Consider the following 43,810-nt stretch of genomic DNA (forward strand, 5'->3'; position numbering starts at 1 on the left):
CGTTCTGCGATGACGGCAGCATCCCCGTTGCTTGTTCTCTTCGTCTGTCTGAGCGCCGCCGTGCTGCTGGTGCCGCTGGCCGGGCGGCTCGGTCTGGGGTCGGTGCTCGGCTACCTGATCGGCGGCATCCTCATCGGTCCGTGGGGGTTGGCGCTGGTCACCGACGGGCAGGCGATGCTGGAGATCTCCGAGTTCGGCGTGGTGCTGCTGCTCTTTCTCGTCGGGCTGGAGCTCAGCCCCGGCCGGCTGTGGGCGTTGCGCCGGCCGATTTTCGGGGCGGGGACGATGCAGCTTCTGCTCTCTGCGCTACCCCTCTTCGGACTGTTGTGGACGGTGGTCGCGCTCCCCTGGCGGGGGGCGCTGGTCGGCGCCTTCGCGCTTGCCCTCTCCTCGACGGCGATGGCGCTGCAGATCATGCAGGAGCGTACGCTCACCGCCACACCGGCGGGGCGCAGCGGCTTTGCCATCCTCCTCTTCCAGGATCTGGCGGTGATCCCGTTGATGGCCCTGCTGCCGTTGCTCGCTCCGGGCGGCGGGGAGGGCACCCCCCACGGGGAGGGGGTGCGGGCGGCGGAGGCGGTCGCCGCCGTGCTGGCCCTTGTCGGGACGGGCCATTTCGCGCTGCGGCCGGTGTTGCGCTTCATCGCCGCCACCGGGATCCACGAGATCTTCGTCGCCTTCGCCCTCTTCCTGGTGATCGGCATCGCCCTGTTGATGGAGGCGGTCGGCCTCTCGATGGCCCTGGGAAGTTTCATCGCCGGCGTGCTTCTGGCCGACTCCGAATACCGCCATGCGCTGGAGACGGTGATCGAGCCGTTCAAGGGGCTGTTGATGGGGATCTTCTTCATCGCCGTGGGGATGGGGATCGATTTCGGGCTGTTGCGCAGCCACGCCGGTATGGTGGTCTCGATCGTGGCGGCGCTGGTCACGATCAAGGCGGCGGTGCTCTGGTGGGTCGGCCGGGTCGGAGGGGTGCCCGCCCCCCAGCGCCCCTTCTTCTCCATCGTGCTGTCGCAGGGCGGGGAGTTCGCCTTCGTGCTGCTCTCGTTCGCCTCCGCCGACGCGATCGTGACGCCGGAGGCGGTCCGTCTGCTGGTGTTGGTGGTGGCGCTCTCCATGATGACCACGCCGCTGCTGTTGCTGCTGCACGATCGACTGCTCGCGCCCAGGCTCGCCACCGCCGTTCCCGGGCCGGATCGGTGCGACATCGATCATGAGGAGCGCCCGGTGGTGATCGCCGGCTTCGGCCGTTTCGGCGAGGTGGTCGGCCGGCTGCTGATGGCCCACAACATCGGGGTGACCCTGCTCGATCACGACCCGGACCGGATCGAGCGTAGCCGCGAGTACGGCTTCAAGGTCTTCTTCGGCAGTGCCGCCCGGCTCGATCTGCTGCGCGCCGCCGGGCTGGAGCGGGCCAGGGTGCTGGTGATCGCCATCGACGATCCCGCGCGGTCGGTGAAGGTGGCTCGGCTGGTGCGCCAGTACTTTCCACACGTGCGCATCGTCGCTCGGGCGCGGGAGATGCGGCACCTCTTCTCCTTCAGGGAGCTCGGCGTGCGCTACGCCTACCGCGAGTGCTTCGACGGCGCCATCCGCGCCGCCCGAGGCGCCATGGAGGCGCTCGGCATGGAGCGGGAGGAGATCGAAGGGGCGATCCGCCGCTTTCTCGACTACGACCGTCAAGTTCTTGACACCATGTATGCGGTGCGCAACGAGGGTGAGGCGGCGCTGGCCAGGGCGAGCATGGAGTTGCGGGAGCGGTTCCATGCCATGGAGAAGGAGGCGAAGCGCGCCTCCGGTCGTGCGCGGATGCGTTGACAACGCCGTGGCAGGCGCCATCGTTGATGGCATCGCAGAACGCCGGCATCGATGCCGGTCCGATCGGGCATTGGAGAGGTGGAGCGTGGCCAGGATGCATCTGCTCCTCGTGGGACGTGACGGGGAATCAACCCATGCGATGGTGGGGGAGCTGCAGCAGGCGGGCCACTACGTGACCCGGGCGGGAGGGGTGTTGCAGGCGCGGGAGCTGTTTGGTCAGGGGCGCTTCGACGCGGCGCTGATCCACACCGACCTGCCCGACGGCGAGGGGCTCGCGCTGCTCGGGTGGATCGGCAGGGAGCATCCCGACACCGCCTGCATCCTCTGCAGCGACGACCGCGATCCGACGCTGCCGGTGGAGGCCTTCCGCGCCGGGGCGGCCGATTTCCTCCACATCCCGCCGCTTCCCGGCCAGGTGGCCGCCCGGCTCGCCGCCCTCCCCGCCGCGGGCGCAGCCCACCGGGCGGTGCCGGAGTCGGGCGGGCGTCGTGCGGGAGGAGAGGGGGCGGCCCCTCCAGGCGGGGCGGTGGAGCTGATCGGGGAGTCGCCGGCCATCGTCAAGCTGCGGGGGATGATCGAACGGTTGCACGATGCCGACAGCACGGTGCTGATCACCGGGGAGTCGGGCACCGGCAAGGAGGTGGTGGCGCGTGCCCTGCACCGCCACGGGCGGCGGGCGATGCGCCCCTTCGTCTCGATCAACTGCGGCGCCATCCCCGAGGAGCTGCTCGAATCGGAACTCTTCGGCCACGTCAAGGGGGCCTTCACCGGTGCGGTCCGGTCGCGTCAGGGGCGCTTCGCCGTGGCCAACGGCGGCACCATCTTCCTCGACGAGATCGGCGACATGAGCCCGAAGCTGCAGGTCAAGCTGCTGCGGGTGTTGCAGGAGCGCTGTTTCGAGCCGGTGGGCAGCCACGAGTCGATCCACGTCGACGTGCGGGTGATCGCCGCCACCCATCGTGACCTCGAACAGGCGATCGATGCAGGTACCTTCCGCCAGGATCTCTTCTACCGGCTCAACGTGATTCCGCTCGAGTTGCCGCCGCTGCGCGCGCGGGGGGATGACCTCTTCCTGCTCGCCGACCACTTCATCCGCCTCTTCAACCGGCGGCTGTCGGCCAACATCACCGGCATCGACGAGCAGGCGCGGGCGGCGATGCGCGCCCACCGCTGGCCGGGCAACGTCCGCGAGCTGCAGAACCTGATCGAGCGGGTGGCCACCCTCAAACAGGAGGGGGTGATCACGTTGGAGGATCTCCCCTCGCGCATGCTCAACCGCGAGCAGCGGCTGTTGCAGGAGTTCCTGCCGCGTGCGCTGCCGGAGGAGGAGGCGATCGACTACCGGCGGCTGGTCGACGACTTCGAGCGCCACCTGCTGCTGATGGCGCTCGACCGCTTCGGCTGGAACAAGAACCGGGCGGCCGCCTTCCTGTCGATGAACCGGACCACGCTGTTCGAGAAGATCAAGAAGAAGGGGCTGACGCCGCCGCGCGAGGAGTGATTGGCTCCCCCCTTGCTTGTGCGGCGGGCATGAGCCGCCGCCTGTGCATGCTGTTCGTCGCGCTTCTCATCGCCGCCGTCTTGGGAACGGCGCCGGAGGCGGCGGCCGCGGCGGCGGGCAACATCAAGGCGATCCAGACCTTGATCCAGACGGGCCATCCGGAGCGGGCGGCCAAGGAGGCGCGGCGCATGCTGGCCGGCGGCGGCCTGAGTGACGACGCCCGCTTCCGTCTGCTCAGTCTGATCGCCGATGCGGAGTATATCCGGGCCAGCGCCGGTTTCTTCGAGGAGATCGCCTCCGCGGTCGAGGCCAACAAGACGTTGCTGCGCGAGTTCCCGCAGCGCAGCGACGGTGCACGCATCCGCTGGCGGCTGGTCAAGCTCTACTGGAAGCACGGCGAGTTCGACGCCGCGCTGGCCGCCAGCCAGCAGTTGCGGCGCATCCACGGCGGCAGCATCGAGGCCCACCGCTCCTGGCTGGTCGACGCGCAGATCCTCTTCCATCTGGGGAGATACGCCAAGGCGCGCAGCGCGCTGTTGCAGTTCTCGCTCAAGAGCGAGGGCAAGGCCGACGAGGCGCGGTTGAAGGCGTGGACGGCGATGGTCGATCTGCGGGAGGGGCGTTTCCGGCAGGCGTTGCGGGGGCTCGACGCCGCCTTCCGCGTCGACGCCCGCATCGTGCGCGAGGAGCCCGAGCTGTTCGCCTCCTACATCAAGCTGCTGGCCCGGTTCCATCGCGACGAGGAGGCGATGCGTTACAGCGAGGAGTTCCTCGGCCGCTACACCGACAACCTGCTCCGCCGCGACGTGCGCATGGTGCGCGCCGATCTGATCGCCCGCAATCCGGAGCACAGCCGTGACGAGGCGATCCTCGAATACATGTTCATCTCCGAACACTATCCGGACAGTACGGTCGGCCGGCAGGCGTTCATGCGCAAGCTGATGCTGCAGTTGCGCGACAAGCACGACTTCCTCTCCCTCAAGCCGGCGTTGGTCGCCTTCAAGAAGCTGGCCCGGCGCTACCAGATGTCGGTGATCGAGGACGAGGCTACGCTGGACCAGGCGATCCTGTGGGCGCGGTTGGCCCGCTATGAGGCGAAGGATGCGCCGAAGGGGTCGATCGACGCCGCGCTGGAGAACTTCGCCCGCGCGGCCGAGGGGGTGACGCCGGAGATCCGCAAGGAGGCGAAGCGGCGGGGTCGGCGGGTGCTCGAGGGCTATCTCGATCGGCTGCTCGACCGGCACGAGTGGCTCAAGGCGGTGGCGTTGTGGCAGCGCTATCCCGGTCTGCGCGCCGGCATCGACGACGACATCCAGCTCGGGGTGGCCCGGGCGCTGCGCATGCTGGCCCAGTACGATCAGGCCCAGGCGCTGTTGACCCGGCTCTACCGGCGGCATGCCGGCACCTTGCGCGGGGAGCGCATCATGTTGGAGCAGGCGCGGCTCTGGGTCGACCGCGCCGACCCCAAGGGGATCGACCGCATCAACCGCTGGCTGAACGAGCACGAGTTCACCATCTACCGGCCGGAGATGCTGCTGATGGTGGCGCAGTTGCAGTTTGCGACCGGCCGGTTCGACGCCGCGGCGCAGACCATCCACCAGGTCTCGCCCGACGACCTGGTGGAGGGGTTGCGCGCCGACTACTGGCGGCTGCGCGCCGATATTGCCGAAGCGCGCAAGCGGTGGCATGTTGCGGCCCATGCGTGGGAGGCCTATGGCAAGACGGGGGGCAAGGCGCGTCTGGTGGCGCTGCGCAGACGTGCGCTGGCCCTGTTCAAGGCCGGCGAGTACGCCCTCTCGGAGCGGCTGTGGCTGCGTCTGCCGGAGGATGCCCAGGATGCGGCCTGGAGCTACTACCTGGCGATGAGCCGCTACCGGCTCGGCAAATGGAAGCAGGCGTTGCCGACGTTGCGGTCGCTGGCGCAGGACAAGAAGGCGGGGATCTATGCCGCGCTGGCCTCGCTGGCATTGGCCGAGCACGAGGCCAACGCCCTGCTCGAGGCGAGGCCGTGACCACAGCGCTCCATCTGGTCGGCTTTCCCGACGCGGTGGAGTCGGATCTACGGGTGCAGCTTGGGCGGATCCTGCCCGACTGCCGGATCGAGGCGACGCCGCAGGAGTTGGCGCGGGACTTCGTTCCACCGGAGGGGGCGATCGTCTTCGTCTGGGACGGACGGACGGCCCCGGCGATGGTCCGGCGCATGTTCCAACACGATCCCCAGGCCAACATCGTGGTGCTGGCCCGCTCCGGCGATCCCGACCGGGCGGGCGAGCTGATGCGCATGGGGGTGATGGACTACCGCATGCTCCCCTGCCCCGACGAGGCGATGGAGATCTATCTGCGCAAGGCCGGTCACCAGACCGAGCTGGCCCGCCAGGCCAAGGCGCAACGGCAGGGCAGCGATCTCTTCATCACCGAGGATGTGGAGACCCGCCGGCTGCTCGACCATGTGGCGCTGATCGCGCCGAGCAACGCCTCGGTGCTGGTGGTCGGGGAGTCGGGCACCGGCAAGGAGCGGCTCTCCCGCTACATCCACCAGTGCTCCCCCCGGGTGCGTCACGCCTTCGTCGCCATCAACTGCGCGGCGATCCCCGAAGGGGTATTGGAGTCGGAGCTCTTCGGCCACGAGAAGGGGGCCTTCACCGGCGCCACCCAGGCGCGGCCGGGCAAGTTCGAGCTGGCCCACGAGGGGACGCTGCTGCTCGACGAGATCACCGAGATGCCGCTGCATCTGCAGGCCAAGCTGCTGCGGGTGCTGCAGGAAGGGGAGGTCGACCGGCTGGGCGGGCGCAAGTCGATCAAGGTCGATGTGCGCATCATCGCCACCAGCAACCGTAACATCGAGGAGAGCGTGGCCAAGGGGGAGTTTCGCCAGGATCTCTACTTTCGGCTCAATGTGGTCACCGTCCGCCTGCCGGCGCTGCGGGACCGCCCCGGAGACATCATGCCGCTGGCCCGACACTTCCTGCAGCAGTTCAGCCGGATGTACGGCACGCCGGCTCCGCGGGTCGGGGCCGAGGCGGAGCGTACGATGATGCGCTACCCCTGGCCGGGCAACGTGCGGGAGCTGGAGAACTGCATGCACCGCGCCTTCCTGATGAGTGCCGGCGGTACGATCCAGCCGACCCATCTGGGGCTCGATCCCTCCGGGGCGATCGCCGCGGCGACCACCCCGGGGAAGGGGGAACCGCTCCAGGGGGTCCGCGCCGGGATGACGATCCGCGACATGGAGCGGGTGTTGATCGAGCAGACGCTCGAGCATGTGCGCGGCAACCGCACCGAAGCGGCCAGGCTGCTGGGGATCAGCATCCGCACCCTGCGCAACAAGCTCAACGAATACAAGAGTGGCACGGCTGTTGCTTGACTGATCCCTGACCGCATCGCCGTCTCCGCGCCATGCGCGTGGACGGTGGGCCAAGGGAGGTTTTCGATGGGCATGACACTCTTCGGCGGCACCTTCGCGCAGCTCGAGGCGGTGGCCGTCGCGCGCGAGAAGGCGCAGGCCGTCTTCAGCAGCAACATCGCCAACACCGATACCCCCAACTACAAGGCGGACCGGCGCACCTTCGCCGATTTTCTCGACTCCGCCGTCCGCACCCGCCACCCGGTGGCGCTCTACCGCTCCGATCCGCGGCACATGGACTTCTCCACCGACGACCGCCGGCTCGACCTGGGCGGTGTTTTCCACCACGAGGGGGGGGTCAACACCCGTATGGACGGAAACAGCGTCGATCTGCAACAGCAGATGGTCGAGATGGCCAAGAACCAGATGCTGCACGATCTTTCGGTCCGGCTGCTCAAGCAGAAGCTCTCCGGGCTGCGCAACGCCATTCGCGAAGGGAGGTGATGCACGATGGCTTCCGATTTCTTCTCTTCGATGTCGATCAGCGCACGCGGCATGAGCGCGCAGCGCGAGCGCATGGATGTGGTGGCGCAGAACATCGCCAACGCCGATGCCACCCGCACCGCCCGCGGCGGCCCCTACCGTCGGCGGCAGGTGGTCTTCGAGGCGGTCAAGGCGGGCCAGTCGTTCGACTCGGTCTTCCGCGACACCATGCAGCATGATGCTCCGCGTGCCGTGCGGGTCCACTCCGTGGTCGAGGATCCGACCCCCTTCCGTGAGATCTACAACCCGGGCCATCCCGACGCCGACGCCCGCGGCATCGTCAAGATGCCCAACGTCAATCCGGTGCAGGAGATGGTCGACATGACCGCGGCCGCCCGCAGCTTCGAGGCCAACGTGACGGCGATGGAGGCCTCCAAGCGGATGTTCATGCGCTCGCTCGATCTGCTCAAATAGATCGGATGCGAAACGAGAGAGGTGAATTGAGATGATGGTTTTGCAAGAAACCATCACCCGCGGCCAGGACGGCCGCGCAAAACAGGAGCTTGCGCAGGCAGGCGACTGTTTTGTAAGGCGATCGAAAACCGCGCTTTTCGATCGCCGCCAAGCAAAAAGTCCATGGACGGACTTGTTGCGATTCGATCTGAAATGACCATGCAAACAGGATCCGTGACCGGACAGGCCCGGTCGATGCCGATGCCATCGGTCGGCGGGCGGAAACAGAATCAGGGCGGATTCGCCGCCATGATCCGCGCCTACACCCGGCAGGTGAACCATGATGTGAAGGCCGCATCCAGAGCGGCGACCGAGGTGGCGATGGGCAAGGGGGGGGACACCACCGAGGTCCTGCTGGCCTTGCAGAAGGCGAGCCTCTCCTTCCAGCTGATGGTGGCCACACGCAACAAGCTGGTCGAGGCCTACCGCGAAGTGATGCGGATGCAGGTCTAGCCCCCTCTTCCCGACGCCGCCGTTGTTTCCCGTAGATCCAGAAGTACCGGAGTGTTGAGCCATGGCCGATACCGCAGTCGCCACCCAGCAACCCGCAGGAGCCGTCGCACCGAGCGCCGCGGCCACCCCCACCGCCCAGGGGGAGATCACCGGGGAGTTCTCCGCCGCCTCCCGCGGGTTGACCCTCTTCCAACTGTTGCTGATCCGTTACCGCAAGCTGCTGATGTTCGTCGCCGCCAGCCTGATGTTCCTCGGCTTCGTCGGGCTGATGCTCTGGTCGGGTGCACCTCCGTACCGCACCCTCTACTCCGGCCTGAGCGAGAAGGACGCCGCGGCGATCGTCGAGCAACTGCAGAAGGAGAAGATCCCCTACAAGCTGGAGGGGGCCGGTACGGTGCTGGTGCCGGCGGACCGGGTCTACACCGTCCGGCTCAAGCTGGCGTCGAAAAACCTGCAGCCGAAGAGCGGCACCGGATACGAGCTGTTCGACAAGCAGAGCAGCTTCGGGGTGAGCGACTTCACCCAGAAGGTCAATCTGCAGCGCGCACTGCAGGGGGAGCTGGCCCGGACCATCGAGGTGATCCCGCAGGTGGCCTCGGCGCGCGTGTTGCTGGTCATGCCCAAGGAGTCGGCCTTCGCCGAGCGCGACCGTAAGGCGCGCGCCTCGGTGATGCTGCAGCTCACCGGCAGCGGCAAGCTGCCGCATCAGTCGGTGGTGGCGATCCAGAACCTCGTCGCCTCCAGCGTTCCCAACCTCGATCCCAAGGATGTGACGGTGGTGGACGCCTCGGGCAATCTGCTCTCCGGCGACGAGAAGGATCAGCCCTCCAGCCAGGGGCAGACGATGCAGGAGTTCCAGGCGGCGCTGGAGGCGCGCATGGAGCACCGCATCACCTCGATGCTGGAGCAAGTGGTCGGCGCTGGCCAGGCGGTGGTGCGGGTGACCGCGGACATCGACCGGGAGTTCGTCGAGCAGAACCGCACCAGCTACAACCCCGACGAGCAGGTGATCCGCAGCCAGCACACCGTCAGCGAGAAGCGCGATTCGAAAGAGGGGGCGGCGATCGGCGTGCCGGGGATCGCCTCCAACACGCCGGGCAACAATCCGGCGGTCTCCCCCGACGGGACGGTGATCAATCCGGCCACGGCCGGACCGCGCGAGCGGGCCAGCCGGGACGAGAGCACGATCAACTACGAGATCAGCCAGGTCAACGAGCACCGCATCATCCCCTTCGGGGCGGTGAAGCGGTACTCCGTCGCGGTGGTGGTCGGGGGCAAGAGCACCACCGACAAGGAGGGCAACGTGCAGTTCACGCCGCTTTCGGCCAAGGAGCTGGCCCGGCTGCGCGAGCTGGTCAACGCCGCCATCGGCTACAACGAGGATCGCGGCGATCTGGTGACCATCCAGAGCATGCCGATCCACGACATCTCCAGCGCCCACGGCACGGCCGCCGAGATGGCCGCGGCGAAGAGGCACGCCTTCTACATGGAGATGGCCCGCTACACCCTGGCGGCGATCGCCATGCTGCTGATGGCCTGGTTCCTGCTGCGGCCGCTGGCCCAGCGGATCTCGCAGCTTCATGCCCCGGCCGAGGAAGAGGAGGAGGACGAGGATCCCTTCGCCAGCCTTTCCGAGGAGGCCTATGCCCGGCTGGCCATGGTGGAGAAGGCCCGCATCGCGGTGAAGCACGATCCCGATCGGGCGGCCAAGGTGCTGGCCGAGTGGGCGGGTAGCACCTGATGGCCAGAGGGGGCAAGGACTTCAGCGAGCTCACCGGCGACGACAAGGTGGCGCTGCTGCTCTTCGCCCTCGGCCCGGAGGCGGCGGCGCCGGTGATCCGCCAGATGGACGACGAGACCCTGATGCGGATCGGCCGGCGGATGAGCGAGATGGGCAAGATCCCCACCGACGTGCTCAACAAGGTGCTCGAGGAGTATCTGGCGCTGCATCAATCCAACGATCCGCTGCTGCGGTCGACCAAGAAGGATGTGATGGCGCTCTTCCAGCGGGCGATCGACGAGGATCGGGCCAAGCGGCTGATCCAGGAGATGGACAAGCCGCGCACGCTGACCATCTGGGACAAGCTCTCGCGCATGAATCCGCGGATGATCACCAGCTTCATCGAGAACGAGCACCCGCAGACCATCGCCCTGATTCTGGGCAACATCGACACCGCGGTGGCCAGCCAGGTGATCTCGATGCTGCCGGACGACATCCAGATGTCGGTGGTGTTGCGCATGTCCAAGATCGAGTCGGTCTCGCAGGAGCTGGTGCGCGACATCGAGGAGACGCTGGAGAAGGTGATGTCGGAGTCGACCGGCCAGTCGGGCATGAGCTTCGACGGCATGGTCAACGTGGTGCAGATCCTCAAGACGCTGGACAAGAGCGTCTCCAAGCCGATCCTGCAGAAGCTGGAGGAGAAGGATCCGGAGCTCTTCTCGCAGGTGGACAAGATGCTGCTGGTCTTCGAGGATCTCAAGATGCTTTCCGACCGCGACATCCAGACCCTGCTCAAGCACGTCTCCTCCGACGATCTGGTGCGGGCGCTCAAGGGATCCTCCGAGGAGGTGGCCGAGCGCTTCTTCAGCAACATGTCTCAGCGGGCCGCCGACATCATGCGCGAGGACATGCAGGTGATGCCGCCGCTGAAGCTGGCCGATGTGGAGGAGAGTCAGATGAACATCCTGCGTGTGGCGCGCAAGCTGGACGATGACGGTGCCATCACCCTGGGCGGGGCCGAGGATCTGGTCTGATGGGGGGGCTCAATCCGTTGCCGATCCCGAAGGTTGCCCGCGGGGATGTGGGCGGTCCGGTCGGGAGTTCGGCCACCCTCCCCTTCCTGCGCCCGCTGGATGGGGGGGAGGAGGCGCCAGAGGCCTCCGCGCCGTTCGTCCCCTTCCGGCCGGTGGAGGGGCCCTCCTCCGGAGAGGGTGGAGATCCGCATCCGACGGATAGGCCGCCGGCGCCGGCGGAGGAGGAGCCGGATGATGCAGCACAGCCTAAGCAGTCGCCGGAGCCGTCGGAGGCCGAGCTGCGCGTGATGCAGCTGGAGCGGATGCTGCAGGAGGCGAAGGCGCATGCCGAGAAGTTGGAGGCGGACGCCTGCAGCGAGGCCTACGCCAAGGGGGAGGCCGCCGGTCTGGCGTTGGGGCGGGAGCGGGCGGAGGCGCTGCTCGACCAGTTCGACGCCATGCTGGAGCAGGCCCGGGAGCAGATGCTCCACATCCAGCGGGCGATGGCCGACGCGGTGATCGACATCGCGCAGATGGTGGCCGAGACCCTGATCGGTGCGCTGAGTGCGGAGCAGCGCGGCTGGCTGGTCACCGCCGCCGCCCGGGTGGCCGAGAACATGCCGGTGCCTCCGGAGACGCTGCAACTGGCGGTCCATCCCGACGACCTCGCCGAGCTCCGGCGCATCGTCTCCGAAGAGGCGCGGCCGTGGCAGGTGGTGGCCGACGCCACGTTGGAGAGCGGAACCTGCCGTCTGATCTCGCAGCAGCAGGATGCCTTCATCGATCCGCTGCGTGCCGCCGCCGATCTGGTGCGGGCCCTCCGGCCGGAGCTGCAGGCGTCGCTCAGGGAGGAGCGGAGATCCCCGACCAGCTGATCTGGCACGAGGGGGAGCGGCGGGCGGTGTTGCGCCGTTTCGCCGCCCGTACCCCCTATCCGCTGCGCGGGCGGGTGCACAAGGTGCTGGGTCCGATGGTGGAGGTGACCGGCATCACCGCCGGCATCGGGAATGCCTGCACCATCTACTGCAGCTCCGGCACCGCCATCGAGGCGGAGGTGGTCGGCTTCCGCGACGAGCGGATCATGCTGATGCCGGTCGGCGCCACCCGTGGCATCGCTCCGGGCGATGCGGTGCTCTCGCGCCACGCCCCTCCGTCGCTGCCGGTGGACGACCATCTGCTCGGCCGGGTGGTCAACGCGCTGGGGCAGGCGATGGACGGTCGGCCGCTCAAGCCGCAGGGGCCGACCTGTCCGCTGTATGGCCAGCGGCTCAACCCCTTCTCCCGTCACCTGATCGACACCCCGATGGAGCTGGGCGTCAAGGCGCTGGACGGTTGCCTGCCGATGGGATGGGGGCAGCGGATGGGGATCTTCGCCGGCGCCGGTGTCGGCAAGAGCTCGCTGATGGGAATGCTGGCGCGCAACAGCGATGCCGAGGTCAACGTCATCGCCCTGGTGGGCGAGCGCGGCCGCGAGGTGCGCGAGTTTCTCGATCTGGCGTTGGGAGAGGAGGCGCTCAAACGGTCGGTGGTGGTGGTCTCCACCTCCGACACGCCGCCGGTGCTCAGGGTGCGCGCGGCGTTGACCGCCACCACCATCGCCGAGCAGTTCCGCAGCCGCGGCCGGCGCGTGCTGCTGATGATGGACAGCCTCACCCGCTTTGCCCAGGCGCAGCGCGAGATCGGCCTGATGCTGGGCGAGCCGCCCACCACCAAGGGGTTCACCCCCTCCTGCTTCAGCGCCATCGCCGATCTGTTGGAGCGGGCCGGTCCCGGCGAGGAGGGGGGCGGCAGCATGAGTGCCCTCTACACCGTGCTGGTCGAGGGGGACGATCTCGCCGCCGATCCGGTGGCCGATGCCGCCATGGCCATCCTCGACGGCCACATCGTGCTCGAGCGGCGCCTGGCCGAGCGGGGGCACTATCCGGCGATCAACATCCTCCGTAGCATCAGCCGGTTGGAGGGGCAGATCGCCTCCGAGGAGCAGCGGATGGCGGCACGCGCCTTGCGTAAGGATCTGGCGCTCTACGAAGAGATGGAGGAGATGATCACCATGGGTGCCTACGAGCAGGGGAGCAATCCGCAACTGGATGCGGTGATCGGCCGTATGGATCGGATCCGTGCCTTCCTCCAGCAGCGGCCGGAGGAGAAGGTGGCACGGATGGATGCGGTGGAGCAGCTGCTGCGGCTCCATGCCGGGGCGCAGGGTACCGTCCGGCGGCCGTGAAGCAGAGCGCCCACCACCTGCTGGCCCGGCTTGCGGGCCATGACCGCAAGCAGCGTGAGATGGAGCTGGCCGATCTCCGGCGGCGGCGGGGGCAGTTCCGCGCCACCCGCACCGCGGTGGCGGAGGAGATCGTCCGTCTGCGCGGGCGCATCGCCGAGGAGATGGGGGGCGGCATGGCGGTGGCCGAGTTGACCGCCATCCAGTGCGCGGTCGAGGAGAAGCGGGCGATGGTGCTCTTCCTCGACCGGGAACTCGCCCGCCTGGAGGAGGAGGAGCAGGAGCTGATCCGGCGCTGGGCCGAGGCGGGTGTACGGGAGAAGGTGCATGAGGATGCCGACCGCCGGCGCATCCGACGGGAGCGGCGGCGGGAGGAGCTGAAGCGCGCGCGGCAGATGGAGGATCTCTTCGCCGGCTCCCGTGCTGCGCGCGGCGCGGTGGTGGAGGAGGGGTAGCCGGCGGTGCGTCGCCCCTTTCTGCTGCTGATCTCCCTGCTCACGCTGGCGGTGGGGGCGAAGCTGCTGCTGCCGCTGTGGAGCCGCCCCGGGGATGGGTCGGTCGCGCCGGCGGTGGTCGCCTCGGTCGCGCCGGCCGCCGCCCCGCGCCACGCCGCGTCTTCGATCCCTCAGGCGGAGGTCGGTAGGGAGCGGCTGCATGATGGCGGCGGGGCGGCCACCTCTTCCGCCCCCCCGCCCCCGAGCCGCCGTTCTTCGGGGGCGGTCGATGCCGTTCTCACCTCGTTGACCGAGATCGCCGAGATCTCCATCGCCCGGGCGGCGGAGTCGCTTCCCTCGGGCAAGGATGCCGAGCTGCTCTCCTCGCTGCGCGCGTTGCAGAAGAAGCTCGATGCGCGCAAGAAGGCGCTGGATGAGCGGGAGCGGAAGCTTTCGGAGATGGAGACCCGTGTGCTGGTCCGGATCGACGAACTCAAGCAGATGGAGGCCGCCTTGCGCGACATGCTCAAGCAGGAGGAGAGCATCAAGAGCAAGAAGATCAAGCGGCTGACCGCCGTCTATTCGGCGATGAAGCCCGAGCGGGCGGCGCCGGTGGTGGCGAAGATGGATTTGGAGACGGTGGTGAAGATCTTCCTGCGCATGGACGAGAAGAAGGTGGGCAAGATCCTCTCCTTCCTGCCGCCGGAGAAGGCGGTGACCATCAGCGAGGCCCTCACCAGGAGGATCGCCTCCCTGCGGAAATGATGGTTTCGTAAGAAACCATCATCGCGGCCATGGAGGGCCGCGCAAATCAAGAGCTTGCGCAAGCAAGCGATTGATTTGTAAGGCGATCGAAGACCGCGCTCTTCGATCGCCGTCAAGCAAAAAGTCCACGGAGGGACTTTTTGCGGTTCCATCGGAAATGATCCCGTCGGTCCGGTCGCACGCAGGATGCAAGCGGTCTCGGCCATGGGCGGATGTGCGAAACCGGTTCTTGTACATGCAAGTGTGGCTGGGGAGGGGGGCCGATTACGGATAGCGCATGATCAGCGCGCTCTCGCGCGCGCCGCCGGGGGTTGCCGGGCGGTAGTAGCCGGGGCGCCGGCCGACGATGGTGAAGCCGGCCGTGCGGTAGAGGGCCAGCGCCGCCCGGTTGGAGGCGCGCAGCTCCAGCATGATGGTGCCGTCGCAGCCATCCGCCTCGGCGCAGAGCGCGGCGAGCAGCCGGCGGCCGACGCCCCGCCGCCGCCAGCCTTCATCGACCACCAGTTGCAGCAGCTCGAACTCCCCGGCCAGCCGGCTATAGAGCAGGTAGCCGACGGGCCGGCGCGCGATCTCGGCGACGACGGCCCTCTGATGCTCCTGCTCGTCGGAGATCGCTGCGGCCAGCGCCGCAGGCGGCCACGCCTCGGGCAGCGCCGCCGTGGCCATCCGGTGCATCGCCGGCAGATCCTCCTCCCGCGCCGGACGCAGCCGGAGGGGGGATCGGGTTCCTTGATCGCCTGCTCCGATCTGGGCTATGGACCGCCGCCGACGGTGATGGTGCTCCACCCCTTGCGCGGCAGGTAGCGCGCGGCCATCTGTCGGACCTGGGCCAGCGTTACCGCCCCGATTCGCGCCCGCCAGCGGGTCAGGTAGTCGAGCGGCAGGTCGTAGAAGCCGATCATGCTCATCAGCGCCACCCGCTTGGCGTTGGCGTCGATGCGGTGGGCGAAGCCGCCGATCAGATGCTCCTTGGCCGCGCGCAGCGCCTGCGCGGTGATCTTGCCGGCGGCCATCGAGGCCATGACCTGCTCCACCACCGTCAGCGCCTCGCGGGTCTGGTCGTTGCGTGTCTGCAGGGTGATGACGAAGGGGCCGGGGCGGGCCAGCGGCTCGAAGTAGGAGTAGACGCCGTAGACCAGCCCGCGCTTCTCGCGCACTTCACGCATCAGCTGCGAGGCGAAGCCGCCGCCGCCCAGGATCTCGTTCATCAGCAGGGTGGGGAAGATGTCGCGGTCGTGGCGGTCCGGTCCCAACCGCACCAGCTGCACCGTGGTTTGGTGGGTGGGCATGGCGATGTGGCGGCTGGCGGCGGGGCGCGGCTGTGGCCGGGGCAGATCGGCCGGCATCCGGCGGGGCGCGCCGTGCCAGCCGGCCAGCGGAGCGAGCAACCGCTTCAATTGCGCCATGGTCACATCGCCGCTCACCGCCAGCACCGCCCCCTGCGGTTTGACCTGCGCGGTGTAGAGCCGTTGGAGGTCGGCCATGGTGATGCCGCCCAGCGATTCGGGCGTGCCGGAGATGCGGTGGCCGTAGGGGTGGTCGCCGTAGAGCAGCTTGAGCGAGGCGATGGCCGCGCGTACCCGTGGCTGCTCGAGCGACTTGCGCAGCGCGGAGCGGGCGTTGTTCCGCAGGATGGCGAAGCGCTTGCCATCCCAGCCCGGCCTGCGCACCGCCTCGTCGAGCAGCGTGACGGTTTCTGGCAGTGCCTCGACCAGCGTGGTGGCGGAGAAGGAGAGGGCGTCGCGGTCGGCGCCGACACCGAAGCGGATCGCCTCGGCGTCGAGCAGGTCTGCCCAGGCGCGGTGGCCGTGACGGGCGGTGTGGTCGCCGAGCATGGCGGCGAGCAGTGAGGCGGTGCCCTCCTTGCCCGGCGCATCCATGGCGCTGCCGGCGGGTACGGTCAGGCGCAGCACCACCATCGGCAGGTGGTGCGCCTCCATCAGCAGCACGCGCAGGCCGTTGTCCATGCGCCACTGCTGGATCGGCGCGATGGCCTGCGCCTGACCGGTCGAGGCCAGCCACAGCAGCAGCGCGGGCAGCAGAAGACGAAACGAAAAAGAACTCATGATCTCGACTCCTCCTTGCCCCGGGGCAGCAGCACGCCGGTGGTGGCGCGCCCACGTCGGATCCAGCGGCGCAGCACCCGCCGCACATCGCCGGCGCTGACCTTGCGGATCAGCTTCAGCCAGCGGTCGCGCGCCTCGGCCTTGAGCCCGACGCTCTCCATGGCGCCGATCCGGCGGGCGCGCAGGTAGAGCGAATCCTGGGCGAAGACCTCGTCGGCGACGATGCCGCGGATGGCGCGGGCCAGCTGCGCCTTGTCCGGTCCCTCGTGGGCCAGTTGCTCGATGCTCTTCCACAGCCCGGCGAGCAGCGCATCAGGCGTGTTGCCCTTGCCGAGCATCGCCCACGCGGCCCACAGGTCGATGCCCATGCTGAAGGGGTCGTAGCCGGCGGAGGCCGAGTAGGCCAGCCGCTGCTCATCGACCAGCCGCCGGGTGAGCAGCGCCGAGCGGCCCTCGGCGAGGATGGCGGTGGCCACGGCCAGCGCCGCCGCCTCGCGGTCGTTCTCGCCCGGATGCCACACCGGCACCGGCATCACCACCGCCACCATAGGCAGCTGCACGCCGGGCAGATGGACTTCGATCCGCTTCGGCCCCAGCGGCTCCGGCTCGACCGGGTTGAACCGCGGCGGGACCGCCACCCTGGGCATGCGGCCGAAGGTGGCGCCGACCACCCGTTTCACCTCGGAGAAGTCGACATCCCCGACCACCACCACCGTGACGTTGGCCGCCACGTAGTGCGCCCGGTAGAAGGCGCGCACATCGTCGATGGTCAGCCGTTTGAGATCCTGCATCCAGCCGATCACCGGGTTGCGGTAGGGGTGGATCTTGAGCGCGGCGGCGGAGAGCTCCTCGAACATGCGGGCGTTGGGGTTGTCGTCGGTGCGCATGCGCCGCTCTTCCATGATCACCCGGATCTCTCGGGCGTATTCCCTCGGGTCGAGGCGCAGGTTGGCGAAGCGCTCGGCCTCCATGCGCAGCACCTCCGCCACCCGGTCGGCGGGGACGGTCTCGAAGTAGGCGGTGTAGTCGTAGCTGGTGAAGGCGTTGTCGTTGCCGCCCATGGCCGAGATCCTGTTGGAGAACTCGCCCGGGCCCAGCGCCTTGGAGCCCTTGAACATCATGTGCTCGAACACATGGGCCAGGCCGCTCTTGCCCGGTAGCTCGTCGCGCCCGCCCACCTTGAGCCACACCTGCACCGTGGCCACCGGCGCGGTGTGGTCCTCCAGCACCACCAGGTTGGCGCCGTTGGCGAAATGGGCCCGCTGGAGCGGAGCGGCGGCCGCCGGCCATGCGGCGAGCAGGGCGGCGGTCAGGCAGAGCAGTCGCATCAGAGGCATGAGAGATCCCCCAGTCGCATGAAGAGTCGGCGCAGCCGCAGCAGCAGCGCCAGCCGGTTGCGCCGCAGGTCGCGATCCTCATCCATCACCATCACCCGGTCGAAGAAGTCGTCCACCGGCCGGCGCAGGCCGGCGAGCACAGACAGTTGCCCCTCGGCATCCTCCGGCATCTCCGCCTCGGCCTGCTGCAGCGCCTGCCACAACTGCAGCTCGGCGTCGTCCACCAGATGGGAGGGGTCGACGTGGTCGTCGTCCACCTTCTGCTTCTTCAGGATGTTGGCGATGCGCTTGTTGGCCGCTGCCACCGCGGCACCCTCGTCGCCGGCGAGGAAGCCGCCGAGCAGCCGCGCGGTGGCGATCAGTTCGTGGATCGGCCGCCTCTGACGCGCCCCCAGCGCCGCGGCCAGCGCCGGGCGGGTCACCTGCAGGGCCTCGGCCATTCCCTCCATCCGCTCCTCGATGAAGGCGAGCACCGCCGCCCGCGTCTCGCCGCTGATGGCGATGGTCACCCGCTGCTGGTTCCACTGCTTGATCGCCTCGTCGAGCACCTCCTCCAGCGTCATCCGGACGGCGCTGTGGTTCATCAACCGCACCAGGCCGATGGCCGCCCGCCGCAGGCCGAAGGGGTCGGCGCTGGCGGTGGGGATGCGGCCGATGTGGAAGTAGCCGAGCAGCTTGTCGGCCCGCTCGGCGATGCCGATGGCCCGGGCGATGGCGCTGCGCGGCAGCGGATCGTCGGCCCCCTCCGGCAGGTAGTGTTCGCTGATGCCGGCGGCCACCGCCTCCGACTCCCCCTCCATCCGGGCGTAGACGCCGCCCATGTAGCCCTGCAGCTCGGGGAACTCCCCGACCAGCCCGCAGGTGAGGTCCGACTTGCACAGGTAGGCGGCGCGCTGGCCGTCGCCGGCGTCGATGCCCAGCCGCGCGCCACAATCGAGGATGAATCCGCGCAGCCGGGCGACCTGGTCGCCGACCATCCCCAGCCCCTCCTGGAAGACGACATGGTTGAGCGACTCCACCCGCGCCTCGAGCGAGATGTTGGGATCCCGGTCGAAGTAGAAGGCGGCGTCGGCCAGCCGGGCGTTGACCACCCGCTCGTTGCCCCGTGCCACCACCTGCGGGTCGGTCGAGGCGATGTTGGCCACGGCGAGGAAGATGTTGCTGGTGCCGCCGTCCTGACGCCGGGTGGAGAAGCAGCGCTGGTGGTGGCGCAGCACCACCGTGCTGACCCTCGGCGGCAGCCGCAGATATTCGGCGCCGTAGCTGCCGGCGACCACCTGCGGCCATTCGGTGAGGTCGGTCACCTCGTCGAGCAGCGCGAAGTCGTTGCACAGCTTCACGCCCCACCGGTCTGCGGCGGCGTAGAGTTGGCTCTTGATCGCCGTGCGTCGCTCCTCCCGGTCGGCCAGCACATGCTGCTCCCTGAGCCAGCCGATCGGGTCGGACGGATCGATGGCGCCGCTGCCGCCGTGGACCCGGTGGCCGTGGCTGATGCGGCCGCTCTCCACGCCGGCGAAGGAGAAGGGGATCCGCTCCGTACCCAGCAGGGCGACGATCCAGCGGACCGGCCGGATGAAGGCGTCGTTGCGCGCCGGGCCCTCCTGCCAGACCATCTTCTTCGGGCTGGGCAGCCTGCGCAGCAGCTCGGGCAGCGCCTCGGCGAGCAGGTCGCGGCTCTCTCGACCCTCGACCAGTCGGCGCGCCTGCAGGTAGCGCCCCTTGCCCGGGGACTTCTCCTCCAGCACCAGCTCCTCCGGCGCCACACCGGCCTTACGGGCGAAGCCGAGTGCCGCCGGGGTGGGGGCGCCGTCGCGAAAGGCGACCTCTTCGGACGGGCCCCAGAGCAACTCGAAGCGGGCCTCCTGCGTGCGGGGGAAGGCGCGGGCGATGACCAGCAGCCGGCGCGGCGTGCTGGTGGCATGCAGCTCCGGCGGCTCCATGCCCGCCTTGCGTACCACATCGGCGATGCCGCGGGCCAGCGCCTCGGCCATCGGCTGGGCGACGCCGGCGGGGATCTCTTCGACGCCGATTTCGATCAGCAGCGGGGCGTGCGGGGAGGAGGGGGTGGGGTTCATGCGGCGGCTCCTGTCGCGGTCTGGGCGATGGTGCGGGCCAGCGCGCGCACCCGGCCGATGAAGCGTTGGCGCTCGGCGACCGAGATGGCGCCGCGCGCATCGAGCAGGTTGAAGGTGTGGCTCGCCTTGATCACCTCTTCGTAGGCCGGGTGGAGCAAGCCCGCCTCGGCCAACCGCCGGCACTCCGCCTCGGCCCGGTCGAATTGGGTGTGCAGCCAGTCGGTGTCGGCCTGATCGAAGTTGTAGGCGGAGAACTCCGCTTCGCTGGCCCGGAAGACGTCGCCGTAGCTGACCTGCGTGCCGTCCTCCTGCTCGACCCAGACCAGATCGAAGACATTCTCCACCCCTTGCAGGTACATGGCCAGCCGCTCCAGTCCGTAGGTCAGCTCGCCCGGGGTGCGGGAGAGGTCGATGCCGCCCACCTGCTGGAAGTAGGTGAACTGGGTGATCTCCATGCCGTTGAGCCACACCTCCCATCCCAGCCCCCAGGCACCGAGCGTGGGCGACTCCCAGTCATCCTCAACAAAGCGGACATCGTGCAGCGCCGGATCGATGCCGATCTCGCGCAGTGAGTCGAGGTATAGCTCCATGATCTCGGCCGGCGCCGGCTTGAGGATCACCTGGAACTGGTAGTAGTGCTGCAGGCGGTTGGGGTTCTCGCCGTAGCGGCCGTCGGTCGGACGGCGGCAGGGCTGGACGTAGGCGGTGTGCCACGGGGCGTCGCCCAGCACGCGCAACATGGTCGCCGGATGAAAGGTGCCGGCCCCCATCGGCGCGTCGTAGGGCTGCTGCAGCACACAGCCGCGCTCGGCCCAGAATCGTTGCAGGGTGAGGATCAGTTGTTGGAAGGTCATGCCGGATCACAGCGCAGACGTCCGTCCATGGAGCGTTGCTTCATGAAACACGAAATGTGTTGCACGGCCTTCCGTGGCCGCGGGTGATGGTCGCTTGCGAAACCATCGTTCAATGATCGCGCCGGGCGGCGAATCCGGCCAGCCGTTGCAACAGCCCGGTGACCGTCGGATCGCCGTCGACGGCCTCGACGGCCCGCGCCGCCCGCCGGGCGTAGTCGGCCGCCCGCTCCATACAGACCACGTCGCCGCCATGGTGCAGCACACGTCTCCGCACCCAGTCGCGCTCCTCCTCGTCGCGGTAGCCGTCGTTCTCGGCGATCGCCTCGACCCGTGCGCGCAGCTCGGGATCCCGGGCCATGGCGTGGATCAGCGGCAGGGTGATCTTGCCCTCCTCCAGGTCGTGGCCCACCGGCTTGCCCGCCCGCGCGCGCTCGGCGGTGTAGTCGAGCGCATCGTCCATCAGTTGGAATGCGACCCCCAGCGCCATGCCGTATTCGGCCATACGGGTCACCGTGGCCGTATCCCGTCCGGCGACGAGGGCGCCCACCCCGGCCGCCGCGCGGAAGAGCACCGCCGTCTTGCGCTCGATCACCTCCAGACATTCGGCCTCGCACATCTCGATGTGGAAGGTGCGCGACAGCTGCAGCACCTCGCCCTCGGCCAGCGCGTTGGTGGTGTCGCTCATCAGCGAGAGCACGGTCATGTCACCGGCCTGCACCAGCATCTGGAAGGCGCGCGAGAAGAGATAGTCGCCGACCAGCACGCTGGCCTGGTTGCCCCAGACGCCGTTGGCCGAGGGGGTGCCGCGCCGCTCGCGCGCGGCGTCGACCACGTCGTCGTGCAACAGGCTGGCGGTGTGGATGAACTCGATCACCACCGCCGGCGGGATGTGCTCCCGACCGCGGTAGCCGAAGAGGCGGGCGGCGAGCAGGCAGATCAGCGGCCGCAGCCGCTTGCCGCCGCTGCCTACGATGTAGCGGCCGACGGCCGGGATCATCGCGATCTCCGAGCGCAGCTGTTCCACGATGCAGCGATCGACCTGCGCCATCTCGTCGCGGCAGAGGGCGATGGCCTGCTGCAATGGGTTCTCTCCCCCCTTCATCACCTCCCCTCCCCTGCGGGATCGACGACGACCACCCCCGCCGGGCCGGGCCGCAGCCGAACCGTGCGGCGGCTATCGGGATGGTCGGCGTCGCGCAGCACGATGTCGAGTGGTGTGACCATGCCACCCGGCAAGATCCTGGCGCGGCCGATCGGTGGCTCCTCTCCGGTGCGGCTCCCCTCTTCCCCGGACGGTTGCATATCGATCGCCATCTGCTGTTCGATGCCATTCTCCAGCACGCGGTCGAGCACCACCCCATCCAGCTTGCGGGGGGCAAACGGCGCCTCGGACATCGGCAACCACCGCCGCGCCTCGGTGCGGCGCTCGAAGCGGTAGCGGTCGTGCCAGGCCGACCAGCGCAGCGGGCTGCCGCTCATCTGCGCCTCGTCGACGGCCAGCTGCAGCACCTGCCGCAACCGGTCCGCCTCCTCCTCCAACGCGCCGCCGCCGGCGGGCAGCAGGTTGGGCGCGACCAGCGCGGTGACCAGTGCAAGGATCGCGATGACCAGCACGATCTCCAGCAGAGTGAAGCCCGCGGCGTGTCTGGTTCGCCGTTGTGCACGGTTGTGCCTCACGCGGCCGTTTCGGCGGCGCGGAGGGTTCGGGCCAGCCGGTCGAGGATGCCGTTGACGAAGGAGGGGACCGGATCGTCGCCGTACTCGTGGCCGAGCTCGACCGCCTCGTCGAGGATGACGCGGTAGGGGATCTCCAGCCGCCGGCTCAGCTCCCAGCAGCCCACCCGCAGGATGGCCAGCTCGATGGCGCCGACGTGCTCCAGCCTCCGGCCGGTGAGTGCCTTGGCGATGGCGCCATCGAGTTCCTCCCTGCAGGTGATCACCCCCTCGACCAGGGCGCGGAAGTAGTCGGTATCCATCCGTCGGCGCTCGGCGATGCGGCCGGCGACGAGCGGGGCGACGTCGGCCGGATCGCAGCCGCCGATCTGCCAGGCGTAGAGCAGCTCCACCGCCGACTGTCGCGCCTGATGACGGCTGCCCGCGCCGCCGTCGCTGTCGCGCTCCCCCCGGTCGGCCGCCGCCCCATCCTGCCGGCTAGTGGGGCTCATGCGCGGATCATCTGGATGGTGCGGGCGACCTCCAGTGCGGTCAGCGCCGCCTCCCGCCCCTTGTCGCCGTGGCTGCCGCCGGCCCGCTCCTGCGCCTGGACGATGGTGTCGACGGTGAGCAGGCCGTTGCCCACCCCCACGTCGCCGCGGGCGGCGATGCGCGCGATCAGCCGCATGGCGTTGTCACACACATACTCGAAATGGGCGGTGCCGCCGCGGACGACACAGCCCAGACAGACCAGCACGTCGGGACGACGGTGGCGGACGAGTGCTGAGGCGACGGTGCCGATCTCCAGCGCGCCGGGCACCGAGTAGACCTCGATCGCCCCAGGGTCGGCGCCGTGCTCCTCCAGCGCGCTCTGCGCCCCGGCGAGGAGCCGGTCGGTGATCTGGCGGTTGAAGCGGCTGACCACGATGGCGATGCGCAGGCCGGAGGCATCCAGCTTGTCGGAGAAGACGGGATGTTCGTTGCTCATGGTTCTATTTCACCGCAAAACGTCCCTCCGTGGACTTTTTGCTCGACGGCGATCAAAGAGCACGGTCTTCGATCGCCTGACAACACCGTCGGTTGCCGACGCACCCTCCGGTTTTGCGCGGTCCTCCATGGCCGCGGATGCCGGCTTCCCGCGAGGCCGGCATTTGATCACACCGCCAGAACGTCCCTCCGAGGACGTTCTGCTCGATTCCGATTCGGTGTCGCCGGCGGGAGGGCCTCCCTTCCCCGAACGCAGGTGCCCTGCCCGGCGGCGGTTCGTGGTCTGAAGCTCGTGCCTACCCCTCTTCCCGGCTGCTGGCGACGAGGTCGGGCTGGGGCAGGTGGCCCATGCGGTCGCGCTTGGTGTTGAGGTAGCGGATGTTCTCGTCGTTGGGGCGGACACAGAGGGGCACCCGCTCGACCACCTCCAGCCGGTAGCCGTCCAGCCCGATGATCTTCTTCGGGTTGTTGGTCAGCAACCGGAGCTTGCGCAGCCCGACATCGCGCAGGATCTGGGCGCCGATGCCGTAGTGGCGCAGATCGGGGGCGAAGCCGAGCTTGCGGTTGGCCTCGACCGTGTCGTGGCCGGCGTCCTGCAGGTTGTAGGCGCGCAGTTTGTTGAACAGGCCGATGCCGCGCCCCTCCTGGCGCAGGTAGAGCAGCACCCCTTCCCCCTCCTCGCCGATGCGGCGCAGGGCGGCGTGCAGTTGCGAGCCGCAGTCGCACCGGCGGGAGGCGAAGACGTCGCCGGTGAGGCACTCCGAGTGGACCCGCACCAGCGTCGGCCGTTCGGGGCGTGGATCACCCATGACCAGCGCCAGATGTTCGGCGTCGTCGATCTCGTTGCTGTAGCCGATGATGCGGAACTCGCCGTATTCGGTCGGCAGCCGCGCCTCGATCTCGCGCCGGACCAGCGAGTCGTGCTCCAGCCGGTGGGCGATGATGTCGGCGATGCAACCGATCTTCAGCCCGTGTTTCGCCGCGAACCTCTTCAGATCGGGCATCCGCGCCATGGTGCCGTCGGGGTTCATGATCTCGCAGATGACCGCGGCGGGCTTGAGCCCGGCCATGCGGGCCAGATCGATGCTCGCCTCGGTGTGGCCGGCGCGCACCAGCACCCCCCCCTTGCGTCCCTGCAGCGGAAAGACGTGGCCGGGTGAGGTGATGTCCTCCGGGCGGGCGTCGTCGCGCACCGCCACCCGGATGGTGTGGGCGCGGTCGTAGGCGGAGATGCCGGTGGTCACCCCCTCGGCCGCCTCGATCGAGGCGGTGAAGTTGGTCTTGAACTTGCGGTTCGGGTCGCTGACCATCAGCGGGATGCCGAGCTGGGCGACATGCTCCTCGGTCATCGCCAGGCAGATCAGACCACGGCCGTGGGTGGCCATGAAGTTGATACTCTCCGGCGTCACCCACTCGGCGGCGAGCACCAGATCCCCCTCGTTCTCGCGCGACTCGTCGTCGGCGAGGATGATCATGCGTCCGGCGCGGATCTCCTCGATCAGTTCGCTACAGCTGGCCAGCATGGCTTGCTCCTTTGGGTGGATCCTGTTGCGCAGCAGGCCCCGCGAGCGGTGGCCCTCCGGCTTGATCCCGCCTCAGCCACTCCATCTGCCGGGCTGCATAGCGGGCGAGGATGTCGCACTCCAGGTTGACGCGGGTGCCCGTCCGCCACCACTTCAGCGTGGTCTGCGCGAGGGTATGCGGAATCAGAGAGAGGGTGAAGCGGTCACGCTCCACCGTGTTGACGGTCAGGCTGACGCCGTCGAGCGCCACCGAGCCCTTCGGTGCGATCCAGGGGGCGAAGGGGTCGGGCAGCTCGACGGTCACCCGGCGGAAATCCCCCAGCGGCTCGACGGCGCGCACCATGGTGGTGCCGTCGATATGGCCGGTGACCATGTGGCCGCCGAGGGCATCGCCCATGCGCAGCGCCGGCTCCAGGTTGACCCGATCGCCGACGGCACGCGCACCGAGGGTGGTGCGTGCCAGCGTCTCCCCCGAGAGCTGGACGGTGAAGCGGCCGCCGGCGCGCTCCAGACCGGTCAGGGTGAGGCAGCAGCCGTCGACGGCGATCGAATCGCCCGGCCGCCAGCCGGCGGACTCCAGCCCGTGGTCGATGGTCAGTGCGATCGCCCCGCCGGCAAGCGGCCGCCGCGCCTGAATGCGGCCGATCCCCTGAATAATGCCTGTGAACAATTCCGATCACACCGCAAAAAGTCCGTCCATGGACTTTTTGCTTGACGGCAATCGAAGAGCGCGGTCTTCGATTGCCTTACAAAACAGTCGCTTGCGTGCGCAAGCTCCCGTTTTGCGCGGCCGTCCGTGGCCGCGGCTGCCGGCTTCGTGCGAAGCCGTCAGTTCATCCCCCCCCGGTCGTTGTCGGTGGGGGCCTCTTCGGACCCACCGTCTGCTGGCGCGGGCTCCTCCTCGGTGACCGAAGCGGCGATCTTGTCGATCTGGTAGGTGAGGTTGGCCACCAGCAGCGAATAGAGGGTGATGCCGAAGAGCATGGTGATCACCGCCACGATGCGGCCCATCGCCGAGGTGGGGTAGAGGTCGCCGTAGCCGACGGTGGTCAGGGTGACGAAGGCCCACCAGAGCGCATCCTCGATGGTGGCGAAGCCGGGGTTGACCGGGTGCTCGACCAGATACTCCAGCAGGCCGAAGACGAACACCATGAAGAAGACCAGCGCCATCATCGCCGGGAAGTTCTCCTTGGAGACCACCAGCAGCGACAGGATTCGTCGGCGGTTGATGTGCAGCAGGCCGCCGATGCGCAGCATGCGCAGGAGCGAGCCCAGCTTGGCGATGCGCAGCATGGCCAGCAACCGCAACAGCGGCGAGGAGAGCAGCACCACCAGCACCAGATCGAACCAGTTGGCCCGCAGGTAGGCGTTGCGGTCGCGGGCCAGCAGCAGCCGGATGCCGAAGGCGAGGACGAAGAGCGAGAGGTTGAGCACCAGCATCCACTCCTCGTGGCCGCTCCAGAAGGGGAGGGAGACGGCGACGATGGTGGTGATCAGCAGCAGGGCGTCGAGCGCTCTGGCCAGCAGCGGAAGGCGCGCATGGGCGATGCTGGCCCGCCATGCCCGGCTCTGCTGTGCTGCCTGCTTTTCCCCGTTTTGCTCCGGCAACGGCTAGATCACCCGTTCGTTGCCGCCGTCGACCGGCACCTGTGCGCCGGTGGTGGCGCGGAAGGTATCGCCGGCCATGGCGGTGATCATGCGTGCCACATCGCGGCTGGTCACCTCGCAGCGCAGCAGGTTGTTGCGTTTGTACTGCTCCACGGTCAGCCCGTATCTGGCGGCCCGGTCGGCCAGCAGCGCCTCGCTCCAGAGGGCGGTGTCGAAGACTCCGTTGGGGTGGACGGTGTTCACCCGGATGCCGGCAGCCCCCAGCTCGAGCGCGGCCACCCGCGCCAGCTGGGTCAGCCCCGCCTTGGCCACCGAGTAGGCTGCGGCACCCGGGCCCGGCGCCGGCACGTTCTTCGAGCCGTTGATGATCACCGCCGGCGCGACGCCCAGCTTGAGGAAGGGGGCGGCGGCGGTGAGCAGCCACTGATGGCTGGTCAGGTTGAGCGTCAAGCTCTGTTGCCACGCGGCGGCATCCATCGCCTCGATGGGGGAGGAGGGGGGGAACACCCCGGCGTTGGAGACGACGATGTCCAGCCCGCCGAAGCGGCGTACAGAGCGCTCCACCGCCTCGACCACCTGCCGGCGGTCGGTCATGTCGCAGCAGATCGCCTCCACCCCGGGGTCGCCGCCCAGGGCGTCGAGCCCGGCCCGATCGACGTCCAACGCCGCCACCGCCGCGCCGGAGGCGCGCAGCGCCTCCACCGTCGCCTTGCCGATGCCGCTGGCCGCCCCGGTGACCAGCGCGATCCGCCCGGCCAGCTCCGGCTTGTTGCCGCCACGGGCCAGCTTGGCCTGCTCCAGCTCCCAGTATTCGACGGCAAAGAGCTCCGCCTCGCCCAGCGCCTGCCAGCCGCCGAGCTGTTCGGCGCGGTCGATCGCCACCACGGTGTGGCGGACGATGTCGTCGACGATGGTTGCCTCCTGCGGCGATCCGCCGAAGGCGATGGTGCCCACCCCCGGCCAGACGGCCCAGCACGGGGCGGGGTTGAGCATCGTCTCCCCGCGGTGGTGGCGGGCGAAGTAGTCGCGGTAGTCCTCGGCGTAGGCGGTGATGGCCGCGGCGGCATCGCCCTGCAGCACCACCGGTGTCCGCTTGGTGCGGATGATGTGGTCGGGGGTGAGCGGGCCGCGGGCGGTGATCTGCGCCACATCGGGGCGGTCGGCGAAGGGGCGGGTGGTGGTGTTGCACAGCGCGATGGTGCCTGTACCGCGCAGGTCGGCCACCTGCTTGCGGATGGCGGCAAGGGCCAGCGGATCGGGCCGGCCGGTCGGCTGTGTGGCGATGGCCCGGGCGGTGGTGCGCGCCCCCAGCCACTGTTCGGCGGTGCTGACCGCGTCGATCATGCGGCGGTAGCTGGCCTCGGCGTCGTCGGCGAAGGTGAAGATGCCGTGCTGAAACAGGATGATCCCCTCGATCCCACCCCAGTCGAGCTCCCGGCTGACGGCAAAGACCTGCCGGGCCAGGTCGAAGCCGGGCATGACATAGGGCAACAGCAGCATCCGCCCTCCGTAGAGCTCGCGGAGGGCCGCTTCGCCGTCGGGAGTATGGCAGATGGTCACCACCGCGTCGGCATGGGTGTGGTCGACGAAGCGGTAGGGGATGATGGCGTGCAGGATCGCCTCCACCGACGGGTTGGGCGCGGTCGGATCGAGCATCGCCGCCCGCTGGTGGCGCACCATGGCGCGGTCGGAGAGCTCGGGCAGCTCGGCCATGCGCTGGAGCGTTTTCAGCCGCACCGGCGCGAAGCCGGCCTTCTCGATGGTGGCCAGATCCCAGCCGCTCCCCTTGACCCACAGCGTCTCCACCGGGTCGCCGAAGAGGTCGTGCTCGGTGGTCTTGACCGAGGTGTTGCCGCCGCCGTGCAGCACCAGCGACGGCTCGGCGCCGAGCAGGCGCGAGCTGTAGACGCGCAGGGCGAGGGGATCGTCGGCCAGCGCCGCCGCGCGCGCCGCATCCCAGCGGTTGATCATGCACAGGCCCCCTGATCGCCCCCCTGATGGAAGCGCGGTGACTCCTCCTTGACCGCCTGAATGAAGGCGCGGGCGTGGTCGACCGGCACATCGGGGGTGATGCCGTGGCCGAGGTTGAAGATGTGGCCGCCGCCCGGGCCGAAGCGCTCGAGGATGTCGCGCACCTCCGCCCGGATCCGCTCCGGCGTGGCGTAGAGCATGCAGGGGTCCATGTTGCCCTGCAGCGCCACCCGGTCGCCGATGCGCGCCCGGGCGGCGTCGATGTCGATGGTCCAGTCGAGCCCGACCACATCGCAGCCGGTGGCGGCGATCTGCTCCAGCCAGCCCATTCCCCCCTTGGTGTAGAGGATCACCGGCACCCGGCGCCCGTCGTGCTCGCGGGTCAGGCGATCGAGGATGCGCTGCATGTAGTCGAGCGAGAAGGCGCGGTAGTCGCGCGTGGTCAGCACGCCGCCCCAGGTGTCGAAGATCTGTACCGCCTGCACGCCGCTGGCGATCTGGGCGTTGAGGTAGTCGGCCACCGCATCGGCCAGCTTCTCCAGCAGCCGGTGGAGCGCGCGCGGATGGTTGAACATCATCTTCTTGATGACGGAGAAGTTCTTGCTGCCGCCGCCCTCGACCGCGTAGGTGGCCAGCGTCCACGGGCTGCCGGAGAAGCCGATCAGCGGCACGCGGCCGGCCAGCGCCCGCCGGATGCGGCCGATCGCCTCCATCACATAGCCCAGCTCATCGTTGGGGTCGGGCCGGGCGAGTGCGTCGATGTCCGCCTCGGTGCGGATCGGCTGCGGGAAGCGCGGCCCCTCGCCGGCGGTGAAGACGAGCTCCATCCCCATCGCCTCGGGCACCACCAGGATGTCGGAGAAGAGGATGGCGGCGTCGACCCCGACCAGATCGACCGGCTGCAGCGTCACTTCGCAGGCCAGATCCGGGCTCTTGCACAGGGTGAGGAAGTCGCCGGCGCGGGCGCGGGTGGCGCGGTATTCCGGCAGGTAACGGCCGGCCTGGCGCATCATCCACACCGGGGTGCGTTCGGTCGGCTGGCGCAGGCAGGCGCGCAGAAAGAGGTCGTTGTGCAGGGAGGTCATGCGGGCTCCGGAATCGGTGACGGTGGACGGCAGGCTATGACCCACCGCCGAAAAGTCATCCGCCGCCGGCGGCCCATGCGCCCCCGCTTCGGCGCGCCGGGGGGAGGAGGCCGCCGCGACGCGCGACGGCCGGTCAGGAGACGCCGAGCGCCTCGCGCCAGGCCAACAGCAGCCGGAACTCTTCGGTGGTCAGCTCCACCGACAGGTCGCGCTTGATCTCGCTGAGCGATGCGTAGGGATCGGCGTCGTCGAGCTCGATCATCAACGAGTCGAACGCCGGGCCGATCAGCGCCGGCACGTCGATGTAGTGGCCGGCGCGCACCAGCGCGATGAAGTGCTTCATCACCGTGGTGGTGCTGATGTTCTGCATGTTGGCGATCTCTTCGACCGAGTGGCCCGCCTTGTACAGCGTCCAGGTGAAGGCCTGGGCGTCGGTCGCCGGCGGCCCCTTGGCCAGCAGCACCGGCGCGCCATCCTCGCCGGACTCCTCCTCCTGCGCCTTCTGCTCGGCGTGGCTCTTCAACACCTCGGCGAAGGCCTCGCCGTAGGCCTCGAGCTTGTATTTGCCCATGCCGCTGATCGAGGCGAGGTCGGAGACGTCGTGGATCTCCTCGATCTGGCTCATCTCGGAGAGGGCGACGTCGCTGATCAGCACGTGGGGGGCGACATCCTCCTCTTCGGCCAGCTTGTCGCGCATCTCGACCAGCTTGCGGAAGAGGTGGTCGTCGCGGTTACGGGAGAAGCGCTTGAGCTTGCGCCGCATCATCGGCTGGTACTTGGCCAGGGTGATGCGCGCACCGCCGGCCAGGTCGGCGGCCCGCTCGGTCGGCAACAGCGCCGACTTGTTGCTCACGTCCTGCTGGAAGTAGCCGCGGTGGATCAGCTGGCGGATGATCGAGGTCCACTCGTCGCCGTTGATCTCCTTCCCCTTGCCGAAGGAGGGGATCTTGTGGTGGCCGCGGTTCTTGATCCGGGCGTGGCCGTTGCCCCGCAGCACGTCGACCACGTAGCCGACGCTGTAGCCGCCGCCGAGTTCGCGCACGCAGTCGTGCACCAGTCGGGCCAGGTCGGTGGCGTCGTAGGTCTCCGGAGGGTCGAGGCAGATGTCGCAGTTGTTGCAGTCCTCCTCCAGCTCCTCGCCGAAGTAGCCGAGCAACACCCGGCGGCGGCAGGTCAGCCCCTCGGAGAGGGCGATCATGCTGTTGAGCTTGTGGATCTCCACCTGTCGCTGATGGGGGTCCTCCACGTTGTCGATCAGCCGCCGCACCAGGTTGACGTCGCCCGACCCGTAGAGCATCAAGGCCTCCGACTCCAGCCCGTCACGGCCGGCGCGGCCGGTCTCCTGGTAGTAGCTCTCGATCGACTTGGGTAGATCGTGGTGGATGACGAAGCGGACGTTGGGCTTGTCCACCCCCATGCCGAAGGCGATGGTGGCGACGATCACCTGCACGTGGTCGCGCAGGAAATCGTCCTGCACCTTCTCGCGTACCCGCGCCGGCATGCCGGCGTGGTAGGCGGCCGCCCGGATGCCGTGGCGCTGCAGGTTGACCGCCAGATCCTCCACCCGCTTGCGCGACAGGCAGTAGATGATGCCCGAGGCGTTCTTCCAGTCCTCGAGGAACTGCAGGATCTGGGTCAGCGGCTGCCGCTTCTCGGCGATGAGGTAACGGATGTTGGGACGATCGAAGCTGGAGATGTAGCGTCGCGCCCGGGTCAGGCCGAGGCATTTGGCGATGTCCTCGCGGGTCTGCATGTCGGCGGTGGCGGTCAGCGCCAGCATCGGCACCTTGGGGAAGAGCTTGCGCAGCTCCCCCAGCCGCACATATTCCGGCCGAAAGTCGTGGCCCCACTGCGAGACGCAGTGGGCCTCGTCGATGGCGAAGAGGGCCACCTTGACCTGCTCCAGCCGCTTGAGGAAGCTCTTGGTCAGGAGCCGCTCCGGCGCCACGTAGAGCAGGTCGAGCTCGCCGCTCTCGAAGCGCTGCAACACCTCCCGCGCTTCGGCCGATTTGAGCGAGGAGTTGTAGTAGGCTGCCTTGACCCCGCAGCGGGTCAGGGCGTCGACCTGATCCTTCATCAGCGAGATGAGCGGCGAGACCACGATGCCGGTCCCCTCACGCATGATCGAGGGGATCTGGTAGCAGAGGGACTTGCCGCCGCCGGTCGGCATCAGCACGAAGGCGTCGCGGCCGTCGAGCAACGAGAAGATCACCTCGTCCTGCATCGGGCGAAACTCGGCGTAGCCGAAGATGTCGTTGAGGATCTGTTTTGCCTGTCGCTGTTTCGTCTTGCTTGCCATGGAGCGTAGTCTCTTCAGATCGGTGTCGTTGGTATCGCAAAGGGTCCGTCCGTGGATGATTTGCGATGGAAGTCAGATCCGGCTTCTTGCGAAGCCGTCGTAAGTATCCATCATGGCCCGTCGCGGCGGCGGTGGCAACCCCCTCCACGGCTCGGTGGCGGGGGCGATGGAGGTAACCTATTGATTCTTCCCGTTTCATGACCGAGCCGGAGGGGCGGGACGCGGCGGTTGTGGCGCGCCTCGCCGGGCGTGTCGTGCTGGTCACCCGGGCGGCGGGACAGGCGGCGGCGACGGTGCGCGCCGTCGAGCGGCGCGGCGGACGGGCGCTCTGTCTGCCCTGTTTGGAGCTGCGCTTCGACGCGGAGGAGGCGGCGCGTGCGCTGGCGGCGCTGCGCTCCGGACCGGAGGTGCCGCTGTTGATCACCAGCAGCAACGGGGTGGCGAGCCTGCGCGCACATGCCTCCGATGCGGAGCTTGCGCGGCTGCTGGCCGGGCGGCCGCTCTTCGCCGTCGGCCGCAAGAGCGCGGCCGCCCTGCAGGCGCTGGGGCTGCGCGACTGCATCGTCCCGGAGGTGACCTCTCAGCTGGGGATGGCCGACTACTGGTCGCGCCACGGCTGGCCTACGCGGTTGATCTTCGTGCGGGCCGCACACGGTCGCGACGATCTGCCGCCGCTGCTGGCCGCCCACGGCTGCCGCTGCAGCCTCTTTGCCTGCTACGACAGCGTGGTGCCGGAGGGGGCGCCACCGTCGGAGGTGCTCGAGGCGCTCGACGAGGGCAGGGTGGACGCGGTGCTTCTGGGCAGCGGCGCCACCGCGCGCGGGCTGGTCTCCCGCGTGGGGATCGCGCGGGCACGTCGGCCGGTGGCCGTGGCGATCAGCGACCGGGTGGCCAGGGAGGCGGCGGAACTCGGTCTGCGCGTGCAGGTCGTGGCGCCGACGGCTAGCTTTGATGCCATGCTCGATGCGCTCGCGCGCCACCTCGATGGAGCCACATCGGCATGACGGTTGCGCCGGCATCCGCGGCCAGGAGGGCCGCGCTCCATGATTCCCGTCATGCAAAAAGTCCATGGAGGGACTTTTTGCGGTGAGATCAGTCATGACACTACCCACCCTTCCGCTGCGCATGCGCCGCATGCGTGCCAGCGCGGCGCTCCGCGCCATGGTGCGAGAGACCCTGCTCTCCCCGCAGGATCTGATCTATCCGATCTTCGTCGACGAGACCATCGACCGGCCCCGGCCGGTGGAGAGCATGCCGGGTGTCTCCCGGCTGCCGCTCTCCTCGGTGGCGGCGGTCGCCCGCCAGACTGCGGCGCTGGGGATTCCGGGGCTGATGCTCTTCGGCATCCCGGCGCGCAAGGATGCCGTCGGCAGCTCCGGCTGGGATGCCGACGGCATCGTGCAACGGGCCATCGCCGAGGCGAAGGATGCGGCACCGGAGCTGGTCGTGATCCCCGATACCTGCTTCTGCGAGTATACCGACCACGGCCACTGCGGCGTGCTCGACGGCGAGCGGCTGCTCAACGACGCCACGCTGAAGAATCTGCAGCTGGAGGCGCTCTCCTACGCCCGTGCCGGCGCCGACATGATCGCCCCGTCGGGGATGATCGACGGCATGGTGGCGGCGATCCGCAGCGCCCTCGACGAGGAGGGTTTCCAGCAGATTCCGATCATGTCCTACGCCGTCAAGTACGCCTCGGCCTGGTATGGTCCGTTCCGCGATGCGGCCGACTCCGCCCCCGGCTTCGGCGACCGCTCCACCTACCAGATGGATCCGGCCAACGGCCGCGAGGCGATGCGTGAGGCGGCGCTGGATCTGGCCGAGGGGGCGGACATCCTGATGGTCAAGCCGGGGCTGGCTTATCTCGATGTGCTGTGCCGGCTGCGTGATCGCTTCGACTGCCCGCTGGCCGTGTACAACGTCTCCGGCGAGTACGCCATGATCCGGCAGGCGGCGGCCAACGGCTGGGTGGACGAGCGGCGGGTGGTGCTGGAGACGATGACCAGCTTCAAGCGGGCCGGCGCCGATCTCATCCTCACCTACTTCGCGCTCGACGTGGCCCGCTGGCTGGGTGACGCATGAGCGGCGGCAGCGAGAGCACGGGGCAGCCCGAACAGACGGCGGCGGAGTCCGCTGAGCGCACGGCGCCGCGTGAGGATTCGGCATCGGCGCAGCCGTCCGAGCGGGAGCGCAAGGCTGTGGATGCCGGCGGTGACGCGCCGGCCGGGACCGGGGACGACGACGGCCGAAACGGGGCGATCGAGCCCGGTCCATCCGGGGATGATCCGGCTGATCCGGAGGAGTCGCAGGCGCCGCCGCCGCGCCGTGGCGGTGGCCATGGCCTCTCCTGGCTGTTGCTGCTGCTGATCGCCGCTGCCGCCGCGCTCTTTTTGGTGCCCAACCCGTGGCGGGATCCGGCGCGGCGGCTGTTGGCCGATGCCCGCCACTGGTGGCAGCCGACCATCGAGGGCGAACGGGCGCAGCCCCCAGTCCGCGCGGAGCAGGAGCCGGCGGCGCACCCGTCGACGGAGTCCGCCGCGGCGCCACGGCCCGCCGCCGGGCCGCAGCCGCCCCATCTCGTGGCGCCGCCGGCCGGGGAGGCGCCGGCCGCCCCGCCCCGCCCCGAAGTATCCGCCGAGGCGCCGCCGTTGCCCTCGACGCCGGTGGCCACCTCTGCAGGTCCATCGAACCAGGCGCTGGATGCGCTGCAGCGGCAGATGGAGCGGCTGGCCCGCAGCCAGGAGGCGCTCATCGCCGGGCAGCGGCAGCTGGCCCGCACCAGCCTCCGTGAGCAGTTGGCCCTGCTGGTCGCCGCCGCCGGCGATCTGCCGCAGATGGCCCGGCTGTGGCAGGGGATCGCCCGCCTCCCCGGCCTGGAGGAGGCGCAGCGGGCGCGGGCGCGGCGGCTGGGGGATGAGGCGCAGGCGCTGTTGCACCAGCAGCGGCAGTGGCACGACCGGCTGCAGCGGCTGGCCGACCGCCTCCACCACCCGGAGGCGCCCCACCGCATTTCGCTGCAGGGGATTTCGTGGCTGGCCGGCAACCCGATCGCCGCCTGGCTCGACCGTCAGTTCGTGCTCTACCGCCTGCCGTCGGATGATGCCCGTGCCCGGGAGCGGCTCGCCCGCCGGCTGCGGCGGATGGCGCAGGGCGTCGCCCGCGGCCATTGGCCGGAGGAGTCGGCCTGGCGGCGGACGCGGCGGCAGCTGGCCCGCTGGCTCGATCCGGATGCGCTCGCCCGGCTGCCCGAGGGGGGCGGGGAGGCCGCCGCCCGGCTGGCCGCCCTGGAGCGGGAGCAGCAACGCTGGCTGGAGGAGGTGCGCTGATGCGATTCCGGATCGGGCTGATGTTGCTGGTCGTCGCCGCGTTGGCGTTGGCGCTCTTCCCCTCGGTCGCGGAGCGGATGATGACCATCGAGATGTTGGGCTGGCACCTGGAGATGCGCCAGGGGCTCTTCTTCGCGCTGGTTGTGCTGCTGGCGCTGGCCCTCTGGCTGCTGGTGCGGCTGGTGCGGCTGTTGGCCGCCGGACCGCGCCGGATGGTCGATGCCTGGCGTGCGGGGGGGCGCAGGCGCCGGGAGGTGCGGCTGATCGATGCCTTGACTTCGTGGGTCAACGGCGTGCCGGTCGAGGGGGGGCGGGTGCGCGATGCCGCAGCCGGCCTGGTGCCGCCGTGGCTGGCCGAGGCGCTGGCCGTGCTGGTCGATCCGGCGGCGGATCCCCGGGAGGATGAGCAGCCGTTGATCATCGCACTGCGCGGGCGGCAGATGGCGCAGCCGGAGGGGGAGGCGCGGCTGTCGCTGGCGGTGCGGCGTGCGGTGGTGGAGCGGTGGCTGGCCCGTTTCCCGCGTGCGTTGCCGGCGCGGCTGCAGGCGCTGCGGCTGGCCGAGGAGGCCGGCGACTGGTCGGCGGTGGTGGCGCTGATCGAGCAGGCCCCGCGCGGCGTGGAGCTGCCGGATGGGGCGCGGCGCAAAGGGCGGGCACTGTTGCGCCTGGCCGAACGGGAGGAGCGGCCGCCGCTGTCGCTGTTGCAGCAGGCGGTGCGGCTCGACGACAGCGACGAGGCGGTGCTCGCCCTGGCCGCCGCCCATCGTCAGGGCGATGACCTCAAGTCGGCGCGCGGCGTGCTGCTCGACGCGCTCGACCGGCGCGATTCCATGACCATCGCCCGGGCGCTGGCCGCGCAGGAGGCGGCGTTCGACAATCCGCTGCTGGTGCTCCACATGCTGGAGAAGCGTTGCCGCAAGCAGGCCAACGTGGCACAGCGCTGGCTGCTGGTCGAGCTGGCACGGCAGGCGGAGGATCGGGAGCGGATGCAGCACCATCTGCGCCAGCTCAAGCGGAGCGCGGAGGGGGCCCGGCTGGCTTGGGCGCTGGAGGCGGAGCAGCACATGGAGGCTGGGGAGTGGGAGTCGGCCGCCCGCTGCTACCGACAGGCCTGCGCCGATGCTGGCGTGGGGGAGCGCCCGTGATCCGATTGCTGAAGTATGCGGCGCTGCTGGCGGCGCTGCTGATCGGTGCGCTGCTGGCCGCGCCGTTCGTCATTGATGTCAACGACTATCGCGATGAGATCGGCCGCCGGGTGGAGCAGGCCACCGGCCGCGCCTTCACCATCGGCTCGATCCGCGCCTCGCTCTTCCCGTGGATCGGGCTGGAGCTCAAGGATGTGCGCATGGCCAACGCGGCCGGCTTCTCCCGGCCCGATTTCCTGCGCGCCGGCGAGTTGCAGATTCAGGTGGAGGTGATGCCGCTGCTCGATCGCGAGGTGGTGATCCGCTCGCTGCGGCTGGTCGCGCCGCAGATCTTTCTGGAGAGGAACGCCCGCGGCGAGGGCAACTGGCGGGATTTGACCGGCAGCGGCGGCGCGCCCGCACCGGCCGCCTCGACGCATGCCCCAGTGCGGGGGGCGCCGCAGGCCGGGAGGGGGGCGGCCGGTGCTCATGCCCATGGCGCGGGGCTGTTGCGCCGGCTGGCCGCCCGCGCCATCGTGATCGAACGGGGCCATCTCGCCTGGCGGGATGCCGAGGGGCGGGGGCTGGATGTCGGTGACCTGCAGCTGGAGATCCACGACCTGCAGCAGGAGCGGCCGGTGCCGTTTGCCTTGTCGGCCACCGTCGCCGGCAACACGGTGCAACTGGACGGGCGGCTGGGGCCGCTCGGCAGCCTGGAATCGCTCGATCCGGCACGCATCCCGCTGCAACTGCATCTGCAGGCGCAGGCGGTGGCGCTGACCTCGTTCCGTTCCTTTACCGGCCCGCTGCCCGATGCGCTGGGGGGCGAGCCGGTGGCGGCGGTCGATCTCAAGCTGGAGCAGCGCCCGGACGGGATGCGGGTCTGTGCCGGCAGTCTGGGGCTCTCCAGCGGTGGCGCGCCGGCCCGGTTCGCCCGGATGAACGCCAGCTGGCAGGCGGAGATCAATTCCAGCTTTGATCTGCAACTGCGCTCGGCCTCGCTGTCGCTGGACGGGAAGCAGCTGATTCAGCTCAACGGCACGGTGACCGGGTTGACCGGTCATCCGCGCGCCCGGCTGCGGCTGAAGAGCGCTGCGCTCAGCCGGGAGTGGCTGGCCGGCTACCTGCCGGCGCTGAAGCAGCTCTATGCGGCCCATCCCGATCCGTGGCGCACGGTGCAGTTCGGTGCGCTGGTGCGCGGTGATGCCGACAAGGTGGCCTTCGAGGATCTGCAGCTGCTGCTCAACGGCGAGGTGCTGCAGGGCGAGGGCTCGTGGCGCGGCGGCAAGGAGCCGGCGGTACATCTGCTGCTTGCCGGTCGCACGCTTCATCTCGATCCATGGCTGCCGCAGCCGAAGCCGTCGGAGCAGGGCGACGCAACGCCTGTGGCCCCTCCTGAGCCGGCTGGTGGCGCGTTGATCGGCGGCAAGGGTACGGCGAAGGCCCCGGCAAACAGCGCCGAGCCCGATCTGCGCGGCTTTGCCAACTGGCAGATCGATGCCCGGCTGACCATCGACACGCTCACCGTCCACAAGCTGGAGATGCAGCATCTTCAGTTGACCGCAAAGGGGCGGCGCGGGCGCTACCGGCTCGATCCGCTGCGCTTCAATCTGGCCGGCGGCAAGGTGGAGGAGCGGGCCTCGATCGATATCAAACGCTATCCGCTGGCCTGGACCGAGTCGCTCCACCTGCGCGGGGTGCGGGTGCTGCCGGTGCTTTTTGCGCTGGCCGACACCGATCTGCTCGACGGCACGGTGGAGATGGAGACCAGCCTGAACGGCCGCGGTGCAGTGGCCGAGCGGGCGGCTTCGCGGCTCAACGGCAAGGGGCGGCTGAAGATCCGCGACGGGCGGATCAAGGGGATCGACATCGCCGGCACGCTGCGCAACCTGACCACCTTCGGTCAGCAGCACGGGCCGAAGCAGACCGACTTCTCCACCCTCTCCGGCAGCTTCACCATCGCGAACGGCCTGCTGGACAACCGCGATCTCTTCATCGCCTCGCCGCTGTTCCGGCTGACCGGGCACGGCACGGTCGATCTGGCCGCGAAGCGGCTGGACTACCACGCCAAGCCCAAGCTGGTCGGCACGCTCACCGGCCAGGGAGATACGCTGCCGGTGCGCAAGGGGCTGGCCGTGCCGCTCCACATCACCGGCAGCTTCGACAAACCGCGCATCACGCCGGAGATCGATCCCATGACCCTGATCAACAGCGTCGGCGGGTTGCTCAAGGGCGGTGCCTCGGGTGTCGGCTCGGTGATCAAGGGCGCCGGGCAGGGCGCGGGCAAGCTGATCGAGGGGGTGACCGGCGGCATTGGTGCGGGCGTGGGCGGTGTACTGGGTGCGGTGCTCGGCGGTGGTCAGGGGCGGCAGCCGGAAGCCGGCACACGCCAGGGCGCGCGGATCGAGCCGAAGCCGAAGGCGGCCCCGGGGCCGGCGCGCATCGCACCGCGCATCCAGCCGAAGAAACCGCAGCCGGCCACGCTGCCGCCGGCGATCGGCGATCTGCTCCAGGGCTTCTGACCGGTCGGGAGGGTCGCCATCCCCGTCTCCGGATATCGTCGTCTGCGTCTCCATCCCGAGCGTCCCGCCCTCCGACTGCTGGATCAGGCGGCGGCGGCGCTGCGCGGCGGTGCCTTCGCCGTGGTGGCGACCGACACCACCTATGCCATGGTCGCCGCGCCGGAGTCGCATGCCGCGCTGGAGGCGATCCGCCGTCTGCGCCGGCTGGAGCGTGGCCATCTCTGGTCGCTGATGTGCGCCGATCTGTCACAGGCCTCCCGCTATGTGCGGATGGACAACCCCGCCCATCGTCTGCTGCGCCGGCTGCTGCCCGGGCCCTACACCTTCATCCTGCCGGCCACCTCGATGGTGCCCCGGCGCCTGTTCGGCAAACGGCGGGCCATCGGGGTGCGGATTCCGCGGTTGCCGCTCTGCGCCGGGCTCCTGGAGCGGATGGATGGTCCGCTGCTGGCCACCACCATGCAGTTCCCCGACGAGGAGGGGCCGGCCTGTGACCCAGATCGGATCGATGAGCGCATCTGCGGCCATGACGCCATCCTCCTCGATGCCGGCTGGGGTGGGAGCGAGACCACCACGGTGGTCGATCTCTGCGGGGATGCGCCGGAGCTGATTCGCGCCGGCTGCGGGGAGTGGCCGATTGCCCGCTGAGCGGCCGCTGGTCGAGGTGGAGGGGCTGTCGCTGTCGGTGCAGATCGACGGTTGCCGGGTACCGGCGGTGAGCGATGTCTCCTTTCAACTTCACCCCGGTCGGGTGCTGGCGCTGGTCGGGGAGTCGGGCTGCGGCAAGTCGTTGACCGCGCAGGCGCTGCTGCGGCTGGGCGAATATCAGGGGGTGCGGCGCGAGGCGGGCGATATCCGGCTGGAGGGGCGCTCGATCTTCGATTTCGATGCCGGCGCGCTGCGCCGGATGCGCGGCGGCAAGCTGGCGATGATCTTTCAGGAGCCGATGACCGCGCTCAACCCGGTCTTCACCATCGAGAGCCAGATCTGCGATGTGATCCGCAACCATCTGGCGCTGCCGCGCGCCGCCGCGCGGGCGCGGGCGGTGGAGCTGCTGCGCTCGGTGGAGCTGCCGGAGGCGGAGGCGCTGCTGGGCAAATACCCCGGCGAGCTCTCCGGCGGTATGCGTCAGCGGGTGCTGATCGCCATGGCGCTGGCCGCGGACGCCCCCTGCCTGATCGCCGATGAGCCGACCACCGCGCTCGATGTGTCGGTGCAGAAGGCGATTCTGCAACTGTTGCGCGGGTTGCAGCGCAGCCGCAACCTGGCGCTGCTGCTGGTCACCCACGACTTCGGCGTGGTGGCCGAGCTGGCCGACGAGGTGGCGGTGATGTATGCCGGCGAGATCGTTGAGCAGGGCGGTGTGCGGGAGATCTTCGACCGGCCGGCCCATCCCTACACCCGGGCGCTGCTCGGCTGCCGGCCGGAGCGTGCCGCGCGCGATGCGCCGCTGCCGGTGATCGACGGCGTGGTGCCGCCTCCGGGCGCCTGGCCTGCGGGGTGCCGTTTCGCGCCGCGGTGCCCGCGGGCGGATGATCCCTGCCGGGCGGGGCCGGTGGCGCTGGAGGGGGGCGCGCATGTCGTGCGCTGCCTCCATCCGGGGGAGGATGCAGCGCCATGACGGCGATCGTCGAGGCCGAGGGGTTGCGCAAGTCGTTCGGCCGGTCGCGCTTCGGTCTGCGCGGCGATGCCGCTGGTGCTGCGCCGCCGGCGGTGGACGGCATCTCGCTTACCCTGCACGAGGGGGAGACGGTGGCGCTGGTGGGGGAGTCGGGCTGCGGCAAGTCGACCACCGCCCGCCTCATCCTGCGGCTGCTCACCCCCGATGCCGGCAGGATCTTCTGGCGCGGCGAGGAGGTTACCCGGCTCTCCGCGCGCCGCCTGCGACCGCTGCGGCGGCGGGTGCAGATGGTGTTCCAGGATCCCTTCGCCTCGCTCAATCCGCGCATGACCATCGAGGGGAGCGTGGCCGAGGGGCTGCGTGTACACCATCCCGGGCTGGGCCGGGCGCAGCGCCGCGCGCGGGTGGCGGAGATGCTGCAGGCGTGCGGCCTCGATGCGGATTGCATGGGGCGCTACCCCCATCAGTTCTCCGGCGGCCAGCGCCAGCGCATCGGCATCGCGCGCGCGCTGATCGTCCGCCCCGATGCGCTGGTGCTCGACGAGCCGGTCTCCGCACTCGATGTGTCGGTGCAGGCACAGATCCTCAACCTGTTGCGTGCGCTGCAGCGGCAGTACGGCCTGGCCTATCTCTTCATCTCGCACGATCTCGCCGTGGTGCGCCACATCGCCGACCGCATCCTGGTGATGCGCGCGGGGCGCATCGTCGAGGAGGGGGAGACGGATGCGCTCTTCGCCCGGCCGGCCCACCCCTACACCCGCACGCTGCTGGCCGCCATGCCGATCCTCCATCCCGATCAGCGTGAGACCGAACAGTCCACGGACGGACCTTTTGCGATCGCATCATCATGACCAAGGCTCAGTGGCGGATGGTCGGCGTGCTGACGGCGGTGGTCGCCGTCGTCGGGTTGCTGTTGGCGATCGCCTATCAGTGGAGCCGTGCGCCGATCGCCCGGGCGCGCGAGGAGGCGCTCCACCGCATGCTGCTGCAGGTGTTGCCGCCCCACGACAACGCTCCGGCGCGGACGCTGCTGCAGATCGACGGCCGACGGCTCTACGTCGCCCGCAGTCACGGTCGGGTGGTGGGCTACGCCTGGTCGCTGATGGCCCCCGATGGCTACGGCGGGCCGATCGAGATCCTGCTCGGTGTGCGCCCCGACGGTGCGGTGGAGGCGATCCGGGTGGTCCGCCATCTGGAGACGCCGGGGTTGGGGGACGGCATCGTCCGCAACCGCGCCTGGCTGGACTCCTTCGTCGGCAGGCGGCTGGAGGGGACCCGTTGGGCGGTACGGAAGGATGGCGGGGATTTCGATCAGTTCACCGGCGCGACCATCTCGCCGCGTGCGGTGGTCGCCGCCGTCGCCCGTGGATTGCGCTGGTTTCGGGATCATCGCGCGGCCGTCGGCCGGGCCGCCGCCCGCTGATGGTTGCCCCACAGCCGCCTCGGGATCGGTGGCGCGGGGTGGCTTCGGATCGCGGTTTGACGGCCCGATCGTGAGGCTCAACCCCGAGCAGTTGCGGGCGGTCACCGCCGGTGACGGGCCGCAGTTGATCCTGGCCGGCGCCGGGTCGGGCAAGACCCGCACCATCGTCCATCGGATCGGCCACCTGATCGCCGAGCGGGGGGTGGCCCCCCACCGCATCCTGGCGGTCACCTTCACCAACAAAAGCGCGCGGGAGCTCTCCCAGCGGCTGGAGGGGCTCATCGGCGATGGGGCCGGCGGTGTCGTCGCCGGCACCTTTCACGCCGTCTCGCTCCGGTTCCTGCGCCGCTTCGGCGAGCTGCTCGGCTACGGGCGCGATGCCCGGGTGCTCGACGGAGCCGATCGGCAGCAGCTGCTCACCCGCATGCTGCGTGCCGGAGGTATCCCCCCCGACCGGCTCCATCCCTCCTTCCTCGGGTGGTGGATCGACCAGTGCAAGAACCGTGGGGAGGTGTGGGCGGAGGCCCGGCCGGAGCAGGTCAACGGCGTCGATCTGCGCGCCCTCTACCGCGCCTATCAGGAGGAGCTCATCCGTATTGACCGGATGGATTTCGGCGACCTGCTGCTCAACTGCGTGCTTCTGCTCCGTCACCACGAGCAGGCGGCGGCATGGATGCGCGCCCGCTTCGATCATGTGTTGGTGGACGAATACCAGGATACCAATCCGGTGCAGCACGAATGGCTGCTGCGTCTCTGCCGCGACCACCGCAACCTGACGGTGGTGGGCGACGACGATCAGAGCATCTACGGCTGGCGCGGTGCCGATGTCGGCCACATCCTCTCCTTCGCCCGCCACTGGCCCGGGGCGGGGGTGCATCGGTTGGAGCGCAACTACCGCTCGACGGCAGCGGTGCTCGCGCTGGCCAATGCGGTGATCGCCGGGAGCGCCGAGCGCCACGAGAAGCGGCTGCGGCCGGTGCGCGGCGCCGGGGTGACGCCGCAGTTGCTCGACTGTTCGGGGGATCGTGAGGAGGCGGCGGCGGTGGCCGCCATGCTCCGGCGGCGGCGTGCGGAGGGGGTTGCGTGGTCGGAGATGGCGGTGCTCTACCGGGTCCATCGGCAGGCGCAACTGTTCGAACGGGCCTTCCGCATGGCGGGGATCCCCTGCCGGATCGTCGGCGGGGTCGGCTTCTTCGAGCGCAAGGAGGTGAAGGATGCCTTGGCCTACTGGGCGCTGCTGCACCGCTGCGCCGACTCCCTGCAGTTGCGCCGGATCCTCAATACGCCGCGACGCGGTATCGGTGAGAAGGGGGGCGCCGTGGTGCTGGAGGCGTTGCGCGCCAGCGGGCTGCGTCCGGCGGAGTGGCTGGATCTGCTCGCCGACCGGCCGGAGGGGCTGCCCGCCCCCTGCCGCAGGCTGGCGCCGCTGGCCGCCTTGCTGGTGCGGTTGCGGACTCAGGCGGAGGGGATGAAGGATGGGGGATTGTGGGCGCTGTTGGAGGAGAGCGGCTACCTGGCGTCACTGCGGGCGTTGGGGGAGGTCGAGTACGGCACGCGCGAGGAGCTGTTGCGCTCCCTGTCGGCGGCGGTGGTCGATGCGTTGGGGGCGGGGATGGATCCTGCCGCCTTCCTCGACGATGCGGCGCTGATGCAGAGCGGTGAAGAGCCCGTCGGGGAGGGGGAGGATGCGGTGTCGCTGATGAGCCTGCACCGCGCCAAGGGGCTGGAGTTCGACACCGTCTGCATCGCCGGGGTCGAGGAGGGGCTGTTGCCCCATCAACGGGCCGTCGACGAGGGTGGGGCGGCGCTGGAGGAGGAGCGTCGGTTGCTCTACGTCGGCATCACCCGGGCGAAAAACCGGCTGCTGCTAAGTCGCGCCCGCCGGCGCAGACTCTTCCGGGACGAGCTCCACCCCCGTCTCAGCCGCTTCCTCACCGCCCTGCCGGAGGGGCGGCTGCAGCGGGTTCCGGAGGAGGAGCTGCTTGGGGCGCCGGCGGTCGAGGGTGCCGCTGGATCGCCGATCGGCGTCGGGATGCAGGTGCGCCACCCCAGCTTCGGCGAGGGGGTGGTGA

Annotated in this window: 36 protein-coding genes; 21 read left to right on the forward strand and 15 right to left on the reverse strand. The window is 69.6% G+C overall.

What is annotated here, in order from left to right:
* The first annotated feature begins 9 nt into the window (after positions 1-9).
* The 12 genes from D6682_05530 (at position 10) to D6682_05585 (ending at position 14,264) form a co-directional block, all read left to right on the forward strand.
* Positions 10-1,818, forward strand: coding sequence for a glutathione-regulated potassium-efflux system protein KefC (locus D6682_05530; GenBank protein RMH51026.1), 1,809 nt, complete (start codon positions 10-12; stop codon positions 1,816-1,818).
* A gap of 94 nt (positions 1,819-1,912) precedes the next feature.
* Positions 1,913-3,319 carry a sigma-54-dependent Fis family transcriptional regulator gene (locus tag D6682_05535; protein RMH51027.1) on the forward strand — a complete coding sequence of 469 codons (1,407 nt, stop codon included), beginning with the start codon at positions 1,913-1,915 and terminating at the stop codon, positions 3,317-3,319.
* Between the two features lie 1,885 nt (positions 3,320-5,204).
* Positions 5,205-6,683, forward strand: a complete 1,479-nt coding sequence (locus D6682_05540) for a sigma-54-dependent Fis family transcriptional regulator (protein ID RMH51028.1) — start codon at positions 5,205-5,207, stop codon at positions 6,681-6,683.
* Positions 6,684-6,749: 66 nt separating this feature from the next.
* Entirely contained in the window at positions 6,750-7,166 is a 417-nt protein-coding gene (gene flgB, locus D6682_05545) for a flagellar basal body rod protein FlgB (protein ID RMH51029.1), read from the forward strand.
* Between the two features lie 6 nt (positions 7,167-7,172).
* Complete coding sequence (gene flgC, locus D6682_05550; protein RMH51030.1) at positions 7,173-7,619, forward strand: flagellar basal body rod protein FlgC; 447 nt, start codon at positions 7,173-7,175, stop codon at positions 7,617-7,619.
* 192 nt (positions 7,620-7,811) lie between these two features.
* The gene (fliE, locus tag D6682_05555) at positions 7,812-8,111 is read left to right on the forward strand and encodes a flagellar hook-basal body complex protein FliE (protein RMH51031.1); all 300 of its coding nucleotides are present in this window, start codon (positions 7,812-7,814) and stop codon (positions 8,109-8,111) included.
* A gap of 61 nt (positions 8,112-8,172) precedes the next feature.
* Positions 8,173-9,852 (forward strand): flagellar M-ring protein FliF, encoded by a 1,680-nt coding sequence (gene fliF / locus D6682_05560; GenBank protein ID RMH51032.1) that lies wholly within the window; start codon positions 8,173-8,175, stop codon positions 9,850-9,852.
* Positions 9,852-10,865 (forward strand): flagellar motor switch protein FliG, encoded by a 1,014-nt coding sequence (fliG, locus tag D6682_05565; GenBank protein ID RMH51033.1) that lies wholly within the window; start codon positions 9,852-9,854, stop codon positions 10,863-10,865. The genes fliF and fliG overlap by 1 nt, the downstream gene beginning before the upstream one ends.
* Complete coding sequence (locus tag D6682_05570; protein ID RMH51034.1) at positions 10,865-11,719, forward strand: hypothetical protein; 855 nt, start codon at positions 10,865-10,867, stop codon at positions 11,717-11,719. Before fliG ends, D6682_05570 begins: the two co-directional genes overlap by 1 nt.
* A gap of 95 nt (positions 11,720-11,814) precedes the next feature.
* Positions 11,815-13,068, forward strand: a complete 1,254-nt coding sequence (locus tag D6682_05575) for a FliI/YscN family ATPase (GenBank protein RMH51059.1) — start codon at positions 11,815-11,817, stop codon at positions 13,066-13,068.
* Positions 13,065-13,520 (forward strand): hypothetical protein, encoded by a 456-nt coding sequence (locus D6682_05580; GenBank protein ID RMH51035.1) that lies wholly within the window; start codon positions 13,065-13,067, stop codon positions 13,518-13,520. Before D6682_05575 ends, D6682_05580 begins: the two co-directional genes overlap by 4 nt.
* Before the next feature lie 6 nt (positions 13,521-13,526).
* Entirely contained in the window at positions 13,527-14,264 is a 738-nt protein-coding gene (locus D6682_05585; protein RMH51036.1) for a hypothetical protein, read from the forward strand.
* 264 nt (positions 14,265-14,528) lie between these two features.
* Here the strand turns inward: D6682_05585 and D6682_05590 are convergent, their stop codons facing one another.
* The 15 genes from D6682_05590 to recQ all read right to left on the reverse strand — a co-directional run bounded on the left by D6682_05590 (position 14,529) and on the right by recQ (position 31,722).
* A complete protein-coding gene (locus D6682_05590; GenBank protein RMH51037.1) occupies positions 14,529-14,939 on the reverse strand; it encodes a GNAT family N-acetyltransferase in 411 nt (136 codons plus the stop codon).
* Between the two features lie 77 nt (positions 14,940-15,016).
* Positions 15,017-16,330, reverse strand: coding sequence for an insulinase family protein (locus D6682_05595; GenBank protein RMH51038.1), 1,314 nt, complete (start codon positions 16,328-16,330; stop codon positions 15,017-15,019).
* Positions 16,327-17,658 (reverse strand): insulinase family protein, encoded by a 1,332-nt coding sequence (locus D6682_05600; GenBank protein RMH51039.1) that lies wholly within the window; start codon positions 17,656-17,658, stop codon positions 16,327-16,329. The genes D6682_05595 and D6682_05600 overlap by 4 nt, the downstream gene beginning before the upstream one ends.
* The gene (locus D6682_05605; protein ID RMH51040.1) at positions 17,658-19,742 is read right to left on the reverse strand and encodes a glycine--tRNA ligase subunit beta; all 2,085 of its coding nucleotides are present in this window, start codon (positions 19,740-19,742) and stop codon (positions 17,658-17,660) included. The genes D6682_05600 and D6682_05605 overlap by 1 nt, the downstream gene beginning before the upstream one ends.
* A complete protein-coding gene (locus tag D6682_05610; protein ID RMH51041.1) occupies positions 19,739-20,596 on the reverse strand; it encodes a glycine--tRNA ligase subunit alpha in 858 nt (285 codons plus the stop codon). The genes D6682_05605 and D6682_05610 overlap by 4 nt, the downstream gene beginning before the upstream one ends.
* A gap of 109 nt (positions 20,597-20,705) precedes the next feature.
* Positions 20,706-21,698 carry an octaprenyl-diphosphate synthase gene (locus tag D6682_05615; GenBank protein ID RMH51042.1) on the reverse strand — a complete coding sequence of 331 codons (993 nt, stop codon included), beginning with the start codon at positions 21,696-21,698 and terminating at the stop codon, positions 20,706-20,708.
* A complete protein-coding gene (gspH, locus tag D6682_05620; GenBank protein RMH51043.1) occupies positions 21,698-22,273 on the reverse strand; it encodes a type II secretion system protein GspH in 576 nt (191 codons plus the stop codon). The genes D6682_05615 and gspH overlap by 1 nt, the downstream gene beginning before the upstream one ends.
* Positions 22,270-22,761, reverse strand: coding sequence for a transcription antitermination factor NusB (nusB, locus tag D6682_05625; GenBank protein RMH51044.1), 492 nt, complete (start codon positions 22,759-22,761; stop codon positions 22,270-22,272). The genes gspH and nusB overlap by 4 nt, the downstream gene beginning before the upstream one ends.
* A complete protein-coding gene (locus tag D6682_05630; GenBank protein ID RMH51045.1) occupies positions 22,758-23,237 on the reverse strand; it encodes a 6,7-dimethyl-8-ribityllumazine synthase in 480 nt (159 codons plus the stop codon). Before D6682_05630 ends, nusB begins: the two co-directional genes overlap by 4 nt.
* Positions 23,238-23,532: 295 nt before the next feature.
* On the reverse strand, positions 23,533-24,759 hold the full coding sequence (locus tag D6682_05635; GenBank protein ID RMH51046.1) for a bifunctional 3,4-dihydroxy-2-butanone-4-phosphate synthase/GTP cyclohydrolase II: 1,227 nt from the start codon (positions 24,757-24,759) through the stop codon (positions 23,533-23,535).
* Entirely contained in the window at positions 24,743-25,429 is a 687-nt protein-coding gene (locus tag D6682_05640) for a riboflavin synthase (GenBank protein RMH51047.1), read from the reverse strand. The genes D6682_05635 and D6682_05640 overlap by 17 nt, the downstream gene beginning before the upstream one ends.
* Before the next feature lie 158 nt (positions 25,430-25,587).
* The gene (locus tag D6682_05645; GenBank protein RMH51060.1) at positions 25,588-26,199 is read right to left on the reverse strand and encodes a potassium channel protein; all 612 of its coding nucleotides are present in this window, start codon (positions 26,197-26,199) and stop codon (positions 25,588-25,590) included.
* Positions 26,200-26,370: 171 nt separating this feature from the next.
* Positions 26,371-28,338, reverse strand: a complete 1,968-nt coding sequence (locus tag D6682_05650; GenBank protein RMH51048.1) for a bifunctional aldolase/short-chain dehydrogenase — start codon at positions 28,336-28,338, stop codon at positions 26,371-26,373.
* Positions 28,335-29,423 carry a uroporphyrinogen decarboxylase gene (locus tag D6682_05655; GenBank protein RMH51049.1) on the reverse strand — a complete coding sequence of 363 codons (1,089 nt, stop codon included), beginning with the start codon at positions 29,421-29,423 and terminating at the stop codon, positions 28,335-28,337. The genes D6682_05650 and D6682_05655 overlap by 4 nt, the downstream gene beginning before the upstream one ends.
* Positions 29,424-29,556: 133 nt before the next feature.
* Entirely contained in the window at positions 29,557-31,722 is a 2,166-nt protein-coding gene (gene recQ / locus D6682_05660) for a DNA helicase RecQ (GenBank protein ID RMH51050.1), read from the reverse strand.
* A 197-nt stretch (positions 31,723-31,919) separates the two neighbouring features.
* Here recQ and D6682_05665 point away from each other — a divergent pair, with 197 nt between their 5' ends.
* The 9 genes from D6682_05665 to D6682_05705 all read left to right on the forward strand — a co-directional run.
* Positions 31,920-32,726 (forward strand): uroporphyrinogen-III synthase, encoded by an 807-nt coding sequence (locus D6682_05665; protein RMH51051.1) that lies wholly within the window; start codon positions 31,920-31,922, stop codon positions 32,724-32,726.
* Between the two features lie 94 nt (positions 32,727-32,820).
* The gene (gene hemB / locus D6682_05670; GenBank protein ID RMH51052.1) at positions 32,821-33,804 is read left to right on the forward strand and encodes a porphobilinogen synthase; all 984 of its coding nucleotides are present in this window, start codon (positions 32,821-32,823) and stop codon (positions 33,802-33,804) included.
* Positions 33,801-35,048: a hypothetical protein gene (locus D6682_05675; GenBank protein ID RMH51053.1), complete on the forward strand. Its 1,248-nt coding sequence runs from the start codon at positions 33,801-33,803 to the stop codon at positions 35,046-35,048. Before hemB ends, D6682_05675 begins: the two co-directional genes overlap by 4 nt.
* A gap of 910 nt (positions 35,049-35,958) precedes the next feature.
* Entirely contained in the window at positions 35,959-38,694 is a 2,736-nt protein-coding gene (locus D6682_05680; GenBank protein ID RMH51054.1) for an AsmA family protein, read from the forward strand.
* A 42-nt stretch (positions 38,695-38,736) separates the two neighbouring features.
* Positions 38,737-39,342 carry a threonylcarbamoyl-AMP synthase gene (locus tag D6682_05685; GenBank protein ID RMH51055.1) on the forward strand — a complete coding sequence of 202 codons (606 nt, stop codon included), beginning with the start codon at positions 38,737-38,739 and terminating at the stop codon, positions 39,340-39,342.
* A gap of 7 nt (positions 39,343-39,349) precedes the next feature.
* Complete coding sequence (locus D6682_05690; GenBank protein ID RMH51061.1) at positions 39,350-40,315, forward strand: ABC transporter ATP-binding protein; 966 nt, start codon at positions 39,350-39,352, stop codon at positions 40,313-40,315.
* Positions 40,312-41,166 carry an ABC transporter ATP-binding protein gene (locus tag D6682_05695; GenBank protein ID RMH51056.1) on the forward strand — a complete coding sequence of 285 codons (855 nt, stop codon included), beginning with the start codon at positions 40,312-40,314 and terminating at the stop codon, positions 41,164-41,166. The genes D6682_05690 and D6682_05695 overlap by 4 nt, the downstream gene beginning before the upstream one ends.
* Complete coding sequence (locus D6682_05700) at positions 41,163-41,738, forward strand: RnfABCDGE type electron transport complex subunit G (GenBank protein RMH51057.1); 576 nt, start codon at positions 41,163-41,165, stop codon at positions 41,736-41,738. The genes D6682_05695 and D6682_05700 overlap by 4 nt, the downstream gene beginning before the upstream one ends.
* Positions 41,739-41,766: 28 nt before the next feature.
* The coding region (locus D6682_05705) for an ATP-dependent helicase (protein RMH51058.1) at positions 41,767-43,810 on the forward strand (2,044 nt) is incomplete at its 3' end.

This window comes from Zetaproteobacteria bacterium (assembly GCA_003696765.1).
Taxonomy (GTDB): domain Bacteria; phylum Pseudomonadota; class Zetaproteobacteria; order Mariprofundales; family J009; genus RFFX01.

Excerpts from the sequence above, each read along its gene's own strand:
- D6682_05530 (RMH51026.1), top strand. The coding sequence starts at position 10 with ATGACGGCAGCATCCCCGTTGCTTGTTCTCTTCGTCTGTCTGAGCGCC.
- D6682_05535 (RMH51027.1), top strand. The coding sequence starts at position 1,913 with ATGCATCTGCTCCTCGTGGGACGTGACGGGGAATCAACCCATGCGATG.
- D6682_05540 (RMH51028.1), top strand. The coding sequence starts at position 5,205 with ATGGAAGCAGGCGTTGCCGACGTTGCGGTCGCTGGCGCAGGACAAGAA.
- flgB (RMH51029.1), top strand. The coding sequence starts at position 6,750 with ATGGGCATGACACTCTTCGGCGGCACCTTCGCGCAGCTCGAGGCGGTG.
- flgC (RMH51030.1), top strand. The coding sequence starts at position 7,173 with ATGGCTTCCGATTTCTTCTCTTCGATGTCGATCAGCGCACGCGGCATG.
- fliE (RMH51031.1), top strand. The coding sequence starts at position 7,812 with ATGACCATGCAAACAGGATCCGTGACCGGACAGGCCCGGTCGATGCCG.
- fliF (RMH51032.1), top strand. The coding sequence starts at position 8,173 with ATGGCCGATACCGCAGTCGCCACCCAGCAACCCGCAGGAGCCGTCGCA.
- fliG (RMH51033.1), top strand. The coding sequence starts at position 9,852 with ATGGCCAGAGGGGGCAAGGACTTCAGCGAGCTCACCGGCGACGACAAG.
- D6682_05570 (RMH51034.1), top strand. The coding sequence starts at position 10,865 with ATGGGGGGGCTCAATCCGTTGCCGATCCCGAAGGTTGCCCGCGGGGAT.
- D6682_05575 (RMH51059.1), top strand. The coding sequence starts at position 11,815 with ATGGTGGAGGTGACCGGCATCACCGCCGGCATCGGGAATGCCTGCACC.
- D6682_05590 (RMH51037.1), bottom strand. The coding sequence starts at position 14,939 with ATGCACCGGATGGCCACGGCGGCGCTGCCCGAGGCGTGGCCGCCTGCG.
- D6682_05595 (RMH51038.1), bottom strand. The coding sequence starts at position 16,330 with ATGAGTTCTTTTTCGTTTCGTCTTCTGCTGCCCGCGCTGCTGCTGTGG.
- D6682_05600 (RMH51039.1), bottom strand. The coding sequence starts at position 17,658 with ATGCGACTGCTCTGCCTGACCGCCGCCCTGCTCGCCGCATGGCCGGCG.
- D6682_05605 (RMH51040.1), bottom strand. The coding sequence starts at position 19,742 with ATGAACCCCACCCCCTCCTCCCCGCACGCCCCGCTGCTGATCGAAATC.
- D6682_05610 (RMH51041.1), bottom strand. The coding sequence starts at position 20,596 with ATGACCTTCCAACAACTGATCCTCACCCTGCAACGATTCTGGGCCGAG.
- D6682_05615 (RMH51042.1), bottom strand. The coding sequence starts at position 21,698 with ATGAAGGGGGGAGAGAACCCATTGCAGCAGGCCATCGCCCTCTGCCGC.
- nusB (RMH51044.1), bottom strand. The coding sequence starts at position 22,761 with ATGAGCCCCACTAGCCGGCAGGATGGGGCGGCGGCCGACCGGGGGGAG.
- D6682_05630 (RMH51045.1), bottom strand. The coding sequence starts at position 23,237 with ATGAGCAACGAACATCCCGTCTTCTCCGACAAGCTGGATGCCTCCGGC.
- D6682_05635 (RMH51046.1), bottom strand. The coding sequence starts at position 24,759 with ATGCTGGCCAGCTGTAGCGAACTGATCGAGGAGATCCGCGCCGGACGC.
- D6682_05645 (RMH51060.1), bottom strand. The coding sequence starts at position 26,199 with ATGCTGGTGCTCAACCTCTCGCTCTTCGTCCTCGCCTTCGGCATCCGG.
- D6682_05650 (RMH51048.1), bottom strand. The coding sequence starts at position 28,338 with ATGATCAACCGCTGGGATGCGGCGCGCGCGGCGGCGCTGGCCGACGAT.
- D6682_05655 (RMH51049.1), bottom strand. The coding sequence starts at position 29,423 with ATGACCTCCCTGCACAACGACCTCTTTCTGCGCGCCTGCCTGCGCCAG.
- recQ (RMH51050.1), bottom strand. The coding sequence starts at position 31,722 with ATGGCAAGCAAGACGAAACAGCGACAGGCAAAACAGATCCTCAACGAC.
- D6682_05665 (RMH51051.1), top strand. The coding sequence starts at position 31,920 with ATGACCGAGCCGGAGGGGCGGGACGCGGCGGTTGTGGCGCGCCTCGCC.
- hemB (RMH51052.1), top strand. The coding sequence starts at position 32,821 with ATGACACTACCCACCCTTCCGCTGCGCATGCGCCGCATGCGTGCCAGC.
- D6682_05675 (RMH51053.1), top strand. The coding sequence starts at position 33,801 with ATGAGCGGCGGCAGCGAGAGCACGGGGCAGCCCGAACAGACGGCGGCG.
- D6682_05695 (RMH51056.1), top strand. The coding sequence starts at position 40,312 with ATGACGGCGATCGTCGAGGCCGAGGGGTTGCGCAAGTCGTTCGGCCGG.
- D6682_05700 (RMH51057.1), top strand. The coding sequence starts at position 41,163 with ATGACCAAGGCTCAGTGGCGGATGGTCGGCGTGCTGACGGCGGTGGTC.